Source organism: Enterococcus sp. AZ194 (genome assembly GCF_051713825.1).
GTDB lineage: Bacteria > Bacillota > Bacilli > Lactobacillales > Enterococcaceae > Enterococcus_K.
Genome location: NZ_JBIOQR010000001.1, coordinates 3,255,758 through 3,313,428, shown reverse-complemented (window position 1 = coordinate 3,313,428; position 57,671 = coordinate 3,255,758). Strand labels below are relative to the sequence as shown.

General features: G+C 36.9%; 43 protein-coding genes and 1 CRISPR repeat array (2 of these 44 running past the window's edge). Of the genes, 37 read left to right on the top strand and 6 right to left on the bottom strand.

Annotated elements, in window-relative coordinates; genetic code table 11:
* The 3 genes from IGI37_RS15385 to IGI37_RS15375 form a co-directional block, all read left to right on the top strand.
* Nucleotides 1-631, top strand: partial view of a PTS transporter subunit EIIC gene (locus tag IGI37_RS15385; protein ID WP_438762943.1) — the 3' portion only. The gene continues 920 nt to the left of window position 1, outside the view; the window shows 631 of its 1,551 coding nt (coding positions 921-1,551); its start codon lies beyond the left edge, outside the window; it ends in the stop codon at nucleotides 629-631.
* A 35-nt stretch (nucleotides 632-666) separates the two neighbouring features.
* Nucleotides 667-2,004 (top strand): 6-phospho-alpha-glucosidase, encoded by a 1,338-nt coding sequence (locus IGI37_RS15380; RefSeq protein WP_438762942.1) that lies wholly within the window; start codon nucleotides 667-669, stop codon nucleotides 2,002-2,004.
* Nucleotides 2,005-2,140: 136 nt separating this feature from the next.
* Complete coding sequence (locus tag IGI37_RS15375) at nucleotides 2,141-2,908, top strand: MurR/RpiR family transcriptional regulator (RefSeq protein ID WP_438762941.1); 768 nt, start codon at nucleotides 2,141-2,143, stop codon at nucleotides 2,906-2,908.
* A 98-nt stretch (nucleotides 2,909-3,006) separates the two neighbouring features.
* Here IGI37_RS15375 and IGI37_RS15370 read toward each other — a convergent pair whose 3' ends face one another.
* Nucleotides 3,007-4,002 (bottom strand): LacI family DNA-binding transcriptional regulator, encoded by a 996-nt coding sequence (locus IGI37_RS15370; RefSeq protein ID WP_438762940.1) that lies wholly within the window; start codon nucleotides 4,000-4,002, stop codon nucleotides 3,007-3,009.
* A gap of 179 nt (nucleotides 4,003-4,181) precedes the next feature.
* Here IGI37_RS15370 and IGI37_RS15365 point away from each other — a divergent pair, with 179 nt between their 5' ends.
* The 11 genes from IGI37_RS15365 (at nucleotide 4,182) to IGI37_RS15315 (ending at nucleotide 16,302) form a co-directional block, all read left to right on the top strand.
* Entirely contained in the window at nucleotides 4,182-5,501 is a 1,320-nt protein-coding gene (locus IGI37_RS15365) for an ABC transporter substrate-binding protein (RefSeq protein ID WP_438762939.1), read from the top strand.
* Nucleotides 5,501-6,376 (top strand): carbohydrate ABC transporter permease, encoded by an 876-nt coding sequence (locus IGI37_RS15360; RefSeq protein ID WP_438762938.1) that lies wholly within the window; start codon nucleotides 5,501-5,503, stop codon nucleotides 6,374-6,376. Before IGI37_RS15365 ends, IGI37_RS15360 begins: the two co-directional genes overlap by 1 nt.
* Nucleotides 6,363-7,199 (top strand): carbohydrate ABC transporter permease, encoded by an 837-nt coding sequence (locus IGI37_RS15355; RefSeq protein WP_438762937.1) that lies wholly within the window; start codon nucleotides 6,363-6,365, stop codon nucleotides 7,197-7,199. Before IGI37_RS15360 ends, IGI37_RS15355 begins: the two co-directional genes overlap by 14 nt.
* A gap of 12 nt (nucleotides 7,200-7,211) precedes the next feature.
* The gene (locus IGI37_RS15350) at nucleotides 7,212-8,723 is read left to right on the top strand and encodes an alpha-amylase family glycosyl hydrolase (protein ID WP_438762936.1); all 1,512 of its coding nucleotides are present in this window, start codon (nucleotides 7,212-7,214) and stop codon (nucleotides 8,721-8,723) included.
* Entirely contained in the window at nucleotides 8,720-9,625 is a 906-nt protein-coding gene (locus tag IGI37_RS15345) for a DUF1861 family protein (RefSeq protein ID WP_438762935.1), read from the top strand. The genes IGI37_RS15350 and IGI37_RS15345 overlap by 4 nt, the downstream gene beginning before the upstream one ends.
* A gap of 11 nt (nucleotides 9,626-9,636) precedes the next feature.
* Nucleotides 9,637-10,704: a BtaManbiosPhlase gene (locus IGI37_RS15340; protein WP_438763667.1), complete on the top strand. Its 1,068-nt coding sequence runs from the start codon at nucleotides 9,637-9,639 to the stop codon at nucleotides 10,702-10,704.
* Nucleotides 10,701-12,416, top strand: a complete 1,716-nt coding sequence (locus tag IGI37_RS15335) for a phospho-sugar mutase (RefSeq protein WP_438762934.1) — start codon at nucleotides 10,701-10,703, stop codon at nucleotides 12,414-12,416. Before IGI37_RS15340 ends, IGI37_RS15335 begins: the two co-directional genes overlap by 4 nt.
* A 734-nt stretch (nucleotides 12,417-13,150) precedes the next feature.
* Entirely contained in the window at nucleotides 13,151-14,227 is a 1,077-nt protein-coding gene (locus IGI37_RS15330; protein ID WP_438762933.1) for an ABC transporter permease, read from the top strand.
* A gap of 4 nt (nucleotides 14,228-14,231) precedes the next feature.
* On the top strand, nucleotides 14,232-14,915 hold the full coding sequence (locus tag IGI37_RS15325; RefSeq protein ID WP_438762932.1) for an ABC transporter ATP-binding protein: 684 nt from the start codon (nucleotides 14,232-14,234) through the stop codon (nucleotides 14,913-14,915).
* A gap of 164 nt (nucleotides 14,916-15,079) precedes the next feature.
* Entirely contained in the window at nucleotides 15,080-15,679 is a 600-nt protein-coding gene (locus tag IGI37_RS15320; RefSeq protein WP_438762931.1) for a TetR family transcriptional regulator, read from the top strand.
* 248 nt (nucleotides 15,680-15,927) lie between these two features.
* Nucleotides 15,928-16,302, top strand: a complete 375-nt coding sequence (locus tag IGI37_RS15315) for a hypothetical protein (RefSeq protein ID WP_438762930.1) — start codon at nucleotides 15,928-15,930, stop codon at nucleotides 16,300-16,302.
* Nucleotides 16,303-16,557: 255 nt separating this feature from the next.
* Here IGI37_RS15315 and IGI37_RS15310 read toward each other — a convergent pair whose 3' ends face one another.
* On the bottom strand, nucleotides 16,558-18,021 hold the full coding sequence (locus tag IGI37_RS15310; protein ID WP_438762929.1) for a helix-turn-helix domain-containing protein: 1,464 nt from the start codon (nucleotides 18,019-18,021) through the stop codon (nucleotides 16,558-16,560).
* A 305-nt stretch (nucleotides 18,022-18,326) separates the two neighbouring features.
* Between IGI37_RS15310 and IGI37_RS15305 the strand changes: the two genes are divergently transcribed.
* The 5 genes from IGI37_RS15305 to IGI37_RS15285 all read left to right on the top strand — a co-directional run bounded on the left by IGI37_RS15305 (nucleotide 18,327) and on the right by IGI37_RS15285 (nucleotide 21,546).
* Nucleotides 18,327-18,656, top strand: a complete 330-nt coding sequence (locus IGI37_RS15305) for an LPXTG cell wall anchor domain-containing protein (RefSeq protein WP_438762928.1) — start codon at nucleotides 18,327-18,329, stop codon at nucleotides 18,654-18,656.
* Nucleotides 18,653-19,219 carry a WxL domain-containing protein gene (locus IGI37_RS15300; RefSeq protein WP_438762927.1) on the top strand — a complete coding sequence of 189 codons (567 nt, stop codon included), beginning with the start codon at nucleotides 18,653-18,655 and terminating at the stop codon, nucleotides 19,217-19,219. The genes IGI37_RS15305 and IGI37_RS15300 overlap by 4 nt, the downstream gene beginning before the upstream one ends.
* A 22-nt stretch (nucleotides 19,220-19,241) precedes the next feature.
* Entirely contained in the window at nucleotides 19,242-19,895 is a 654-nt protein-coding gene (locus IGI37_RS15295; RefSeq protein WP_438762926.1) for a WxL domain-containing protein, read from the top strand.
* Between the two features lie 70 nt (nucleotides 19,896-19,965).
* The gene (locus tag IGI37_RS15290; RefSeq protein ID WP_438762925.1) at nucleotides 19,966-20,697 is read left to right on the top strand and encodes a WxL domain-containing protein; all 732 of its coding nucleotides are present in this window, start codon (nucleotides 19,966-19,968) and stop codon (nucleotides 20,695-20,697) included.
* Nucleotides 20,698-20,739: 42 nt separating this feature from the next.
* Nucleotides 20,740-21,546, top strand: coding sequence for a DUF916 and DUF3324 domain-containing protein (locus IGI37_RS15285; RefSeq protein WP_438762924.1), 807 nt, complete (start codon nucleotides 20,740-20,742; stop codon nucleotides 21,544-21,546).
* 153 nt (nucleotides 21,547-21,699) lie between these two features.
* Here the strand turns inward: IGI37_RS15285 and IGI37_RS15280 are convergent, their stop codons facing one another.
* Nucleotides 21,700-22,821: an IS4 family transposase gene (locus tag IGI37_RS15280; RefSeq protein ID WP_438762923.1), complete on the bottom strand. Its 1,122-nt coding sequence runs from the start codon at nucleotides 22,819-22,821 to the stop codon at nucleotides 21,700-21,702.
* Between the two features lie 118 nt (nucleotides 22,822-22,939).
* On the opposite strand from IGI37_RS15280, the gene IGI37_RS15275 reads away from it, so the two are divergent.
* The 11 genes from IGI37_RS15275 to IGI37_RS15225 all read left to right on the top strand — a co-directional run bounded on the left by IGI37_RS15275 (nucleotide 22,940) and on the right by IGI37_RS15225 (nucleotide 40,054).
* Nucleotides 22,940-23,230, top strand: a complete 291-nt coding sequence (locus IGI37_RS15275; protein ID WP_438762922.1) for a WxL protein host-binding domain-containing protein — start codon at nucleotides 22,940-22,942, stop codon at nucleotides 23,228-23,230.
* A gap of 38 nt (nucleotides 23,231-23,268) precedes the next feature.
* Nucleotides 23,269-25,788, top strand: a complete 2,520-nt coding sequence (locus tag IGI37_RS15270; RefSeq protein WP_438762921.1) for a hypothetical protein — start codon at nucleotides 23,269-23,271, stop codon at nucleotides 25,786-25,788.
* A 154-nt stretch (nucleotides 25,789-25,942) separates the two neighbouring features.
* A complete protein-coding gene (locus IGI37_RS15265) occupies nucleotides 25,943-26,125 on the top strand; it encodes a hypothetical protein (RefSeq protein ID WP_438759490.1) in 183 nt (60 codons plus the stop codon).
* A 1-nt stretch (nucleotide 26,126) separates the two neighbouring features.
* Nucleotides 26,127-26,480, top strand: a complete 354-nt coding sequence (tnpB, locus tag IGI37_RS15260) for an IS66 family insertion sequence element accessory protein TnpB (protein ID WP_438759491.1) — start codon at nucleotides 26,127-26,129, stop codon at nucleotides 26,478-26,480.
* A 117-nt stretch (nucleotides 26,481-26,597) separates the two neighbouring features.
* Nucleotides 26,598-28,199 (top strand): IS66 family transposase, encoded by a 1,602-nt coding sequence (tnpC, locus tag IGI37_RS15255; RefSeq protein WP_438763561.1) that lies wholly within the window; start codon nucleotides 26,598-26,600, stop codon nucleotides 28,197-28,199.
* A gap of 270 nt (nucleotides 28,200-28,469) precedes the next feature.
* Complete coding sequence (locus IGI37_RS15250; protein WP_438762920.1) at nucleotides 28,470-28,958, top strand: GNAT family N-acetyltransferase; 489 nt, start codon at nucleotides 28,470-28,472, stop codon at nucleotides 28,956-28,958.
* Nucleotides 28,959-28,969: 11 nt separating this feature from the next.
* Nucleotides 28,970-29,551, top strand: a complete 582-nt coding sequence (locus tag IGI37_RS15245; protein WP_438762919.1) for a GNAT family N-acetyltransferase — start codon at nucleotides 28,970-28,972, stop codon at nucleotides 29,549-29,551.
* A 200-nt stretch (nucleotides 29,552-29,751) separates the two neighbouring features.
* Complete coding sequence (locus IGI37_RS15240; RefSeq protein WP_438762918.1) at nucleotides 29,752-30,831, top strand: IS30 family transposase; 1,080 nt, start codon at nucleotides 29,752-29,754, stop codon at nucleotides 30,829-30,831.
* Between the two features lie 542 nt (nucleotides 30,832-31,373).
* Nucleotides 31,374-33,302 (top strand): DNA phosphorothioation-dependent restriction protein DptF, encoded by a 1,929-nt coding sequence (gene dptF, locus IGI37_RS15235; RefSeq protein ID WP_438762917.1) that lies wholly within the window; start codon nucleotides 31,374-31,376, stop codon nucleotides 33,300-33,302.
* A 1-nt stretch (nucleotide 33,303) separates the two neighbouring features.
* Nucleotides 33,304-34,647 (top strand): DNA phosphorothioation-dependent restriction protein DptG, encoded by a 1,344-nt coding sequence (gene dptG / locus IGI37_RS15230; RefSeq protein WP_438762916.1) that lies wholly within the window; start codon nucleotides 33,304-33,306, stop codon nucleotides 34,645-34,647.
* The gene (locus IGI37_RS15225; protein WP_438762915.1) at nucleotides 34,628-40,054 is read left to right on the top strand and encodes an ATP-binding protein; all 5,427 of its coding nucleotides are present in this window, start codon (nucleotides 34,628-34,630) and stop codon (nucleotides 40,052-40,054) included. Before dptG ends, IGI37_RS15225 begins: the two co-directional genes overlap by 20 nt.
* Before the next feature lie 477 nt (nucleotides 40,055-40,531).
* On the opposite strand, the gene IGI37_RS15220 is transcribed toward IGI37_RS15225, so the two are convergent.
* Nucleotides 40,532-41,980 carry a DDE-type integrase/transposase/recombinase gene (locus IGI37_RS15220; protein ID WP_438762914.1) on the bottom strand — a complete coding sequence of 483 codons (1,449 nt, stop codon included), beginning with the start codon at nucleotides 41,978-41,980 and terminating at the stop codon, nucleotides 40,532-40,534.
* A 179-nt stretch (nucleotides 41,981-42,159) separates the two neighbouring features.
* Here IGI37_RS15220 and IGI37_RS15215 point away from each other — a divergent pair, with 179 nt between their 5' ends.
* On the top strand, nucleotides 42,160-43,617 hold the full coding sequence (locus tag IGI37_RS15215; protein WP_438762913.1) for a MutH/Sau3AI family endonuclease: 1,458 nt from the start codon (nucleotides 42,160-42,162) through the stop codon (nucleotides 43,615-43,617).
* Nucleotides 43,618-43,732: 115 nt separating this feature from the next.
* On the opposite strand, the gene IGI37_RS15210 is transcribed toward IGI37_RS15215, so the two are convergent.
* Nucleotides 43,733-45,214 (bottom strand): MutH/Sau3AI family endonuclease, encoded by a 1,482-nt coding sequence (locus tag IGI37_RS15210; RefSeq protein ID WP_438762912.1) that lies wholly within the window; start codon nucleotides 45,212-45,214, stop codon nucleotides 43,733-43,735.
* 164 nt (nucleotides 45,215-45,378) lie between these two features.
* On the opposite strand from IGI37_RS15210, the gene dcm reads away from it, so the two are divergent.
* From dcm to csn2-St, 5 genes are all read left to right on the top strand, one after another.
* Complete coding sequence (gene dcm / locus IGI37_RS15205; RefSeq protein ID WP_438762911.1) at nucleotides 45,379-46,680, top strand: DNA (cytosine-5-)-methyltransferase; 1,302 nt, start codon at nucleotides 45,379-45,381, stop codon at nucleotides 46,678-46,680.
* A gap of 532 nt (nucleotides 46,681-47,212) precedes the next feature.
* Nucleotides 47,213-50,608, top strand: a complete 3,396-nt coding sequence (gene cas9, locus IGI37_RS15200) for a type II CRISPR RNA-guided endonuclease Cas9 (protein ID WP_438762910.1) — start codon at nucleotides 47,213-47,215, stop codon at nucleotides 50,606-50,608.
* Between the two features lie 274 nt (nucleotides 50,609-50,882).
* Nucleotides 50,883-51,785 carry a type II CRISPR-associated endonuclease Cas1 gene (gene cas1, locus IGI37_RS15195; protein ID WP_438762909.1) on the top strand — a complete coding sequence of 301 codons (903 nt, stop codon included), beginning with the start codon at nucleotides 50,883-50,885 and terminating at the stop codon, nucleotides 51,783-51,785.
* Between the two features lie 11 nt (nucleotides 51,786-51,796).
* The gene (cas2, locus tag IGI37_RS15190) at nucleotides 51,797-52,105 is read left to right on the top strand and encodes a CRISPR-associated endonuclease Cas2 (protein ID WP_438763666.1); all 309 of its coding nucleotides are present in this window, start codon (nucleotides 51,797-51,799) and stop codon (nucleotides 52,103-52,105) included.
* A complete protein-coding gene (gene csn2-St, locus IGI37_RS15185; protein WP_438762908.1) occupies nucleotides 52,105-53,151 on the top strand; it encodes a CRISPR-associated protein Csn2-St in 1,047 nt (348 codons plus the stop codon). Before cas2 ends, csn2-St begins: the two co-directional genes overlap by 1 nt.
* A gap of 39 nt (nucleotides 53,152-53,190) precedes the next feature.
* Nucleotides 53,191-55,340: direct repeats of the CRISPR family, unit length 36 nt; unit sequence GTTTTTGTACTCTTAAGAAATCAGTAATGGTAAAAC.
* Nucleotides 55,341-55,660: 320 nt separating this feature from the next.
* Here the strand turns inward: csn2-St and IGI37_RS15180 are convergent.
* The gene (locus tag IGI37_RS15180) at nucleotides 55,661-56,311 is read right to left on the bottom strand and encodes a hypothetical protein (RefSeq protein ID WP_438762907.1); all 651 of its coding nucleotides are present in this window, start codon (nucleotides 56,309-56,311) and stop codon (nucleotides 55,661-55,663) included.
* Between the two features lie 385 nt (nucleotides 56,312-56,696).
* On the opposite strand from IGI37_RS15180, the gene IGI37_RS15175 reads away from it, so the two are divergent.
* Nucleotides 56,697-57,671, top strand: partial view of a beta-glucoside-specific PTS transporter subunit IIABC gene (locus IGI37_RS15175; RefSeq protein WP_438762906.1) — the 5' portion only. The gene runs 861 nt beyond the window's last position; the window shows 975 of its 1,836 coding nt (coding positions 1-975); its start codon is at nucleotides 56,697-56,699; the stop codon falls past the right edge of the window.

Below are 57,671 nucleotides of genomic sequence, written 5' to 3'. Positions count from 1 at the left end.
GATGATTTTACCGTCTATGTTTGTGGCATCGGTAGCTGGAATCACTGAGCCTTTAGACTTTTCGTTCTTGTTTGTTTCGCCGTTATTATGGTTGGTACATAGCTTATTGACCGCTGTATCAGAAACTATTTTATGGGCACTTGGCGCAAGAACTTACATGCTATACGGATTAATTGATACCTTTGTTTCAAATTCCGTCTTTAGTCCATCAGTTACGAAGTTTTATTTAGTTATCATTGTTGGCGTGATTATGTCTATTATTTGGTATTTCGTCTTTGTTTTCTTAATTAATAAACTGAACATTAAAACACCTGGACGTGAAGATGAGCTTATAGAAGAAGTCGCTCTAGCAAATGTTCCAAATGGAGAATTAGGACTTAGCGCCAATGATGATTTTGATTTGGTCGTGGCTGGATTAGGCGGCAAAGGAAACATTGAGAGTATCGACAACTGTTTTACCCGCTTACGAGTGACTGTCAAAGATGAGACGTTGGTAAATACAGCAGAATTAGAAAAAATTTCCCAACAAAAGGGTGTTGTTTTAAACGGTACAAATGTCCAAGTCATCGTTGGTATGGGCGTTCAAGTCTTTAAGGATGATATTTGTGAAAGACTAGGAATTAGCGAATAAATTAATGGAATTTTATAGTTGAAAGGAAGAAAACCATGAAATTAGAAAAACAGTCAGTTGTTATTGCAGGTGGAGGAAGTACCTATACTGCGGGTATTGTTATGATGCTTATCGAAAATCAAGATAAGTTTCCTTTGCGCAAATTAAAATTTTACGATAATGATGAGGCACGTCAAAATATCGTGGCCAAAGCGTGTGAGGTAATTGTTAAGGAACGCGCACCAGAAATTGAATTTTTGGCAACAACAGACCCAAAAGAAGCATTTTCTGATGTTGATTTTGTGATGGCTCATATCCGAGTAGGTGGGTTATCCATGCGTGAAAAAGACGAAAAGATTCCTTTGAAATACGGTGTTGTCGGACAAGAAACTTGTGGGCCTGGTGGGATGGCTTACGGTATGCGCTCGATTCCTGGCGTGGTAGAATTAATCGATTATATGGAAAAATATTCACCAAATGCCTGGATGCTAAACTACTCTAACCCAGCTGCAATTGTGGCAGAGGCAACGAGGAGAATGCGTCCGAAGGCAAAAATTATCAATATTTGTGATATGCCAGTTGCTATTAAAAAATCAATCGCAGATATCGTTGGACTAGCAAATGAAAGTGAGATTGTTGATCGTTATTATGGCTTGAATCATTTTGGCTGGTGGACAGAGATGACAGATAGACAAGGGAACGATTTGATGCCTGTATTAAAAGAGCATGTAAAAAAATATGGGTATGCCGCAGCGGGCGACGAAGAGAATCCGTTACTTGAAGAGTCGAGCTGGATGGATACATTCCAAAAAGCCAAAGATGTCTACGCGGTTGATCCAACGACGGTTCCGAATACGTATTTGAAATACTATTTATACCCAGATTATGTAGTAGCACATGCAGATCCAAACTATACTCGTGCCAATGAAGTTATGAATAACCGCGAAAAAAACGTTTTTGCGGAGTGCGAACGAATCGCGGCTGCTCAAACAGCTGAAGACACGACAATCGAAGCCGGGGAGCATGCTGAATTTATTGTTCAATTAGCCGGAGCTTTGGCGTATAACACCTATGAACGGATGCTTTTAATAGTTAAAAACGAAGGGGCAATTGCTAATTTGTCTGATGATGCAATGGTCGAAGTTCCTTGTCTGGTGAGTAAACGTGGCTATGAGCCTCTATGTATGGGGAAAATTCCTCATTTCCAAAAAGGTATGATTGAACAACAAGTGGCTGTTGAAAAATTAGTCGTTGACGCGTATGAAGAAAAATCATACCAAAAGTTATGGCAAGCAATGACTTTATCCAAAACGGTTCCTTCCGCTTCTGTAGCTAAACAAATTCTTGATGAAATGATTGAAGCCAACGCGGACTGGTGGCCAGAGTTAAAATAAAGTAAAAGAAGAAAAGTATTAATGATTGTTCCCAATCGTTAATACTTTTTCTTTTATATTTGACTCGTTGTTTTTTTGTCAGTTGAATTTGGTGATTGGTAAGGTAAAATATAACTAAACGATAAGGAGGATGGGTATGTTTTTTTCAGATATTGTTAATCAACATTATGATAGTTTAAACGAGGTCGACCTTCAAATGGTCAAGTATATTCATGAACATCCGAAAGAAATGACGACGATGGGAACTAATGATTTCGCGAAAATCTGTCATTCTTCAAAATCGTCGGTTATTCGTTTTACACAAAAACTAGGATTTACTGGTTTTAGTGAGTTGCGCAATTTTTTGAAGTGGCAAACTCATCCGAACGAGGCGAAAGAAGAAACAATATTTAAAAAAAGAGTCTTTTCTGATGCCCAGAGAACGATAAACTATTTGGCAGATAATGATTGGGAGGCAATTTACCGAGCATTAGAGAATAGCCGAAATGTTTACTTGTTAGGAACTGGGGTGACTCAACAAAACCAAGCAGCAGAACTTCAACGTTTGCTGTTGTTAATCGGAAAACCCGCCCAAATGATCCCAGTGTCCTCTCAATCAAATGAATTTAAACGAATCGTGGAGAACATTACAGAGGAGGATTTGATTTTTGTACTGTCCCTGTCAGGAGAAAATCAACATTTATTCAATGTATTAAATGTTCTTTCCACGCATCGTTCAACAATTGTTTCAATAACGAATATGCAAAATAATCTCTTATCCGGTAGGTCAGACTATTCCTTATATGCATCAAGTAGTCGTAGTCCTAACCCAACTGATTGGTGGTTACAAACTTCTTCTTCCTTCTTTTTGCTAATCGAAGCATTTGCGTTTGGCTATATTGATTATTGTCAAAAAAAGAACTAGGTAGTTAGAGTTGGGAATAATGAACACCAACTAAACAACGATTGGAAATAAAACCAGCAGTACACGCCCCCCAGTTGGGCAGGTACTGCTGGTTCTTTTTATGATTTTTCAACTAGTCGGACAGAGTCTCTAATGTTCAATTGAGGAACAATTTGTTGGTGAATAATTGGTTCATTTGGATGAGTAATCCGATGAACTAATGTGCGCACAGCCAATTGACCCATAAAATCAAGGTTGGTTGCAACATTGGTTAGTTGAGGCACAGCCATTCGAGTGAACTCTGTTTCGTCAAAACAGATAATGCTGATGTCATCAGGGATGATATATCCAGCTGATTGTAGGTAGCTATTCAGCATAAAAGCAAGCCCTGAATTGGCACAAAACCAAGCATCCGGCATCTCCTTGACATTTTTTAAACGACTGAACAGTGCCCCTTGGGACTCTTCAATTTCAGTGATTTCGATGGTCGAGTCAATAGACAGTCCTTGTTCATGCAACGCGCGATGATAGCCACGATAACGTTCAAGATAGCTTGGTGAAAACGAAGTATCTCCAATAAAACCAATACGCTTCATGCCATTTTTAATGAGTAAAGAAATTGCCTGGAAAGCCCCATCTGTATTTTTTGATAAGATTGCATCCGCTAATAGTTCTGGATCATGGTGGTCAATTAGCGTTACAGGGACACCTGATTCGATGACTTTTTTTATATAGTCGTTTTTACTATGAGAAAGCATTAAAATGCCGTCGTATTTTTTTAATGCTGACGGTAATTTTAGTTTATCAAGATTTTCATCTGTCAAAGTATAGGTATCAACCTTCATTCCGACTGCCTGGGCTTCGTTTGCTGCACTTTTAACGATTTCGCCAAAAAAACTAGTTTGGGAAAAAGCGAATTCGGTGGCCATTAATAAAATTGACATCGTACTCTCGTCAGTCGAAGTTTGATAATGGTAACCTAACTCGTTGGCTTTGTTTTTTACCAGTAATTTCGTTTGTTGACTAACACCAGGCTTGTTTCGCAATGCTTGTGAAACAGAGTTTTTTGAGATACCCAAAGCGTCAGCGATGTCTTGCATAGAAGCTTTTTTCATATGTTCACCTAATTTCTCATATTCTTACATAGATTATACCATACTGTCGATAAAATAATAAATAAAAATAATTACAAATGTAATTATGTAATTATAGTTACGTAATGTTGACAAAAATAATTACGAATGATATGATGTCTGTGTAAAAAGAAACCGTTTACTAATTAGGAGGAACGATTATGAAAATGAAAAAAATGATTTTCGGTATCACTGCAGTATTAGCAGGGACTATGTTACTTGCTGGATGTGGTAACAAATCTGATGGAAGTAATTCTGAATCAAAAGATGGCAAAACCAAAATTACTTTTTGGGCAGCACCGAATCCGACGCAACTAAAATATTGGCAGGAGATGGCGACGGATTTTGAGAAACAGAATGACGATATTACAGTTGAAGTAACGCAGATGAAAGAAAGTCCTTCTTCTGAGGCGACCATTCAGAGTGCGATTGCTTCCAATACAGCACCAACTTTATCTGAGAATATTAACCGTAGTTTCGCTGCACAATTAGCTGCGAGTCAGGCTATTTTGCCACTAGAAAAACAAAGTCAATTTGATACCATTGTTGAGGCTCGTAATATGAGCAAAACGATTGACAGTTGGAAATTCTCTGATGGAAATCAATATGTTTTACCAGTTTATTCCAACCCAATTTTATTTGGTTGGCGCTTGGATTTATTGAAAGAGTTAGGTTTTGATGAAGCACCAAAAACGTATTCTGAATTGTTAAAAGTGGTTGATAAGGTAAAAGAAACAGACAAAGCGCTCTGGGCAAAAAAAGATTTGGCAGATCCAACTGCTTGGATGCGCTGGTTTGACTTCTTCCCGTTATATGATGCAGCCAGTAAAGGAGCTAGCTTTGTAGAGGGAAACAAATTTTCAGCAGACGAAGACGCTATGAAGGAAGTTTTAGATTTGATGAGTACACTAGCAGAGGCCAAAGTAATTCGAACTGGTGAAGCGACAGATCCTTTTGAAAATGGCGACAGTATTATGATTGACTTGGGTCCATGGACATTCCCTAACTGGAAAGAAAAATATCCAGAATTGAAGTTTGGCGAAAATTACACAGTAACGACCCCAGTTGTGCCAGACGCTTTAGCAGATACAGAAAATGTCTCTACTTATGCAGATGCAAAAGGGATTGTCATGTATGCACAAGCAACAGAAAAAGAACAAGCTGCTGCGATGGAGTTTCTAAAATTCGTTTATGCGGATGAAAACAATGATATGAAATTCTTAGAAATGACGTCATTAATTCCTGCTCGGGATGATGCAACAGAAAATGATGCCTTTAAAGCTTATTTTGAAGAAAATCCTGTGATGAAGGTTTATGCTGAAAATGTTCCATACGCAGTTCCAGCTATGGATAACGAAAAATATAATGATATTCAACAGGCCTTTGGTGAACAAACATGGGTGCCAGTGGTTCGAGGCGAAAAAGATGCTTCCTCTGCTGTGAAAGATGCGAAGAAGGCTGTCGAAGGGGCGCTTCAATAATGAACAAGAACACTAAATTGGGCTGGTCTTTTACCAGCCCCTATCTAATATTCACATTGATTTTTTTCCTGCTTCCACTGCTTTGGTCATTCTGGCTAGCTTTAACAAGCTGGAATATGATCTCACCAAATGTGGAATTCGTTGGTCTTCAAAATTTTATTGACGCAGCGAAAAGTCCGGCAATTCAGTCTGCTTTTATTGTGACCTACAAGTTTTTGATAATTTTTGTTCCTATGGCGCTAATTATGTCTATGGGTATCGCTTTATTAGTTAATAGCTTACCGAAATTAAAGGGCCTTTATATGGTGGCTTTTTTTCTCCCTTATTTATCGAGTGGTGTTGTGACTTCGTTAATTGTTAAAGGTCTATTATCCTATAATGGCCCATTCAATACATTTTTACGTACAAAAATGGGCTGGGATATTGATTGGTTAGGGAATCCTCATACGGCCATTGTGATTGTTTCATTAATGATTGCCTGGAAGATGTCAGGCTATTATGCACTTATCTTAATTTCAGGATTAGGAAATATTAATAAAGAAGTGTATGAAGCAGCGGCGATTGATGGCGCTAGCCCATGGACTCGATTTTGGAAAATTACCTTTCCTATGTTATATCCAGCTTTTTTCACAGTAACTGTTTTGGCTGTAGGAATTAGCTTTGGGATATTTACGGAAGTCTATCAGTTAACAGGTGGAGGTCCGAATTTTGCTACTAATACTTGGCAGATGGAGATTTATAATCAGGCATTTGTGAATTTGAAATCAGGTTATGCTTCTGCAGTAGCTTTGATGGCGTCAGTAGTAACTTTTGCTTCAATTGGTGTAATTCGCAAATTATTAGAAAAATGGGGTGAAAAAAATGGTTGGTCATAAACGTTCGAAAGGAAAAACAGGTTTGCTTTATTTTGTGACAACAGTCGTTATGTTGATTATGACCTTTCCTTTTGTTTATTTAGTCATGCACTCTTTTGCTGAATGGAATCAAGTTGACCGTAAAATTATTCCAACTAATTTTAGTTTACGCTCGTGGACTTGGTTATTTGGTGGGTCTGCTACATCCGCAGATATCCCCTGGATTGGGGCCTTTGTTAATACAACGATAGTAGCGACGATTGCGACATTACTGATGTTGGTTTTTGCTTTAATGGTGGGATATGCGTTGGCAAAAATAGAGTTTAAAGGAAAGAAATTCGTGAATAACTTTATTTTATTCCAGATGTTTTTCCCAGCAATCATTCTTTTGATTCCACAATTTCTAATGATTACGAAAATTGGCTTACTGGATTCTTATGCGGGGATGATTATTCCAACAGCTATCAGCTTGTGGGCGATATTTATGTATACCAACTTTTTCAAAGCGATTCCGGATGCATTGATTGAAGCAGCCAAATTAGATGGTGCAACAGAACTACAAGTTTTATTTAAGGTAGTTCTCCCTATGTCAAAATCTATTACGACGGTTATCTTCTTGTTTCTTTTCACGGATCGTTGGACGAACTTGTTGTGGGACATGATTGTCTCTAAAAGTGATAGTACAGTTACTTTAAATGTCTTAATTTCACAAATGTTTGGCCCTTATGCAACGTATCCTGGGCCGATGTACGCAGCTTCGGTATTACTAACGCTACCTTTGATTATTTTGTTTTTACTTTTCTCAAAACGATTCCAAGACGGTATGCAATTTACGTTGAAGTAAGAGGAGAAGACTATGTGGTGGGAAAATGCTGTTTTTTATGAAATTTATATCGCTTCATTCGCTGATAGTAATGGGGATGGTTTTGGCGATATTGAGGGGATTAGAGAGAAAATTCCTTATTTAAAAGAATGTGGCGTAGAGGCACTTTGGTTAACCCCATTTTATCCTTCGCCTAGAGTAGATAATGGGTATGATGTATCCGACTATTGTGCAGTAGATTCACAATATGGGACGATAGAACACTTCAAGTTATTTTTAGAGGAAGCACACAGGAACCAATTAAAAGTAATTATTGATGTGGTCTTTAATCATACCTCAACGGAGCATCCATGGTTTATTGAATCAGCTTCCAGTAAGAATAACCCGAAACGCGATTGGTATATTTGGCGGGATCAGCCAACGAACTGGGAAAGTTTTTTTGGCGGCTCAGCTTGGCAGCTAGAGACAGTAACCAATCAATATTATTATCATAGTTTTGCTAAAGAGCAGGCAGATCTGAATTGGCAGAACCCTGAAGTGAAGCAAGCCATTTTTGAGGTTTTACTTTTTTGGTTGGACTTAGGTGTGGATGGATTTCGGTTTGATGTTATCAATAATTTAACGGTAGACAATCAATTTAGAGATAATCCAAATGAAGAAACTGGCGAGCAACAACACCTCTATGATGTGAATCAGCCAGGTATACAGTCAGTTCTTAAAGAGATGATTCAACAGATAAAAGAAATCAAATCCGATATCTTTACAGTTGCTGAAATCAGCTCAGATTCCCTACCTATCATTTCTGAGTATACGAGAGACGGACTTTTTGATACGGCATTTAATTTTAATTTGGGAAGTATTGAACAGTTGGACTTAAAAAAACTGACAAATGAATTCAAAAAGATGACTGAACAAAAAGGACGACCCACATTTTTTTTCAACAGCCATGATATGAGTCGTTCTTGGAATCGGTTAGCAAAAGAGGACTCACAGGTTTATCAACTGTTGGCCGTTTTTATGCTAATAAATAGAGGGATTCCTTTCTTGTTTCAAGGAGAAGAACAAGGCGCCTTAGATTATTTGCCTCAGAGTATTAAAGATGTAAGAGACGTCCAAGCAAAAAATAAATACCAACAACTTCTTTCATCGATGGATGAGGAACAAGCGTTAATACAGGCGAATCAGGTGAACCGAGACCGTTCGCGTGGAATGCTTACTTGGTCAGCTAAATCGGATATGGGTTGGATTGGGCAGAGTCCAAAAAATCCAGAAGGAGAGCAGATTCTAGCTGTCTACCAGCAACTCATTCAACTTAGGAAGTCAGAAGGGCCATTTGGAACGGTCACGGGTATTACTTTAGAGAATGAATGTCTAAGTTATCGTGTAGATAAACTTCAGATTGTTTTAAATTTTGGGCAACAAACAACAGAGCAAATATTTGAGGACGCTGCTCAAACGATTTTTGGAACTGGGCGAGTTAGTAGCAACGGGCAGTCAGTTAGTGTACCACCAAAATCATGTTGGATAGGAAAGGATAACGGATGATTTATAGCAGAGAATTACTTGATGAATATAGAGAGAATAAGAGGTTTGTTACCAAAACATCAGAGGTATTACACTTCACGGGTGTAGAGGGCTATGATGTGTATAATATTACGGCACCTTTTACATTGGCAGGACAAGTTGTCTTGGCCGGTCGAATTGAACAAAGAGACAGCGAGGTTTCCTCAGTAGGTTTGTTTAAACAAACGAGTGAAACTACCTGGGCAAAAATTTCAGAGGGCCTTGATTTGCCTTTACAAGATCCCTTCTACACAAAAATTGATGGGAAAATCATCCTTGGTGGAGTCGATGTTGTATTTTCTGAGGATGGACAGGCTAAGTGGCGTACGATGTTTTACCAACTAGAGAACACATCAGAGGTAAAACAGTTATTTGCGGGTCCTTGGGGAATGAAGGATTTGCGATTAAAACAGCTAAACACAGGTGAGATTATTGTCTTGACTCGACCGCAAGGAGAAAAAGGTGGGCGTGGGAAAATCGGGGCACTAGTCATCAATCATTTAAGTGAGTTGACCCTTGAGAAAATTGAGAATGCGCCTCTCTTGCTGAATCAATTTTGTGAAGAGGAATGGGGTGGTGCCAATGAGATTTACCAGATGGGAGAAGATATCTGGGTCTTAGGGCATATTGCCAATTTTGATGAACAGGGAAATCGACACTACTACGCGATGAGTTTTTGTTTTGATCGTTCGGCGCATGCGATGACCCAACCAAAAATTATTGCGGAGAGAAATGATTTCTCTGAAGGACCAACAAAACGTCCTGATTTGGAAGATGTTGTTTTTAGCGGTGGCTTATCATTTACAAACAAACGCGTTGTTCTTTACGCCGGTATCAGTGATGCAGGTGCACAAAAACTTGAAATAGAAAATCCATTTAAATAGAGGTTAAGATGATGAAAATAGAACGTTTTAAAGAAAACCCATTAGTGACACCTAAAGAAGTCAAACCGTTGCATGACGGTTATGAAGTAATTGGCGCATTTAATGGCGGTGTTGCAAAATATCAAGATGAAATTTTATTGTTATTACGAGTAGCGGAGCGCCCAATTTCTGAGGATCCGGATATAATAAAAGCGCCTGTTTATGATTTAGAAACAAAAACAATGGAGGTTTTATCCTTCAACCGTAATGATGATAGTTATGATTTCGAAGACCCACGAATGATTCGAAAAAAAGACAAGCTAGATGGATTTGCGTATTTGACTTCTCTTTCTTATATTCGAATTGCTAGAAGTCGTGATGGGCATAATTTTACGATTGATGATGAGGCGTTTTTATATCCATTTAATGAGTATCAAACTTATGGAATTGAAGATGCTCGTTGTACCCAGATAGGAGATACCTATTATATTAATTTCAGTTCTGTATCACCTGTGGGCGTTTGTGATTCATTAATCTCGACCAAGGATTTTCAATCATATGAAGATCTTGGGAATATTTTTGCGCCTGAGAATAAAGATGTTTTGATTTTCCCTGAGAAAATTAATAATAAATATTATGCGTTACATCGTCCTTCATTAAAAAGTATTGGGAATTATGATATTTGGATTGCTTCATCGCCGGATTTAATTAGTTGGGGAAATCATCAGCATTTATTGGGGGTTCGTGAAGAAAGTTGGGATAGTGGCCGAATTGGTGGTGGATTGGTTCCTATCAAAACGGAACAAGGCTGGTTAGTCATTTATCATGGAGCAACTGCTGAGCATCGTTATTGTATGGGGGCTGCACTTTTGGATTTGGAGGATCCTACTCGTGTGATTGCCAGAAGTCAACAACCGATTATGGAACCAGAAGCGACATACGAAAAAAATGGCTTTTTTGGAGATGTAGTCTTTGGCTGCGGTGGCATACAGGAAAAAGACCAGTTAACTATGTATTATGGGGTAGCCGATACCTCTATGGCTGGTTGTACACTTTCAATAAAAGATATTTTGCAACAATTAAATGAGGGAAAAAAATGACTTGGCAAAAAAAATATCAAGAATGGTCAAACTATTCAGGACTAGATTTAGACATGAAAGACCAGTTAACAAATCTTTCAGACCCTGTTGAACGAGAAGATCGGTTTTATGATTACTTAGCTTTTGGGACAGGTGGAATGAGAGGCGAATTAGGCGTTGGCATCAACCGAATCAATTCGTATACAATTCGGCGAGTCGCATTGGGGTTAGCAACTTATGTAAAAGAAGAACAGGCCTCAAAAAAGGGCGTAGTCATTGCGTTTGATAATCGTCATGGCTCTCAATTGTTTGCAGAGTGGACTGCGCGTGTCTTGGCTAGTCAAGGAATTCAAGTTTATTTATCCGATCAATTGAGACCAACACCAGAGCTCTCATTTCTTGTTCGTTCCTACAAATCATTTGCGGGAGTAATGATTACAGCGAGTCATAATCCAAAACAGTATAATGGGTTCAAAGTCTATGGTGCAGATGGTGGCCAGATTACTTTAGAGACAGCGGAACGTTTGATGGCTATTTTAAAAAAAATTAATAATGAATTAACTATTGACGCGGCACCCTTATCTACTTACGTTGACCAAAAACTTGTTTCTGTATTTGGTGAAGAAGTCGATGAACGTTATCTAGATGAGCTAGTTCGGGTGATTCAATCAAATGAAAAAGTCCGTCAACACGGGCATCAATTGTCTGTTGTCTATACGCCCTTACATGGAACAGGCAATGTTTTGATTCGAAAAGCATTTCAGCGTGTGGGGTTCACAAAGCTTCATGTGGTGGAGGAACAAGCTGTACCCGATCCAGATTTTTCGACCGTGACTTCTCCTAATCCCGAAGAGCAGGTAGCATTTGATTTAGCTTTAAAAGAGGTGGAGACTTACCCAGCACAGCTTATTTTGGCAACAGATCCGGATGCAGATCGTTTAGGGGTAGTGGTGATAAAAGAAGGAGCGCCTATTTTTCTGAACGGGAATCAAATTGGTGTACTTTTACTCGATTACTTGATTAAAGCAAAGCAGGCAAAACAAGAAAAGCTGACTAATTACTTCCTGGCTAAAACAATCGTGACCTCTGATTTAGGGGCTAAGATTGCAGAGTCGTATGGAATTCAGACAAGAAACACCTTGACTGGTTTCAAATTTATTGGTGAACAAATTCAATTATCGGAAGAGCGTGGTGATAAAAAGTTTCTTTTTGGATACGAGGAAAGCTACGGCTATCTTGTAGAACCTTTTGTTAGAGATAAAGATGCAGTTCAAGCAGCTGTCCTGCTTGCTGAAACAGCTCTTGATTGCCTTCTTTCAGGAAGCGACTTAATTGAGCGACTTGACGAAATCTATACACGGTTTGGCTATTATGAAGAGCGGTTAGAAACACAGGTCTTTCCTGGTAAAGAAGGTATTTCTAATATGAAACAGCAATTAGATAGTTTAAGAAGGATGACTTTCTCTAAAATAGGCGCGTTTGAATTAGCTTATAGAGAAGATTATTTAACTTCTGAGCGCTTGGTTGTAGGACAGCGAACAGAGAGAATTACTTTGCCGTCTTCTAATGTATTGAAGTATATCTTTACAGACGGTTCGTGGGTTTGTCTAAGACCATCCGGGACCGAGCCTAAATTCAAAGTGTATTATTCGGTCAATGCTGATACAAAAGAGCGAGCAACGTGCAAGTTAGAACAGTTGCAGGCGGCTTTTCACAACTTAATGAACAAATGAAATGGTTCATTGTAATAAAAGGTTAGACAGAATCCATTTATAAAGTTAGTTGAAGTGAGCAGCAGGGGCAACAAGGGATAGGGAATAGTAAGAAACGAGCGAACAACAGACAACGTAAGAACTATCAAAATTGGGTGTGGCGAATAAGACCAGCATTCATTTTTGGTAGTTCTTTTTGTTCCTAAAAATATTCTACATGTTAGAAATGTTGCTATGAAAAGATTTAAATTAGTTTTTATAGGACCTGTCACATCTAAGGGGCCGCCCATTTTAAATTCATGCTCAAATTTCATATACAAAACGTGATAGAATCTTTGAATGGTTTAAAAATCTGAGAAAACATTCAGTTGTTTTTCTATAAATAAATCATTTGTTTTGAGTTTTATTTCCTCTGAATCGAATTTAAGTGGGACTTTGTTAGTCTAGCAAGTAATATAAAGAAATCCTACTATAGCTAGCGACAAGAGGAAACGTGAAAGAGCAAATCTTAACACGTCTTCTTAAGAATAGGGGAGCTAAATGCGAAAATTTCTCTACTGCTTAGATAAAAAAGTGCCTATTTTTATTTCGCTATTTTGTAGATAACCTTAGCAATTCTACCAAAATATAAGGTGAAGTAGCAAAATATAAACTCTTGAACAAAAAAAGTGACAAAATGTTACTTTTAAGTTATACTCTAGAAACAGTAACAAAATGTCACTTTTGAAATAATTAATTTTTTGGAGGAGTTGTCTATGTTTTTAGCGTTGAAAGAGATGCGTTATTCGAAGCTACGTTATAGTTTGATTATAGGAATTATGTTTCTGATTGCCTACGTGGTGTTTATGTTGTCTGGTTTAGCGACGGGCTTAGCGTGGGAATTTAAGCAAGCGATTGTTGACTGGGATGCTGAGACCATTATTTTATCAGAGGATGCGAACAAGACGTTTGCAGCTTCACAATTAAAGAAAGAGGACTTGCAGCGGGTAGATGCTTCCCAAAAAGCTTCTATCGGACTATACAGTGCTGGCATCACAGGAACAGGTGAGCAAGTAAATGTTTCGGTGTTTGGTACGGAACAAGAGGCGTTTATCTTACCTAAAACAACAGAAGGTCGGATGTTTAAAGAGAAGGACGAAGTGATTATTTCTCAAAATCTTGCGGACAAGGGGTACAAAATTGGGGATTCTGTGAAAATTGGTAAGTCAGAAGAGAAAGTCAAAGTCGTCGGGATTTTTCCAAAGACGTACTATACGGTGACACCGGTTGTCTACACCTCACTTGAGACATGGACTGCCTTAAAATATGAAGGGCAACCTTTTGCTTCAGAAGAGGAGCAGCCAATGAATATTATTGTGACTAAGGATAAGGACGTTCAACTAGATAACCAATCGGGGACTAAGCTAGATAAGATGACGACAGAAGCCTTTATCGAAAGTATTCCTGGTTACTCTGCTCAAAATCTGACCCTGAATGCGATGATTTATTTCTTGTTTGTGATTGTGGCCGCGATTGTCGGAATCTTTATGTACGTGATGACTCTTCAAAAGACGGCAATCTTTGGCGTGATGAAGGCGCAAGGAATTGGCAATGGGTTTATTGCGAATTCGATTATCGGACAGGCGTTTATTGTGGGTATTTGCGGTGTCGTTCTGGCATTTGTGGCAGCTTACGCAACTAGTTTTGTGTTACCTGAGGCTATGCCGTTTTCGATAGAGTGGAGCCAGTGGTTAGCTTATAGTGGCATCTTATTAGTTGTTGCGGTGTTCGGCGGGTTATTTTCCATTCGAACGGTTTCAAAAGTCGATCCTATTTCGGCTATAGGAGGATAAGAGGATGAATGATATTTTAGTAATGAATCAGATTGTAAAAAAATTTGGCAAGGGCCATACAGAAATAACGGCGCTAAAGAATCTGGATTTTGTGGTCAAAGAAGGTGAATTTGTCAGCATTATTGGCCCGTCTGGCTCAGGGAAAAGTACATTTTTGACGATTGCGGGTGGCTTACAAACTCCAACTTCTGGAGAAATTCTGATTAATCAGACGAATTTTACGAACCTTTCTGAGAAAAAACGAGCCAAATTACGATTTAAAGAAATCGGCTTTATTTTACAAAGCTCGAATCTAATCCCCTTTTTAAAGGTCGAGGAACAGTTTTATTTGGTGGATAAGGTAACGGGACGAAAAAAAGAAACGTCTTACATGGAAGAGTTACTTGAATCACTAGATATTTTAGCGTTGAAAGATAAGTATCCAAAAGATTTATCTGGTGGTGAAAGGCAACGAGTGGCAATTGGTCGTGCACTGTTTAATCGCCCGAGCTTAATTTTAGCAGATGAACCAACTGCCAGCTTAGACACTGAGCATGCCTATGAGGTGGTCAAGCTACTAGTGAAAGAAGCGCACGAAAAGAACAAAGCGACGGTCATGGTGACACACGATTCACGAATGATTGAATGGAGTGATCGGGTGTATCGCATGGAAGATGGTCAATTAAGAGAAGAAAAAATCTCAGGATAGTTTCTTAGCCAATGGATTGAGTTTGGTCTGTGGAAGGTCTCCTTAAGCAACTGCAAAACGAATAAAAACGGAATATTTTTGCCGAATAATCAAAAAAAGCAAGAAAATAGTCGGAAACCTAGTTATAATAGGAGTAGAAGAGGTTGGATTAAGGAGGAGTCGCCATGCCAAGTCAAACATTTCTACAGCTAAAGTCACCTAAAAAAGAGAAAATAGAAGCGGTTCTGTTAAATATATTTTATCAAACGCCCATCAGCCAAGTGAAGGTTTCTGAGATTGTCGAGGCGACGGGCATGTCTCGAGGCGCGTTTTATAAGTATTTTGATGATTTAGAGGATGCATATACTTATGTCGTAAAAAAATATTCAGGCATCCTTCATGGAGATATTTTAGAGTCGATTAATAAAAACAAGAGCGATTTCTTTTCTGGGATTGAAGAATACCTTGATTGGTGTGGTCGACTAGATCATGCAAGTGAAGAGTGGAAAATTTTAAAATTATTAACGCAAAGTAACGAATTATCTGGTGTCAAGCGTGCCAAGATTTCCAGTGATTCACCAATGATTACTCAATGGACTGACTTATTAGGTAATAATCAATTCCAAATAAATGATACAAAAGAAGCGGTTAGTTTTTTATACTTTGTTATGGCGTTAGTGATGGATTCGGTTAAGGATTTGATTGCTAATGACTGGACGGCCGAAGAGTTAGTACAAGACTTTCATTATAAAACGGAGTGGCTCTTGAAGGGGCTACGCAAATAAAATAGAAAAAGTTCGTGTAGGATGGACCTTAAGAAGGCTATCGTATACGAACTTTTTTATTGCTTTTATGAAAGGAAGGAGTGTAACTATTTTAGAAGTTTTCAGATGGTAGTATCTTATAATAGAAAGGCTTATAAGTTATCCTGCAGTTGGGCTATTTTGTGTTTGAGATAACTGTACTGTATAATAAATTTGGTCATTAGGTTAAGCCTATCAGAGAAATTTATGATGTTGGGGAGCGAGTAAATATGATTGTTAGTAGCAATTTTGACACAGCAGAGTGCACTACTTTTTCAGAGTATCAGACACAAATTACAAAGTGCCTAGAACGTCCTTCTGGCAATGAGATTTGGTGTAACTGCAGTGACGGAATCGAGAACTACCCATGTCTTTCCATTCTTGTAAAAGGGGAAACAGCAGTGGTCAATTATTTTTCTGAAGGGAATACGGAAATGTATGTATCCTTGGGAGATCCGTCAAAAAGCGGCATAGTTGATTTTGAGGATGGGCAATATGCGATTGCTGCTTATCAGATTATATCGTCAACAAAGGCCTTAGAATGTGCTCTACAGTTCTACTATAATCAAGAAAAACCGTACTGTATCGAGTGGGACGAATTATAGTTTAAGTATGCAGGACGTCCATTATAAAACACGCTCTTGAAAGGGCTACGCAGATAAAATAGAAAAAGTTCGTATAGGATGGACCTCAAGAAGGCTATCGTATGCGAACTTTTTTATTGCTTTTGATGCTGAAAAGGTGCGACAACCATAAAGTCATGCCCCACCCTCTTAGTATCCGAACACACCATACTCTTGAATAAGTCTAGTTATAAGCGCTAATGAGCCCGCCCCTGCTTCACCGAAAAGTCGTTTTTGTTACTCAAACTCAGGTAGTCCTTTTGTCTGACTGAGTGTTTCTAACATTTGCTCAATCTGTGCCATGTCGACAGGAAATAGTCTTGAACGGACAAATACGATTGGCAGGTTTTGGGGGAGTGATAGGTCGCAGGCTGGCACGGTACTTATAATCAAATCGGCTTTTTCGAGTTCAGAAACGAAATGGAGTTTGAACTTATTGCTCAATGTAAAGAGGATATATTGTTTCATATGAGCGATAAAAATATCATTCAAATCGGATAAAAGATAAACCTTTATTTCTTTAAAAAAATAATCCAAGGGTAATAGTACTTGAAACAAAAGGAAGTTGAATCCTTTTAAAGGCAAGATTTCCTCTTGTCTTCCATTTTTGAAGCGTTCCCAAAAATGTTTGAATTCTTTTAAATGGCCTACTGAAGTTTGCCGAAGCATCCCAAGGTAATAATGAGAATACGCTTGAAGAGCCTCTGAATCTGTGATGGGTTCAAAATTGCAAAAGAGTGCGAGTATAAATTGTTGAAATAATTTTCTTTCGGCAAAGAGCCGCTGATCGTCGGATAAAGAAATAAGGCTAGTCTCGAATAAGTCAATCCAATCAGCGATGAAGGGAAACTTTTGATAGATTTCACGATTGGAGGGGACTAAAGAGAGTGGCAAGTCGAAAATACCAGCATGATAGACGAACATCATAAAAAATTCCCAACCTTCTTCTGTCCAATAATCCAAAAAAGCTGGTTTTTTAGGGATTTTGTGATAAGCAATTATGGTTGCTTCTTGTTGTGTAAAGGAGATTTTACGCTGTCTATAAGCACTTAATTCAAAAATATAGACCCAGATAGCGACCTGATTTGTATGAATGCTGTGTTGCGGTTGACCGAGGATATCGAAAATCTGCGTGGTTAATTTGACATAACGCTCAGGGGAGTGAATCCAGTCTATTGATGAAATTTGACGATGGATACTCCACAGAAAGAGGAAAAGGAAGACGCGTATTTTTTTATGGTCCCCCCTTAAAACCAGAAACTTGGTTCCAGATATATAGATGCCAAATACTTCTAAAAATGCATTAATCGGTCGGATTTTTTTGCGAAGGTTAGAATCACTTACGCCTAGTTCATCTTGGAGTTTAGGAACGGAAACAGTTCCTTCCAAAATAAGTGCTCGAATAATTTGATAACTAATGTCCTTTGTGTAGAGATAGGTGTAGAAACGATGAAGGTCAATGACCCCTCTTTCTAGACGGATTCCGTCATGTTGATTAATGAGTAAACGGATTTTATGAGATTCGTCTGAGTAAATTTCATTAAAAATTGATTGGATTTCTTTGCAACATTTTAATAGTTTACTGATGCTGACATGCCCCAGCTTCAGTTTTAGTTCACTTGCAGTCAAAAATTGAGATTCTTGATCGAGAATATCGACAATATTTCTTTTTAAAACGGTTTCCTTTTCTAAGCCAAACATAATGAGAGGACCTCCTGTAACTTCAAATTTATTGAAGTTTTTTTGAATAGTTGAGAGACTACATAATAATTAGTATTTTTTTATGATTATAACAATCAAATATTTTTTGACAGGCAGTTGAATAGAAATATAATAAATTACTTTAGTTCTTTAATTATCCGAAAACGTGTTTCTGTTAGGTAATATTTAGCATGTTCAATCAGCAATTTAGCGTGTATCCTCTACATGAGTATGCTCAACCCTAGAGGTGTTTTCATTTGGTGGGAGGATGTATTTGATGAGTTTGGAAAGGAGAGCGCTTTTTTATGAAGAAAAATTATCGCAGGATTTTTTTGCTGCTGTTGATTTCTCTTTTTCTTGTTCGAGGAAGTCCAATTTATGCAGAGGAGGGAAATTATGGGGAGAGTCGTGCGAGTATTACTTTTTACGGAAGTTTACCGCCGTCTCCTGACCACCAGATTCCGGATGGTTCGAAACCAGTGACGAATCCGCCAAAAACAAAGGATAGGCAGTCGCCTAAAAGGTTGCCTAAAACCGGAGAAAGGCCATCCTATTATCCGATTATTTACGGTAGTTTGTTACTTTTAAAAGGTGGCTACTGGTTGATTGGAAAGAGAAAAGAGGCGATTGAGTGAAAAAAATTTGTTTTGGAGGCGCTCTCTTATTGTTCGTTCTCCTTATGAGTCAGCCTTCTTTAGCAGCCCAAGAGATCACTCAGCCACAAATCAGTATCATTGGCAACTCGTCGGCTGATAAATTGACGATGGCCTCTCCACCTGCTTTTCATTTTGGCAAGTTTGAGATAACAGATTCTCCCTTAGTTCTAAAAGCCAAGGGTGATTCAGATTTACAAGTTATCGATACGCGAGGTCTAGGAAGTGGTTGGCAAGTTCAAACAAAAATTAGTGCCTTTGAAAGTGCTTCTCACAATTCGTTGACAGGTGTCGCGATGACCCTAGAAGCAACAGCGGTCAAGGCAACAGATCCAGAGAATCAAAGTGCGCCACCGAAAACGACCAGAATTCAGTTAAATGAGTCTTCTCAAACGATTTTTTTAGCAGATAAAATGGCTGGACTTGGAGGATGGCAAGCAGATTTTTCATCGAAGGAGAGTCTTCAATTAGTTATTCCTTCAGGCAATCGACCAGGAAATTATTCAGCAACCTTTACATGGGAGCTAGTAGATGTCCCACAATAAAATTAAATGGAGAGTGTATATTATGAAAACAAAAACATTACTTGGCGCAACATTACTTACAGTAGGCGTATTACTACCGACTGCTATCGTGCAGGCAGAAACGACCGTACCAACACCTGAAACGACCCAAGGAACAGTTGGATTGATTGTTAATCCAGATACAGATCACCCAGGTGCTGGCGATGGAGATGGTGGAGATACTGGTCAAAAAGGTGACTTTACACTTGACCATACCGTTTCTTATGATTTTGGTCAACAGGCAATTGATGGCAAGAAAATGACGCTAAATGCCACACAAGAAAAACCCTACGTTCAAGTCACTGACTTACGTGAACAATCAAGTGGCTGGCAATTACTAACGAAAATTACGGAGTTTAAGACCGCTGATGAAACCAATCCAAAAGTTCTTTCTGGTGCGCAGTTAACTTTGCCAATGGGGACTGCAGAAGCCGTAGATGATACAAATACCTCAGCTAAACCAACAACGGCACAGGTCGTCTTAAACAGTGAAGACGGCACCCTATTTGGAGCTAACGCTAATGCAGGGGTCGGTTCATGGATGGATAAAATGTATGATACGCCAACAACTCTCTATATTCCAGCCGGTGCGACTCCAGGAGCGTACTCAGCAACGATTACATGGACACTTCAAGATGCGCCTAGTGGGACACTATAGAATCCCTCTTTATGTACGACAGGCTAGTTAGGAGATAGGGAAAATAATCAGATGTTAGGAGAAAATAAGGATGAAAAATAAACGCCTAGTAGGGGTGAGCGCTTGTCTATTCCTAGGAATATCTTTAAACGCTTCTTCAATAGAAGTGTTTGCCGATGCATCCCAGTCACCTGAAGTTAGTGTCACAACGGGAACGGTGGTATTTACGCCGAATACAGACCCAACGCAACCTTTAGATCCGAATGACCCAAACCAACCAGCGGATCCTGAGCATCCAACAGACCCAGCAGATCCTAATAATCCTGGGACTGGAAACAATGGCCCATTATCCATAGACCACCTTTCTAATATTACGTTTGGCAGACATCAAGTGAATGGTTCTGAGACCACCTTTAAGTCAATTAACAAAGATCCCTACGTTCAGGTCAGTGACACCAGAGAAAATGCAGATGGTTGGACGGTTACTGTGGCGATGACTCAGCCGTTTACAGGAGAAAATCAAGCAACAGTAAAGGGAACGACTATGAATTGGCAAAATGGTACGATAAAAACGCCCTCTGGAAATACCAATGGCGCACCAGTCGGCAATAATATTTCATTAGACGCTGATGGGTCATCCGTTGTTTTATTAAAAGCTGAAGCGAATACAGGACAGGGGACTTGGCTAGATGTCTTTTTCGGTGGAGCAGAAGATGGGAAAACGGAGAACCAATATGTTACGTTGACGGTTCCAGGAGGACAAGCGACTTCGCAATCTTATCAAGCCGAGATTACTTGGACTTTATCAAGTACCCCACTATAATCGTTTCAACGAACTGGACCTAAATTTGGAGGAGTATTCTATATGCGTTTCAACAGATTAATCACAAGTACTATCTTTGTCTCTATCACAGGCATTATCACTATCTTGCTCGTTTTATTTGGGCTGGTAGGCTGGACAACGACAACACAAGCAGCAGAAACAGACGATATGGCCTACACTGTCACGGCGAAGATTCCTGATTCACAAGTCAACCCTGATGTTTCCTATTTTGACCTTCAATTAAGTCCAGCAAGTAAAGAGACTATTTTTATTCATATCAAGAATTCAGGGAAGGAGAAGGGAACGTATCATATTCTCCTAAATCAAGCGGGAACCAATAAAAATGGTGTGATTGATTATAGCGGCAGTCAAACGCAACTTGATGACTCCCTACAAAACAAACTAGCAGATATTGTTTCGCCAATAGAAAAAGAAATTACACTTGCGCCTGGAAAGGAAATGGATGTGCCTTTTGACATCACTATGCCTGCAAAAAAATTTGAAGGAATTATTCTAGGCGGATTTTATGTTCAGAAAAAAGTCAAAGAAGAGAAAACGACCGATGAAAATGTGATGATTAAAAATCGTTATGCTTTTGTTGTCGGGTTGTCTCTTCAAAACGAAGAAACCCAAGTTAAACCTGATCTGCAATTACTCGATGCTACTGCGGGATTGGATAATTCCTATACATCCGTTCTTGCCAATTTACAAAACCCGACAGCCACAATTATTCATAAGTTAGCCCTTCAAGCGACGATTACCAAAAAGGGCCAACAGGACGTTTTGTATCAAGTAGATAAGAGTAATATGGCGATGGCTCCTAATTCTAATTTTAATCTGCCTCACTAGTGTTGCGCAAATATAGTCAGAATAATCTGAAAACTATCTTTCGCTAAAATTTAAAAAAAAGTCGAATGCTTACGCAAGGGATGACTTTTTTCCAGAAAATTTTGGTCGTATTTAACTGAATCCTAAAAGCGTCGACAACGTATTTAGTCAAAATCACCCGGGTCTGTGGCGCTCTAACCAGATTTCTGCAGGCTCAAAACGTAGATAATGAAATGAGCGCTTTAACTGGAAAAGTGTCGCTACCGAATTCAATTCGATCTTTACCAAATAGGTTAACAGCGTCGCGATAAGGGTGAGAATCACTTGATTAATTGCACCTTGTTCGCTTCGTGAGTAAAGTTGCTTGATTGCCAGATTCTGTTTTAAATGTTTGAAAAACAGCTCAATTTGCCAACGTGCTTGATACATGTCGGCGACTTCATTTGGCGAAATATCAAAACGATTGGTAACGATTCGCAAGAGACGTTGACCTTTCGTCAAAACGGTCACAAGACGAAATCGTTCGGTGACGTGATTGTTTCCGCCGCCTAAAATGACGTGTTGATCACTGATAAGTTGACCGTCTGTTGTTTTTGGATTCACGAGTTCAATTTGTTCTAAGACTGTAATCGTCGTATTGGATTTTGTTCGTGTCACAAAGAAATAACCGTCATTGTGCAGGCGATCCAGCAGTTTGTAATCAAAATAGCCGCGATCCACAACATAGGTCGCTTCTGTTTTGTCCACTAAACATTCGAAATGATTCCGGTCATGTTCTTCGGCATTAGTAATCGTAAAATGTTCTGGGTATTGATTGGTTTTGTCCAGATAACAGAGGTTCAAATGAAGCTTGATACCTGCTTTAGTTTTCCGAAAATTTGCCCATGGAAACCGCGTCTTATTCAACGGGATCGTGGTTGAATCAACAAGTTGAAGGCTAGTTGTTTTTGAACTTGGTCGTTCTTTTGCCACTTTCTGAGCCAACTGCGCAAAGATCTCCATTAGAACTTCTTGACTGATTTCAGGAATTTTACGAGAAAGTGAACTGTAGCACAGCGAATCTATGCCTATTTCTTGGCGAAGACTTCGATCCATAAAGGATCTGTCCATTTCGCGAAAGCTTGGAAGCTCTTCATAAACGGCATGTAACAGAACTTTAATTGTGGTCGTGAAGTCCAGTTTTTTACTGTAAGAATTAAATTGTTGCATCCAATTTTTGGCTTCTTCCGATAAATTATTCAAATTTATTGAAGAAAACCATTTCTGAAATGAAGTTTTTGAGTTATACTTATCCATGTTGTGGTCCTTTTTATTGGTCTTGGATAAGTCATCCAAGAGTAGTATAAAGGATTTTTTTTTGTCTGGATAGCTTTATATCAAGTTTTAGATAGGTTGAGGAGTCTTTGCAACACTAGTGAATCTGCCTATCTCAATGAACAAGGAAGCCATTCAATCAGGGACCTATACAGTTCATGTCAAAGCATCCGCCGAGGATAAAAAATATACATGGGAACTGACGAAGGATTTTACGATTCAAGCTGAAAAAGCCAAAAAATTGAACGCGGAAGCAGTAGAAGTCAAAAAAGATAATTCTTTATGGATTTATCTGGGGATTGGACTCCTTATCTTGCTATTAATAATTATTATTTCCTTAATCATCAAATTACGCCAGAGTAAAAAAGATAATGCTCACTCTGAGCAATAAAGGAGAAGAATAGTTCGCGTTATAAGGGGATGATTCAAATGAGACGCTTAGTAAAAGGAATGGTCTGTCTACTGGTGTGGGCAATTATTTTCCCCAGCCAAGCAGTCGGTCTATCTGTATCTTGCAGACAGGCGAGTAGGCAGATGGGGTCTGGTAATTTCCAAGTAGCTTCACCACTTTCTAATCAAACAAATCAGAGTCAGCTGGCTAATCAATTAGGCACACCGTTAGCAGAAGGCTTCAGTGACTCAAAATCTATCCAGATGTTTGGCAATCGTGCCAAGCTGACATTATCTGTCGCCAAAACAGGCAGTAGTACCTCTACCTCTGTTGGTGATAAGGTCCATGTCGATGTGACACTTGAAAAGTTAGATATGGGCGAGTTGAACGGTCATGAAAGTAGTATGATGATTGTTCCTTATCCTAATGAAGAACAAGGCTTTACAATGACTCAAGGGGCCGAAATTAATTTTTCGAGTGCGTATGGTGAAAATACAACGTTGGCACCTTTGTCAGGTTCAGATCTCCAAACGGTGTTGATGTTCTATGCGGCTTCTAGAGGGCTGGATTTGGACACAATCACGGGGACTGCGACGCAAACTCCTGAGATGGGTGGGGGTGCAGGACAATCAATTTTTGAAAACCTCATTCTAACAGGAGATAAGATCACTGTAAGTTACGAGAGTGAGATTACGGAAGCAGCGATTGGAAAGGATTCATTTACATTGGCGAGTGGATTTTATGACAGTGCGGGGACAGGTGATTTTACAGGAGATTTAAGTATCACTTTGCCAGGAAACAAAATCACTGATTGGAATTTACAGCTTGATGATGAGGAGCTTTCGATGGTTGTTGACCCCAAGGATAGTCAAACATTGATTCATTCTGAAACAGGCAACTGGGCGAACTATCCGGGAAATAAGACAGCCTCTTTGGCCTATCAAGTTGACAATGGAGAGCTCCAAAACGTTCCCTCCGCTGATTTGAATCAGGCGGAAAAAACCTTCAACACCTCCTTTGATTTGTCAAAATCAGATCAACCCATCACACAAGATGGTGAGCATACAGTGACGTTTTTTATGACCATTGATGGAATTACTGAAGAAGATAGCGTACTTGATCATGTGACGCTCGTGAAGAACAGTCCGCCGACTCTATCGTTGAGTCCAACTGATGTGACTATGGAACAGAATGAGACGGGCGTGTATAACGTGACTCTAAAAGGGCTTTTTAAGGATGCCGATAGTGATCAGGTGATTCTTTCGGGAAATTATTCAGATAACACGGCCATTGCCTTAACGGATAATACCTTTACCAATGAAAATAAAGGGCAGGACACGACGTTTTCAGCAAGCTTTAAAACAACAGCCGGAAAACTTAAAACAGGAGCCAATCAACTCACTTTTTGGCTGAAGGATAATGAGGGGGCAAACTCTGAGATGGTGGTTTATACCCTTACGATTGTTGAAAAACAGAACGATCCGCCAAAACTGACCTTAGATTATAGTCAAGTGGGTTTGTATGAATCGGCTTCTGGAATCTATAAGTTTACTATAAAAGGTGTCTGGAATGACAAGGATAGCGACAGTGTAACTATTGAAGGCAAGTATCCAGATAATTCGGCCATCCATCTGTCTAATAATACCTACTCTAATAAGAATAAAGGAACAGATACTACATTTAGTCTGGATATTGAAACAGAGGCTGGGAAGTTAAAACTGGATTCCAACGTGTTAAAATTTATCGTGGTAGATAATGATAAAGGAACTTCAGAAGCTGTCGAATTTACCGTGAATATAGGAAAAAAGCCTAATCACGCGCCAGTGTTACACGTTGATAAAACAAACTATGAACTCATTCGTCAAGAGTCAGGAACCTATGATTTCACTATTGAAGGTCTCTGGTCAGATCAAGATAGTTCCACGGTCAAACTTCAAGGGACGTATAAAGACAACACGACATTTACGAGCGACACTTATCCGAATGAACATAAAGGACAGGATACGCCGTTTCATTTGACGATGGCCGTGCCTGTGGAGAAGCTAAATGGTGAGGGCAATAACCATATTATGCTTGAGGCGATTGACGAAGAAGGGGCGGTCTCTCAAGTGATTATGCTGAAATTCACGATTACGGAGGGAACTATTCAGTTTGAAAAGGTTGCTGAGACCGCGAGTTTCCAACCGACTGCCCTTTCTCTTAATGAAGTTATAAGCCAGCATAACAACGATTGGGTAGTTGCCATTAGCGATACCACAAAACCAGCTAATGATCTGCCCACCTGGCGACTAGAGGCCACACAAGAAGCAGCGTTGGCAGATGAGACTACGCAACATAGCCTTTCTTCAACGATTCAATATAAGCAGTCAAACGGAGAAGTCACCCCACTAGAAATCGGGGTTCCTATCCCCATCGACATGCACCAAGACACGACAGACAAATCGAAATATGATTTAGGGTGGACAGAGACAACCGGTTTCCAGTTGCCAGTTAAAAGTAGCGAGTACGCAGGAAACTACACGACGACTGTCAACTGGACGATCGTCGAAGCGCCGTAGTGAGTGCAATGTATAAGTAGAAAAAGACAGCCTTCGGGGTGTCTTTTTCTCTCTCTTGAGATGCTTAGACAGTAAGTGCCTAATAACTAGGTACCTATAATCAAGCGACACCTCCGGGTATACTTGGCTTAACAAGTAAATTGGAGGTGTTTGTTTGACCAAGACAAACGAAATTGTACCCATTCAGCTTCATACGCAGCCAGACCAGAAACAAAATCAGAAAGTAGCGAGTGCGAAGCTAGCTGCACGAATAAAAAGAAAAGATGGCTCTGAAATACATCTTTATAATGGTATCAGTAGTTATATTCTTGCCGCAGTGCTTAGGGAGTTGAGATGACGTGCTTCTTGATTTCACTAAAGTAAAGAACTTGTATATCGTCACTGGGAAAACAGACCTTCGTCGTGGAATTGACGGATTGGCGAGTCTCATCCAACAAGAGTACGAGCTAGATGTTTATTCAGATGCCCTCTTCCTTTTTTGCGGTAATCGATGTGATCGTTTCAAAATTTTGTATTGGGATGGTGACGGCTTCCTCTTATGTTATAAAAGGATTCAAGATGGCCGACTCAAGTGGCCTAGAAAAAAAGAAGAGGTTCGACAACTAACTAGTCAACAAATTCGTTGGTTATTTGAAGGGTTGGACATCGATCAACCCAGGGCGATAAAGCCAGGGAAAAGAGGCCAATTCTAATAGATAAAAACCGTAATAAACATTGATTTAATGCGGTTTTTATCTGTTTTTTTGTTCTGAAAAATGGTATAATAAAGGGAAGAAAAATAGATAGAATGGTGGTGGATTTTTTTGGATATATCGACAGATGTAAGTTCAACAAATAACGTTGAGATTGATGTAAATGTCTTACTTGAACTTTTAAAAAATCAGACTGAAACGATTGATTCTCTAAAGAAAACCAACCAAGCATTAACCACCGAAATTCAACTACTGAATGAAAAACTCAACTACTTTATGAATCGCCAATTCGGGCGCTCAAAGGAAACTATTTCCTCAGATGTTAGTGGTCAATTAAATTTATTCACAGAGGAACTCGAAGAGGCCTCTATATTTACCGTACCCAAAGAAGAAAAACCGGCCCCTGAAAAAAAGTCTAAAAGGAAGAGTGGCCAAAAAGCTGAGAAAATCGCGCACCTTCCTTTAACTGAAATACACCATGAACTTCCACAAGAAGAACGTTCTTGTGAACATTGTGGTACTCAAATGATTGATATCGGTACAACAAAATTACGTGAAGAGGTCCGATTCCATCAAGCAATGTTGGATCGATTGGCTCACATTCAACACACTTATTGTTGTAAGGCATGTGAAAAGGCAGATGTTTCTTCCTATAAGAAGGCACCTGTTCCTAAACCAGTCGTCCCAAATAGTTTAGGCTCAAACAGTATTATTGCGGAAACAATCCGTCTAAAATTCGGTCAAAAAAGTCCAGCGAATCGCCAAGAAATTTATTGGCGAGAAACACTCGGACTCGATATCTCACGCGATAATATGACAAACTGGCATATCAAAGCTTGTCATCATGCGTTAGATCCGGTTGCCGAACGATTCAAACATTATTTGAATCAAGAAGAGATTCTTCATGCAGACGAGACGAGCTATCAAGTGATTCAGAGTAAAAAAGCAAAAACCTATTACTGGCTCTTCTCAACCGGGAAACATAGTGCACAGCCTATTGCCTATTACCATCATGCAGAGTCTAAATCTGGGACAGTACCGAAAGAGTTTTTGTCTGACTTTAAGGGGTATCTTCATTGTGATGGCTATGCAGGGTATAATTATGTAACGGATGTGAAGCTCGTCTATTGCCTTGCGCACGCACGTCGAAAGTTTTTTGAAGCCATTCCAAAAAATGGTAAGGCCGAACAAACGCCAGCAGTTGTCGCCGTGAAGATGCTTGACATCTGGTTCGAGCTAGAACGCAAATGGAAGGAAGTCACCATTGAGGAACGTTTTGATAAGCGTCAAGCTTATCTGAAGCCATTGGTGAACAACTTTTATGAATGGCTAGATACGTTCGTTGCGGTCCCAAAATCGAAGCTAGAGAATGCCGTTGAGTATGTACGGAAGATACGAAGCGGATTTGAGCGAATCTTTGAGGATGGACGATTGGAATTAAGTAATAATTTGGCCGAGCGTCATATAAAAGAGCTGGTGATTGGGCGAAAAAATTACATGCATTCCTGTAGCTTGGAAGGCGCACGAACATCAGGCGTCATTTTGAGTATCTATCGAACGGCAGTAGCCAATGGTCTCGACCCGATTCGATATATAGAATTCCTATTTGATCGAGTACCAAATATGGAAACTCAATCAGATGAAGGGTTGGACGCCTTACTTCCCTGGAAACCAGATGTTCAAGCATTATGTAGAACTACTTATAAACAGACCAAATAACCTAAGCTTAGTATAAGGCTTGGGCTATTTGGCGTGTAGGTACTATTTTATTAGGCACTTACCTTAGACAAACCGGTTATGTGGCTATCCCGGTGATCTTTCTCACAGGGGACAAATCGTCTGTAGGCTGGCTATAATAAATGTAGAAAGATGGTATACTATCTATAACAAAAATGGCCAATGACTCAGATTGTTTGGACAACAATTAGTATTAGTTACTTAGATTCGTTTACCTTGATTTGGAGTCAGTTGTACAAGGAGGGAAAGCACATGGAGATTCAGTTGATTAGATATGAGAAGCAGTATTTACCCGCGATTATAGAACTGTTTAATCACACGATTCAAAAGGTCAACTGTAAAGACTATAGTCAAGCCGAACTGAATGAGTGGAAACAAGAGAAACCAGATATTATTCGGTGGCATGAGAAGCTGTCCAATACGTATTGTTTATTAGCGATTGAAGAACAAACACTCGCAGGCTTTGGTAATATAACGCCTGAAGGGTATCTGGACCTCTTCTATATCTCTCATACTAAGATCCATCAAGGTCTTGGGCGTAAGATTTATGAAGCACTTGAAAGTTATGCACACTCAAAAAAGGCGCCTTTTATCTATACAGATTCCTCAATCACAGCAGTCCCGTTCTTCAAAAAGATGGGCCTAAAGGTTATTAGAAAACAAAACAATCAACGCAACGCAGAAAACTTAGTCAATTATCGAATGGAAAAGAAAAGGCCGATTGACTCACTTGAACAATAAAGGAGAACGCAATGATCATTGAAACAAAACGATTAATCCTTCGCAACTTTTCAGATAGTCAGGAAGACATAACCGCCCTGTTCGTTCTTCTATCTGACAAAAAGGTTAACCAGTATTTGCCATGGCATCCCGTAGAAACCAAGGAACAGGCGAAAGCATTCTATCAGAAACGTATCCGACCAAACTACGAAAAAGACTTAGGCTATCATCTAGCCATCTGTCTGAAAGAAGACAATACCCCGATTGGTTATGTCGGCGTCAGTCGAGAAGAAGGTCATGATTTTGGCTACGGACTTAGGAAAGAATTTTTGGGACAAGGATTAGTGACAGAAGCCAGTGCAGCCGTACTCGAATTCTTAAAATCCACAGATGTACCATTCATCACAGCAACACACGATATCAATAATGTAGGAAGCGGAAAAGTCATGCAAAAAATCGGCTTAGACTATAAATATTCGTACAAAGAGTTGTGGCAACCCAAAAACATCATGGTCACCTTCCGAATGTACCAGATGAACTTTGATCAAGAACAAACCCGAGTGTATATGGGATATTGGGAACGGTATCCAGAGCATTTTGTGGAGGAGGGGTGAGTTGGGGAGTGAAAGTGGGAAAATAATTATCGAAGGTAGATATGTATAAGTAGGTTTATAGGATGGTGTAGTAAAAGAATGTTGTATAAAAACGGCGGATTTTATAATGAACTTAGCCACCTAGGAAAATAAAAAAACGTCATCGTAAAATTTCATGTATTATTGAAGTTCCTACACAATCAATAAAGGATGAATTTACGATGACGCAAACTGAGAATACCACAGAATCACGCAAAGGAAAACACCTAAGTTACGAAGAACGAGTAAAAATTGAAGCTTGGAAACAATTAGACAAGCCGTTGTCCAATCGAGAAATTGCCAAACAGCTTGGTCGAGCGCCTCAAACGATCCATACAGAGATCAAAGATGGACTGGCTCGTCAAATTCGCCGGCAAAAGCAGAATGGAAAAATATATGAGTATGCCTCCGTTCAATACTTTGCTAGCACGGGACAAGAAGCTTATGAACAGGCAAGAAAGAATTCTCGTAAACCTGCGAAGTGGCTTCAAGCGCCGAATTTCATGGCTTACGCAGATCATCAGATGAAGAAAAATAGTTGGTCGCCTGATGTCGTAGTTGCCGAAGCTAAGAGAGGGAACTTATTCCCGAACGAGAAAATCCCCTGCACGACCACCATGTATAACTACATTGATTTCGGCTTGATGACCACTCGAAATATTGACTTATGCCTTAAAACACGTCGGAATACCAAACCTGCTCGAAATCGTAAGAACAGAACGATTCTAGGTGAGTTAATTGAAAAGCGTCCAGATATTGTTGAGCGTCGCGAACGATTTGGTGATTGGGAAATTGATACAGTCAATGGATTGAGAACGAAAACTGACCAAGCCTTGTTAACCTTAACAGAAAGAAAAACACGCTACGAAGTCATCATTAAGATTGATGGAAAAGCTGCGAACCCTGTCAATCAGGCGCTCAATACGTTGAGAGAAGCTGCTGGGAAACATTTCCATTTATTATTCAAGACGATTACTTCTGATAATGGAACGGAATTCTCTGGGCTTTCTGAGTTACTCAAAGGCGTTACAGACGTCTATTTTACGCATCCGTATTCTTCTTGGGAACGAGGGACAAATGAAAATCATAATGGCATTATCCGACGTTTCATACCAAAAGGTACGCGCATGAGTGATGTGCCTTTATCAACTGTGCGTAAGGTCCAGGACTGGATGAATAATCTTCCAAGGAAAATCCTTGGTTATGCGACACCGCGAGAACGTTTCTTGGAAGAAATGTCTAAATTGACTTTAGATGTCTGAGCGCCGTACAAGCTTGACAATGAGTCTCCTAGGGCATGAATATGGTTGGGCGATTCTTCGGTCTACACTCAGAACTTTTGCCCAACACTGCTAGGTGCAGTTACCATGCCCTAGCTCATTGTCAAGCTTGTACTTGTACGACGAAAAATTAAATAATGAGGAAATTTCAATAAGTGGCTAACTTGCACTTGAAATTTGCGGTTGTATAAAAACTCATCATTTTTTGCTAGAAAATATAATCATGTGAGTTAGACTAATATGTCGCTTTAGATTTATGAAATATAGCAGATTTTTCGTGACTTATTTGATAAACTAATAATAAGATATTCTTGGAAACGTTTAATTAGATTCATAGATAAATTCAGGTTTTAAAAGCTGTACTTCAATCGAAATAGAAAATAATATTAGTGGAGGTTTATGACTGTTCGTAATTTTTTAACATTAGTTTTCTATAATACATGATTAATGCTAACAAGTTGGAAACAAAGTATTTTTTTAACCAAAGACTATAATTGAAACAAAACATGAATGGGAGATAAGATATGGGAGTTAAGAATAATACGCACTTTAGTGCGATGGCGCGAAATTTATATGAATTGATATCAAAAAAATATAATGTCCAAAAAGGTGAGTTCTCAAGAGATGCACTGACCAGTCTAGGTCTTACCTTGTCGAATAATCTGAAATCAATATCATTTGATGAGGGAAATAAAATAGTGAATGTTTCAAGAACTCTAATAAGTATCTCGGAAGAGGGGTATACAGTAACTAATCAAGAATTAGATGAGTTGAAAGAACTCTATGACTATTTTAAATTCGTGGATAAGGATAAGCAATCTAAAACGAGTAAGCTAGAAACCTTATTTAGAAAGCTATCCATGCAGTCGAAAGATGCAATTGTGAATGAGAACGAATTTGATGATTTTAAAGAATACATGCATATTAAGAGAGAGATTGAGAGTGAATTTGAAGATGCATTAGAAAACCATCTTCAAAAGCATAACAAAAGTATACTCTTTGTTGTAGGGAATGTTGGTGATGGAAAGAGTCATATTCTTTCTTATATGATGAAGAAGTACCCGACAACTTTTGCTGATTATAAGATTAAAATTCATAATGATGCAACTGAAACTGATTCACCTGTGAGTACAGCACTAGAAACTATGAAACGCATTTTAAGGCCTTTTTCAGATGGAGATATAGACAATAATAATGAAGATAGGCTTGTGGTAGCAATTAATCTAGGAATACTGACAAATTTAATTGAGGAACTGAAAAAAGATGGAGGTTTCAGTATTATTGTCGAATTTCTAGAGAAATCCCAAATTTTATCAAGTAGGACTATTTCTGGAGAAGTGAATTCAAGATTTAAAATTATTTCATTTACTGAACAAACAAATTTTCAATTAGTTAATGGAAAAGTTGAAAGTGTGTTTTATGAAGAAGTTATCAATAAAATATATAGTAAATCACCAGAGAATCCCTTCTATAGCGCATACTTAGAGGATTTGGAAAATGGCTTAAATAAGTTATTACATATAAATTATGAATACATGTTACGCAAAGATTTCCAAAGGACAATTATTTATCTTCTGACAAGATCAGAGATTGAGTATAAAACTATTATATCTGCACGGATGTTATTTAATTTCTTTTTTGATATTTGTATGCCTCGAGATGTTAAGAGTAATTATGATTCCTATCTGCCTTATCTACTTTTTAAGAGTGCGAATCGTTCTGAGTTGCTCACATTAATTAATACTCTGGATCCTATGAGAAATCAAACAAGAAAAATTGATGAAACTTCTATAGAACTATATCATGCACCAAATACATTTAAGAAGATATCTGAGTTACTAGGCGATGAATCTGAAACATTTTATAAAATTTTCCAATCTTTTAAAGACAAACAAGAAAGATTTGATAATTTTATCAATACCTATCTACGTATTAAGTTTTTAATGGATTATGAAAATGAATTATTTGATAACTCACTATTCGAAAAGTACTTAGAGTTTTATTCGATAGTTCAAAATGAGAGTCAGGCAGAAGCACTGTTTGAATTAGTTAATGAATCGTTTTCTAAATGGCATGGTGATAGTGGCCTCGAAGGTTATATAATTAAAAATCCCGGAAAAGGAAGAGTTAAAGTATTAGTTGAAATTATTCTAACCCCATTAGAGAATTTTATTTCGGGAACAGGAATAGGATTGCAGTTTGATGTAAACAATGAAGTATATGAGATTATCATCGATTATCGGACTTTTGAAATATTATCAAAATTAAATAAAGGGTACTTTTTAAAAGAAGAGGACCGTCAAATTGCAATTAAATTTGATTTATTTGTAAGTAGAATAGTAAATTCAGCGAAAGTTATGAATAAGAATATTTTATTGGATTTAACAACTCAGAACAGATATGAGCTAAAGCAATTTATGAATAAAATTACTTTATCGAAAGGAAAAGTATAATATGTCAGATGCAGTTAAACAATTAACGGACAAACTTGGAATGAACAGTGGTAAAAAAAAGCCAAAAGCAGAACATCATCTCGAGGGGAGAATATTTCCATTTCATACACGGACTCAAGAACGTGTGAAGTTTACAGATGATTTTAACGAGATTGTTGGAATTATTGCCAGGTGCTCTGTTGGAAAAATCCCTTTACTAGAAGATATAAGAGAAGAACACTTAACGAACATTATGAATAGACTTGAAATTGGCGATGGGATTTTTAAGGAGGATATTGAAGAATTATTTTCCGTGAATTTCGATATGATGAAAAATCCGATAATGTTTCAATATTTCCCAGTTTCAATGAGTACTAAAAATCAAAAAGATGAGGCAAGGGGGAAAGAGTTACTTGGATTTTTTATAACTAAGCTTCTTAAATTAGATGAGAATGAAACTTGGAAAGAATATATATCTAATAATAATGTCTCGGACTTGTATGCATCAGTATATGTAGAATGTTTACCAGAAATTCGGAGCATAAGCAAACGAAAAGATGTATTTCATTTTTTCAATCAAGATGAACTAGTAAAAAAATTCAATGATGACTTGAGTCAGTTAATGAGAAATGAAAAAATTTTTTTAAGCGATATCGGATTATTAATTAGTTATTACTTTTTTTATTATGTGTTAGTACAAGCTCACCAATTGGTATCTAAGAATGTAAAAAATATTAAACTATGGTTCGCTTATGACAAAGAGAAGGTAACTGCTGGTAGAGATTCTGTACAAAAAGGATATAAAGTATTTAATGATGCATCTAGGGAGTTGCTAATAAATAATGATCTGTTAGACTATCTGAATATCCTTTCAGATAAAGAAGGTTATCGTTCCTATGCAGAAATTATGACGGATGAAGAGAACATACCAGTTTTGGGAATGAATCTGATGGATTTTAATAAACAATTCGCTGATGCTCTGGATGAGAGTTACGAGGCTCAAGTGGACATTCAGTTTCAGATTAAACAATTACAAAAATATTTGAAAATCAATACTTCAAATGAAACAGCAAAACGATATCGCAAATCTTTTGATGAATTTTCAGGGTTAACTTTTATCAAAAGTCGTGGTAGATTGGGATATGTTTTGAATGCTACTCAAGATTTAATTTTACTATTTGTTGGAGTAATCATCGGTGATAAAGAGAAGATTCTATTAAATCGATTGTTTTATGAATTTGAAGATAGAGGGCTGTACTTTGATAAGCAAAGTAGGAAAGCGATTATATCGTTTTTTGAGGATGTAAATATTTTAGAAAAACTTTCAGATAGTGGGGACGCACAATATGTCAAATCGATATTATAATTTTTTATCAAATCGTCTTGTACAATGGCTAAATGGTAGGAAGGATTTGAAGGCTGGAGATAAATATTTTGTACTCTTAGATAATTTTGATGAGGCTACAAACTTCTATGACTCGTTGGAAGTAGTTGATTTTTCAAATAAATTAACCTTTCATTCAGATGAATTTGGTTATAGGACTATTGGTTTGAAAAAGGAAAATATAAATATTCTCTTTGTTGCACCGATAAAAGAGATTACTCAAGATTTTTTAGTTACAGTAAGAAATAGAGTTAATGCTAATCAAGGAGAGTGGGCTAACACCGCCGTATTTTTTGTTGTTTTCGATGCATTAGATTCAATTATTGGTGGAGCGTTTGACGTGAGTCAGAAAGATGCACCGTTTTATACTAGAACTATCCGTAACGAAGTGAAAGGTGAAATATTAGCTCAAAAGGCTTTATCAATGGGGAAGCGAAAAGCGCTTGAATTATATTTGGATGATATCACTGATAATAGCAGTACAGTTTTGAAAGATTATGAAACTGTTTTTTCAATTTTAGAAAAAGGGGAAATTGAAAAAGAAGATTTTAATGCTATGGGTTATTTTCCAGATGAGTCATTAGATTCGATTCCCGAGAATGTAATTGAAGACAGATTGTTAGATAATCAGCACATGTTTGCTAAAGTTGAAGGCCTACATAATTATTTGGATATCGAAGATAAACTTAGCGATGAGTTTTCTGGCGATGGTCTAATAAATAAACTAAGTAAAGCGGAGCAATGGAAAGAAGTTGAGTATCGAGAGGTAGAGAAGGGGGTACAGGAACGAAATAAGGATAAGAATGTGATTCTTAATTTTGATACAGCCAAATTTAGTGATAATGAAGAATATAACTGGGTTAGAATCGAAGGAGAGAAGGGAGCCAAAAGTAAAAGGATACATTTGTTAATGTCATCGATGCTAGATTCAACAACAAATGAGTTCTCTTTTGAGGTTTATTTTGATGACAATGTTAGTAAATCAAGTGTAGTTGATGCGAATACTTTTGTGTTTGAGGGACACGGAGTTCCTGTAAAAGACTTTGCAGTCACAGCAAAAGGGAAAAAGCTAATATTTACAATTTATAACTTTAATGCATTGGCAACCTATGGAGGGCTTCTTCGCTTTAGACATAAAGGGATTAATAAGCTTACGTTCAACACGTGGTTTATGATTGTTCCATTTCTCTTGACTGATGTTCAAAAAGTAAGACCAAATTTTAAAATTGAAGTACAAAAAAGTGCAAAAAAATTTTTCTATGGAATTTCTCCTGAAGTTAAAAATTATGAGTTTGGTAGTGATGTTGAAAATGTCATCGCCGCTCTTAGTCTTGATGATTTAAAAGGAAAGGACCTTTTAAATTCTAAAGTTGTACTAAAGGAGTCTGTTTTTGATCAAGAGGAGAATGGCGCGTTACGTGTGACAGCGAAAATTAAGGAGTACTTTTTTCCTATCTCGTTTCTAGATTTAACAGAGAAGCCACGGCCTGCTCTACCATTAAGTATTGAACGTCAGAGACTGGGGAATAGAAACTCACAATTTATTTTTGAAGATAATAAAATTGTTGCTGGTTCAAATGTAATTTCTATTGAAAAGATGTACAAAGATAGACTGTTAATAGAAGCCCAAATCGTTGAAGAGCATTCGTTGTATGGGAAAGTAATTGGGGAACGGTATTTCCATAAAGAAATGGCACTGCCGGCAGGAGTCATTACAGCATACAAAGAGTTATTTAAATTCTACAAAATTGAAAGAACTTTACCAAGCTTAGCAATTGCTAATAATCAGCATACGTTTCTTCTGACTAATGTAATAAGGGAAATCCGTCATGCAATGCAAGAGGGGTTGGTTGAAGGAGAGAAAACTCCTAAGGAAATAGCTAACCTATCATTGGTAGGTACGGTGATTGAGGGAGAGGGCATTTCATTAACTCCGTTACACCCATTAATGATTTCTTACCAATTGGAGTTGACTAAACAGCTAAACATCGAGGGTGATATTCCAAAAGAGAATATTTTATCCACTCTAAATCCGCAATATCTATTACCATATATGAAATTTGAAGATGAAGAGTATCAATTAGCCTATACTCGTTCTGTACCTCGCTGGCTGTTTTACAATAAAATGCAAGAACGGCAATTATCCGATTTGGCTTCCAATGTTATTACTCATAGATTAGATGATTACATTACACAATATAAGTTCTTATTCGAAACTAATCATGAGATGGCTTTGAATATCGCGGCAATTCGTATTGTGGATGAGGTGAACTTCTTTGATGCTATAGTGAACTTTATCTTTAATCGTTTGAAGGAAGTTGAATCATTGGACAGTATCAATCCTGTGAATATTTATTTTGATAAATTAGGGATTAAGATAGATTCATTATTTAGAGAATTATATGAAATTCGCAGTTTAGATAAGTTAAATGATATATTGAGAAATCCATATAAAGGCTCATCTTTTGAAGATTATGAGGTATTAGAATTACTGCAAAAGAAAATAAATATATTCAAAATGCCAGAAGCTAAAAATTTTGAGGCAATGGGTTTGTTTTTTCATGTAACTTTTTATCAATTTGTTCAGCGAAGAGGTATAAGCAATGCTAAAATGGAAAAATTAGGTAAGAATTATGCCTTGGGAGGGCTTTTAAGTAGTCCGCAATACTATAAAGAAGTAAATAGTTATTCTAATGGGTTCGGTGTAGGTAGAATAATGGAACGAAATCGTACAGAATTGGTAGATTTTATTTTTGAATGGAATAGTTTTATTGCATCATCTAACAAAGATACTGATATCTACAGGTACGGAGATACTCTTATAAATAATATTCCTCAACTTAATCAAGATGAAATTACGCCGGTTCTAAAAAATAGTAGTTGGGTGACGTTATTAAACTTAGATGTTGATTTATCATATTTTTTTGACGAGTCAAATGGAGAGATGCTTGTTATACATTATACAGATCAAAGCGCAACAAGTCAGTATGAATCAGTGACCGTTACTGATGATACCCAACAATATGACAGATTGCTAAGAGAGACACTTTTAGAAGAATTATCTGATAGGGATCAGTTTGATACCAAAGAAGTAATTAAAAACTTCAATGTGATTAATGGACAGTGGTTGTTGATGTTAATTTCTGATAAGGAAAAAAAGAGGGGGAACTCAAATCTACTTCGAGAAAAGCTAAGTATTATCTCAGCGTATAAAGAAATGTTAGGGATTCTTGAGCATCCTAATTTCTATTGGATTCCAATCTCACTTGAAGAAATTCTTAGAGTCTCTGGGATGGTTGGACTAAGCATGAAGGAAGGGCTTTTTAGTTCTAAAAACTTAGGCCAAACAGGAGCTACAAGTGATGATTTATTATTTGTTGGCATCGATTTAAGAGGAGACGATATCAAACTGCATTATTTGCCGATTGAAGTTAAGGTGGGTAATAATAGCAATTCTGTTACCGAGAAAGCGTTTAGTCAGTTAGAGCATACTTCAAATATATTACGGGAATTCCTAGGTGATGAGAACCCTGATGTATTTATGAGAAATTATTATAGAAATTTCTTTGTATCTATTATATTGGGGAATCTCGAAAAAATGATGAGTAGTGGAATATTTACAAAAAGTGAAATACCAAATTATCAAAATATCAAGGATAGATTGATAGTGGGAGATTATTATATTTCTTACGAGATGGAACAGTTTTATGGGCAAGGTGTAGTTTTTGAGTTCTCAAAAAATGAAATTGCAAGACAAGCTAGTCTTGTTTCTAATAGAAATGCGCTACTTATTAAAGTTCCGGAGAAAGATGCCTACAATGTCGTTGCAGATAGAACTACTGTGATTGTAGATAGCATACAAAAAGGAATGTTCGATTTTAGAAAAGATATGTTACTATCGTCAAAAGTTGACATAAGCGATGTGATAAAAGATTTTGATTCTCCAAAAGAAGAGATAGAGTTAAGTTTGAATCCTGAAATCTTAGACGACAATTCTGAATATGTTGATATTGATTTGGATGTACCTTTCGAAATACCAGTAAATAATTTTACTGAGGAACAAGAAAAAGATACTGAGGATACTGTTAAGTATGATGGAGAGGAAATAACCGACAGCACTATCAACGCTGATAGAGACGAAATAATTGATGAGACTATAAAAGTTGAGAAAGAGTTAGCTGAAGAGTATGTTGCGATTGAGAAAGAAGACTTCAAACATATCCCTACCCAGACGGAAGGGATGGCAGAATCGATACGACACAAAAGGGTATTATTGGGAGAGATTGCACATTCTTCTCGAGAAGTTTATTGGGAATTCGGTAATAAAAAGTTAGCTAATAGACACCTGTTCATTACTGGGAAATCTGGTCAAGGAAAAACTTATTTTGTTCAGACGCTCTTGGCAGAGCTTTCAAGACTAAGTATCGACTCACTGGTAATAGACTATACTGATGGATTTTTACAGAATCAGTTAGACAAACAATTCTTAACAGATTATGAGAATAAAGTGAGCCAACGATTTATACTTAGAGATAAAGTACCAATCAATCCTTTTAAGTTACAAGAAATAGACTTAGGCGGTTTTGTGATGCCAGAAAGTAATCAAGATATGGTCGATAGAGTTGTTCAAGTTATAGATTTTGTATTTGATCTGGGTGTCCAACAACGAACATTACTATCAGAGACCATTCTTCAAGGAGTTCATGTAAATGGAGAGGCGTATCGGTTTGCCAACCTAGCTGATGAGCTTAGATACAGTGAAGACAAAGCACTACAAAATTTATATGGTCGTATCAGTGCTCTATTGAGCAGAGACCCATTTTCTTATGAATCTGATTTTGATTGGGGCCAAGTTTTTGGAAACCAAGGGATAATTAATATCTTTCAATTAAAAGGATATCAGTTAAATATCCAAAAGGTATTAATTGAGTTTTTATTATGGGATTTATATCAGTATGCAACAAGGACAGGTAGTGAAGCTAAACCTCTTCCTGTTGTTTTGGATGAAGTACAAAATTTAAACTTTAGTGGATCATCTCCAGCTGTGAAAATGCTTAGAGAAGGACGCAAATTTGGCATATCTGGTATATTCGCTACACAGTCTCTTGATTCAATTAAAGGAAATGATGCAGAAGCAATCTACAATGCTGCAGAGCAACTTCACTTCTTACCACCAGATTCTCAAGTTTCAGCAATAGCCAAATCTATTACTTCAAATCCTAATGATAGAAAAGATGTCGAAAATTCATTAAAAACACTGCTAAAAGGCGAGACGATAGTTTACGGGCCTATTCAATTGGATAACGGTAATTTGTCTGAACCAAGAATTAATATAGTTAAAATATCGTCTTTTGAAAGTAGAAGAGCAAGGCTGCAAAAATTAACCTAATCGTTGGTATTTCTGAATGAGAAGTCTGGATTATTTTTTGACTCTTGTATATTCAATTTTTTTGAAAAGTAAGAGAACACATTTATAACATTAATCAAAATGCTCTGGCTATTATAGTTATAGTCAGAGTGTAACTTTTATATTAGCTCTGTTTAAAAATTGGGTAGGAGGTATAATATGACATCACCATATAAAACAAAACAAGCAGTTCATAATCGAGCGAGAGAAGCGGTAACTCAAAAAAATCTATGAAAACAAACCCAAAATGAGTTCTTTGGCAAAAAAATAGATGTTGGCGCCGAATCGCACTGGACAACCTTACAAAATGGCTTGTCAAATAAGTGAGGGCGACCAGGTGGACGAAAAAAATGCAGCACAAAGTTCACCCTCAGTAGGCAGTATAAGCCATTTCTTCAGGTGGTCAAGTGTTCGCTACGCCGATTCTCGTTGAGGGCTCCCGGTACCGAAATCTTTCTTTCAGCTTGCCAGTGATAAATTCACCAGACAATCTTCTGAAATCTGTAAGAGTCGGAGCCATTTTTGTGGCATGTCCTCACATAGTTCAAGCTCAGGTAGCTGGACAGGAACACGTCCTTTTTCAAGAGAGGCGTGTGGTCGCAAAAAATTAAAGTAGGTAGTAAACAGCTCAACGAAGGCAATGGAACCTGCTTCAGAGCCAAAGCCGCCGAGAGGTTTATAATTCCCTTTGAATGTTCGATTTAAGCGCTCGATGATTTGTTTAAGTGGACGGAATTCCGCAGAAACTTTATCTTCGTTGGTTAGCCCAATCACCTGTGTTACGTCAAAATGGATACCTTCACCGGCGAAGAAAATTTGAGCCAATTTGTAAATCGGGTTGCCATCGACAATGAGATTTAGATTTTCGGGTAGGGTATCAAATCGTTTGATCACATCATGAAATGCCTTGATAGCCGTAGCTGTGTCACGGTTTGGACTGACTCTATGAGAAAGAATAATTTTATTTACCGCATCAAAAAAGAAGTAAATGTAGTGCCATTTGCCTTGTACGCGAATGTACGTCTCATCCCCACAGAATTGATCAGAAAGTGCATAGGGATAGCCGTCAGTAAATGGTCGTACCAGACAAGCAACTGAACGTGCATAGTTGCGAATGGTTTGACCAGAAATTTTTACTTGATGGACATCAAACATTAATGCAGCGGTCTTTTCGGCGGATAAGCCATAGTTCACATAATAAGTCAAAATAAGCCCAAGCACTTGCGGTGAGCTGTGAATATTCGAAAGTTGAACAACTGTTGGAATCTCTCTAGGCGCTTGTAACTCAGAGAGCTTCAACTCGAATTGTCGATATAAGTAATGCATTTTAAAAAGATGCGGCTGTTCCTTAAATAGGCGTTGCTCTTTTGACGAAAGTTTCTTCAAGCGATTTTGGTAAAAAGAGCACGCAAAGTTGCGACACTTATAAATGACAAAGCCCTTGCGGTGTTTAATTTTATCAAGCGTTTGCGTGCAATGAGGGCAGCTCAAAACAACCTCTTTGGCATACTTGTTTTTGAGGTTGAACCGTTCCTGACAAACCTTGCATTGATACTGTCCACAATCGCCGTTATTGCGATAAAGATAGTCGTGAGGCGCTTGACACCTTGGACAACAAATATCGTTAGGAATCGGTTTGGAATTTTTGTGGCGCCTTACAGGTTGGATGACTTTCCCAGTTTTGTCAAAATGACCAGAAATCACTTGACGATAGTCGAGAGTTTGAAGTTTTTGAATCGTGGGTAAATCATCAACTGTTAGCTTACGATAGTCTAAATCAAGCGGTGTGGTAAGCTTTGGAGCTTTAGAGTACTTCGCTTGATTAAGTAAGAATTGAAGAAGAAATAAAATAATTTTCGTTTGGTAGTTGATTATTCCAACTAAATAGGTCAAAATTGAAGTGAACACTTGTATCTTCCTTTCTATTTCGGAGAATTGTGGTTTTGTCGCTTTCAATTCTAACCGATTTCGAGGGGGGATAGAAGTGTTCTTTTCTATTTCCCTTTAAATTCAAGGTTTTTTCAACTACTATAAACGATTTTTAGATAAAGATTTTGAATTAACAAAAATTGGGTAGGAGGTATAATATGACATCACCATATAAAACAAAACAAGCAGTTCATAATCGAGCGAGAGAAGCAGTTGGAGTAACATTATGGAAACTTTTAACTTCGGAAAATCAAGTTGATACGGATAGCAAGAACATTTCGACTGACCTTATCTGGAAAAAATGGTTTAAGGTTTCGAAAGAGCATGTAGATGAGTTGAGTATGATTGAAGCCGGAGTCGAAGCTATTACCGTTCCGTATAGGAAACAAAGCAATGGTATTGTTTCTGCGTTGCAACAGCTTGAAATATGTTCAATCGATGTTGCAGCGAAAGAAGAAGACTTCAAAATAAGTAAATTTTATAAAACAAGTAAGATTTTAGAAATTGCTTTCTATGAGTTTAACCCAGCTATTTCAAGAGCTCAATGGACAATCGATGAAGTAATTCAGTTTTCATTTCCAAAGAGAGACCTGAAAGTGATTCAGCAGGATTGGGATTTGATAAATTCTTATATCGTACAAGGTCGCTCTAAGGAGTTGACTGAAGGGCTGACTAACTACTTGGCAGCCAGCCGTAGAGTGAATAAAATGACTGGAGAAGTTCATTTGTTTTACTCTCTTAAGCCAAGCTATATGAGTTATCTAATTAGGGAATTCGTTTTTGGAAGTTCATTTGATTCTTCTATACGTAAGACTGCTTTCATTGAAGCGGAAGTCATAGATAAACCTGCTAATATAGAAAAGAATGAAGCAGTTGAAAGTGTGATTTCAGATGAAGAGTTTAAAAGAACAACCTTTGATAAGCTGTTAATTGAGAAATTGTCCAACTATATTGGAGAAACAGAAAGTAATCTAGGACGTAGATTTTTGGTTGAGCGTAAACACAAAAATTTTTATTCAGTTTTGGCATCAAGTATGCTGGGAATGAAAGGAAACTTAGAAAATGCAGAAGAAATTCAAAAAGCAAATATCCTAGTAAAGACAATTAGAGTATCAAAGAAGAATAGTGTAAGGGAAAGTATGTCATTTCCAACTCTAAAATTTAAGAAGCTTGTGGAGGAGGAATGGAATACATCAACATTGCGAACAATGTTTGAAACAAGTAGATTTCTATTCATTGTTTTCAAAGAGAATAGTGAAGATGAATATGTATTCAGAGGAGCTAAGTTCTGGTCGATGCCTGAAGCTGATCTGGATGGAAAGGTTAAAGAAGCGTGGGAAGAAACGGTTAAAACGCTGAAAAATGGAGTAAACTTAACATTTGATAAAGGAAGAGTAACGAATAATTTAGTCGGTTTAAAGGATAAGAAAATAATACATGTTAGGCCACATGCTTCAAAGGCAAGTTATATTGAGAATAATAGTAATGCAGATGAGCTTCCGACAAAAGCACATTGGACAAACAAACCAGATGGATACTCCAATTATTGGATGACTAAACAATCATTTTGGTTTAATAAAGACTATGTGATTCATCAAATTGAAAGTTTACTTTAAGTGGAGATAGAGATAGGATAAGCCTCTCATACTCTCTAGAGAACACGAGAGAAGAGAGGCTTCTTTTAGATGAAATATTTTTTCTTAGAAAAAGTGAAGACTTGAACTAATTATTCTATATAAATGGTCTATCATTCAGCATTTTGACTAATTCAGAACCTTTAATCCAAACATGTTGCCTATACATAGAAATCCCATTTAAAACGATTGGTTTATCATTAGAATCAGCGCCAGTTCCTCTGAAAAATACTCGGTGATATTTAGATTTGGGGAAGTTCACTGAGGTGCTAACTGTCCCATTTTTATTTATTACAGGGTTACCTTTTTTATCTAGTTGCACTGTTTCTTTTAACCGATGTTCAAATACTGTATTTCTGACTTCTTCCCACACAGCCTTCACATCATTATCTATGAAGCTTTCATCAAAAACCATTCTCTTAAACCCAATAAAACGATTTTCAAGTAATTTGTCCCCAACAGAAGTCTCTTCAAAAACAATGAAAAGAAATTGAGGTTCACTGAACTCACTAAAAACAGTTGATTCTTCAAAAGATTTATCTTTTCTCAGCCATTCTTCAAAATTGACAGAAAATAATTTTGTGTCTTCAGTTCTATTACCAGTTGAGGTTTGAGTTATAGTCTTAGCAAGGAGTCCAATCTCGCTGAAGATTTCGATTTTACTCATTTTTTTTGATTTTGCTCCAAACATTCTCGTAACTATTTGTTCCCCTACGGATTTAGATACATCTCCGTTTTTACCTAGCTTAATTGGAATCTTCAGAATCTCTAGTAATTCAGAAATTTTCAGGCCCTTATACTTATTTGTAAAGCTTTGTAGTAGTTTGTCTATATCTGAAAAGCTATCTAGTTTGCTATCCAGCTGTTCAAATTTTTTCCCGAAGTATTGTTGTACCATCGTGGTAACAGTAGATCTCTTTAGTCTGAAACGAGGTCTATTAGGCCATTTTGGTGCGGTATCAATTAACATGAGTTCCGGTCTTAACTTTGAAGAAATAGATGGGTAATGCTCTTCAGGATTGTCGAACGTTTCCTGTAAATCTTTTATGTAATTAAAGACTGTATGCCAATCATTCTTCAAAATTTCTTTGTTCTCTTCGTCGAATTCATAAAAATCGAATCCTTTTATTGAAAAATCTGCGTATCCTGCCGCAGGAACAGTAACCTCAGAGTCATATAGGTAGTATACAAGTAGTAACTTTCTTAACTTATGCCAAAAATTTGAAGACTCAAATTCCTCATAAACAATTTTTTGGGGTGAAACGGCAGTAATGGACATAGGTTCTTTTGCTTCAAATTCACCTTTTTTCTTTTTCGATTTTCTAATACCAGTTGTTTTTAATTCTACTTCTTCTCCGTCTACAATTAAGTCAGGTTCTTGAAAAGAGTCCGCAGGGTATCCCAAGATCGACTGTTCAACGACATCTCCTGCAATACCTGTGATTTTAGGATGAATTTTGGTTCTATCAAATATATGGTTTTTGTCCACTTCTCCTAGTGTTTTTTCAAGGACATCATTGAAGATTGTTTCTAACTGCTTTCGTGTAAAAATGTGATTATTAGTTTTCAAACTTATCACTCCTTGTGAAATAATCTAAAAATTTCTAATTATATTTTATTATAACATTGAAAGGTCATAAATTTGCGTATATTTGTTATAGCACGAGTAATTCGAATTTTGATCTACAATTTATTTTATTTTTAGTGTATAATATCTTTAGCAATCGAAAGGATGTTCGCAGAATGACAAAGGAAAAGTTAAAAGTTTTAGAATTATTTGCCGGTGTTGGAGGCTTTCGAGTTGGGCTTGAACGCTCAGATGCTAATTTTTTTGAAACAAGATGGGCTAATCAATGGGAGCCATCACGAAAATCACAGGATGCTTTTGAAGTATATGAGTATCAGTTCCCTGATAGTAAAAACATAAATAAAGATATAGAAACAATTCCAAATGATATGTTTGAAGAGATGGATGCAAATCTGATTGTAGGTGGCTTTCCTTGCCAAGATTACTCTGTTGCTCGGAGTAAGAAACATGAGTTAGGCATCGAAGGGAAAAAAGGTGTTCTCTTCTGGCAAATTATACGAGCCGTTAATCATATTCAACCACAATATTTAATTTTGGAAAATGTAGATAGATTGTTAAAATCTCCTTCAAAACAACGAGGAAGAGATTTTGCAATCATGCTTGCTGCCTTTAATGAGCTTGATTATTCTGTGGAGTGGAGGGTCATAAACGCGGCAGAATACGGTCGTGCCCAAAGACGTCGACGTGTTTTCTTTTTTGTGTATAAAAACGATACAAACTGGTCTAAACATCTAGATGCTCATTATGAAAATACTTCTTCTAATCAGTTATTTGAGAAAGACGATGAAAATAGATATGATAAATATATATTTGAAGAAGGTTTATTTGCTCGTCAATTTTCTATTATGCAGAGGCCATACAAAAGTCGGTCATCTTTTGGAGTATTATCAGATGATGTTGTAGAAGTTTCAGATAATTTCACAGGAACCATTTGGAATACAGGTGTTATGAGACACGGGAAATATTATACGATAGATACTGAACCCACGATGACTGAGAGTCCTATACCGTTAAAAGATATTATTGTACCCGATGATGAGGTCCCAAATAATTACTATGTATCTGATGAAAAACTAAAGAAATTCAATTATTTACGAGGGCCAAAAAAAATTGAACGTACATCCTTGGATGGTCATAAATATATGTATTCTGAAGGTGGAATGAGTCCGTACGATTCACTCGATTTACCGGGTCGAACTATGTTAACTTCTGAGGGTTCAATCAATCGATCGACTCACTTATTATTTGTGAACAACAAATACAGACTCATTACACCAGTCGAAGCAGAAAAATTACAAGATTTTCCGGCTGATTGGACAAAATATAAAAAATTAGCTACTGGTGAAGAAGTTGAGGTTACTGATAGAATGCGCATGTTCTTTATGGGAAATGCGTTAGTCACAGGGATTGTTACTCGAATAGGTGAAGAGTTAAAAAAAATTCATATGGAATATTGATTAGGTATCTGTATAGAGTTAAAGTGATTCTGAATATCAATTTTTTAATAAAATTGTTGCAGATGAATGACAGCAATGTTAGATAATCACTTCAAAGCTCCTTCCTGTTGTACATAAGCTCTATGTACAAGGAAGGAGCTTTTTTAGTATGTGGTAAAGCCGTCCTGAAAAAAATCTGTTGTAGTCGAACGATATTATTTAATCGCTTTCAATTTAGGCTCGATTCTTCTGTGAACTATTGGTAGAATAAAGATATGCTAGCTTCTAGCATAAAAAATAAGCGAATCTATTCTGTCTGCGAAGACTAGATTCACCCTATTTAATTTTGTAATCCTAGAAATTGGTAATGAGACTAAATTAAGTCAGAGACGTTCTGATTCAGGAGGTGGCAAAGAAAAAAGTTTAACTGAAACAAGGGAGTGGGTAGAAGGCTATCTTATCTGCTGTTAACAAGAGTATTTATTAGGATAGCAAGTACTAAGCGGAGAAATTTGATTTAAGAAAATGAATCAAGAAAATGATGGAGGTTTTTATGGCAAAGAGAATAACAAGTAATGAAGAGGTCAATATTGGGTTTGATATAGGAATCGCTTCTGTGGGATGGTCAGTTGTCAGTAAGCAGAGTGGGAAAATTCTTGAGTCAGGGGTGAGCATTTTTCCAAGTGGAACGGCTTCTAGAAATGTAGAGAGACGAAATTTTCGACAATCCCGTCGTCTATTACGGCGAAAAAAAAACAGGCTCTCCGACTTGAAGAAATTATTATCAGAGTCTGGTTTTTCTACAGAAGAAATGACTACTAGTAATCCCTATCAAGTAAGAGTGAGAGGGTTAACGGAAAAAATCTCTAAAGATGAGTTTAGTATAGCTTTGTTACACCTAGCTAAACGTCGAGGTATCAGCTATGCACTTGAAGATATGGAGGAAGAAGGATCTGAAAGTAGTTCTTCCTATAAGCAAAGTGTGGCAGCAAATTTAGCGCAATTAAAGGAAAAAACTCCAGCAGAGATTCAATTAGAGCGTCTTGAAAAATATGGTAAAATTCGTGGGCAGGTTAAAGATTTATATGAAGACAATAGTTCAGTTCTGATGAATGTTTTTCCTAATACGGCTTATGTCGATGAAGCGCAACGAATCCTTGAAAAACAGAGTGAATACTACCCAGAGATTTCTACAGATTTCATCGAGAGTGTAGTAAAAATTATTTCAAGGAAAAGAGACTATTTTGTTGGACCTGGTTCGGAAAAATCAAGAACAGACTATGGAATTTATCGAACAGATGGTTCAAAGCTTGATAATCTATTCGAAATTTTAATTGGAAAGGATAAAATATTTCCTGATGAGTATCGGGCTGCGGGGAATTCATATACAGCTCAATTGTATAATTTGCTGAATGACTTAAATAATCTGAAGATTCGCACCTTGGAAGAGGGGAAACTTTCTAGAGAACAGAAAGAAGCGATTATTAATTATTTAAGGAATTCAACAAAGAAAACGAACATGATGAATCTGCTTAAAAAAATGACTGGAGCCCCTGAAACAGAAATAACTGGTTATCGTATTGACAGGGACGGTAAGCCAGAATTCCATGTGATGAGCACATATATAAAAATGAGAAAAAGATTTTTGGAGTGTGGGGTGGATATTAATGAGTGGCCGATAGAATTTTTGGATGAATTAGGCCGTATCATGACATTAAATAGTGAAAAGGGAGAAATACGTCGTTCTCTAGAAGGATTACAAAAAGAATATGACTTTCTGACTGAAAGGTTAATAGAACAAATTCTTGATTCAAAAAATGTCTTTGCGCTAGAAAGTAGCAAGAAGTGGCATAGTTTCTCCTTAAAGACAATGAATATATTGATTCCAGAGCTCTTAAATACGTCGAAAGAACAAATGACGATTTTAACGGATTTGGGCTTAGTTCATGAAAATAAGCGTGATTATACAGAAACGAATAGAATTAATGTAAATGACTTAATAGAAAATATTTATAACCCAATTGTAAAAAAATCAGTTAAACAAGCAATGGGTATTTTTAACGAGTTAATCCTAAATTATAAAAATATTGCTTATTTGGTTGTAGAGATGCCTAGAGACGGTGCAGAAGATGAAAATAATCAAAAGAAGGAAGCTCAAAAATTTCAGAAAGAAAATGAGTCTGAAAAAGAGTCTGCATTAAAAGAGTTCTTAGCGTCTATTAATGCTAATGAGAGCCAACTGAATAATAAATTATATAAACAGAAGAAATTACGAATGAAGATTCGCTTATGGTATCAACAGTATGGTAAATGTCCATATTCAGGAAAATCAATTAGTGCAGAGGACTTATTCTCTCGTGACCATTTATTTGAAATTGATCATATCATCCCACTGTCAGTTTCTTATGATGATGGACAAAATAATAAAGTTCTATGTTATAAAGAAATGAACCAAGAAAAAGGGAAACAAACACCTTATGGATTCATGCAAAGCGGTAAGGGACAAGGATTTGATTCGTTGAAAGCCATGTTAAAATCCAATAAACGTATGAATTTAGGTAAAGTTAGGAATCTATTGTTCACAGAAAATATTAATGATATAGAGGTGCGAAAAAGATTCATTGCGAGAAATTTAGTTGATACGAGGTATGCTTCTCGCATCGTATTAAATGAGCTTCAACAATTTGTTAGAGGAAAAGGTATGAGCACCAAAGTTACCGTAGTACGCGGAAAGCTTACTAGTAAACTCAGAGAAAGTTGGAGAATCAATAAATCACGTGAAAGTCATCATCATCATGCTGTAGATGCGACAATTATTGCTGTAACACCGATGCTAAAATTATGGGAGCGTAACGCAGAAATCATTCCTATGAAAGTTTCTGAGAACATAATTGATTTTAAGACAGGTGAGATACTAGGTAATAAAACATTCCAATCTGAGATATATCAGTTACCGTATGCGCATTTTTTAGAAAATATATCTCTAATGGCAAATAAAATTAAGTTCCATCATCAGGTTGATAAGAAAATGAACCGAAAAGTAAGTGACGCAACAATTTATGCTACACGTTCAGCCAAGGTCGGAAAAGATAAAAAGAATCATGACTATGTGTTAGGAAAAATTAAAAATATCTACGACGCCAACGATTATGCGAGTTTTAAGAAGTTGTATGATAAAGACAAGTCAAAATTCTTAATGGCTCAAATTGATCCAAAAACCTTTGAAAAACTAGAGCAAATTATGAAAGACTACCCGGATTTTGATGAAATTCTTCAAGACAATGGAAAGGTGAAGAACGTAGCAATTAGTCCCTTTGAAAACTATCGACGAGAAAACGGACCTGTAACTAAGTATGCTAAGAAAAACAATGGACCAGCGATTAAATCGTTAAAATATTATGATAGTAAAATTGGCTCAAAAATTAATATTACACCAGATAATGCAAAGAATAAGAAGGTCATCCTACAGTCATTGAAACCATGGAGAACGGATGTCTACTTTAATTCTGAAACTGAAGAGTATGAGATTATGGGCATAAAATATGCTGACTTACAATTTATCAAAGGGGATTATGGAATAACTGATACTCGTTATAAAGAAATAAAACAAGAGGAGGGTGTTTCAGATAGCTCGACATTTATGATGTCGCTTTACCGTGGCGATCGAATAAAGGTGATTGACCAAGAGACGAATGAATCAGTGGAGTTATTGTTTGGTTCTAGAACGTTGCCTAATCAAAAAGGGTATGTTGAGTTGAAACCCATTGATCGCAGCAAATTTGAATCTAAAGAAGTAGTTGGGTTTTATGGTGCAGTAACACCCGCGGGTCAATTTATAAAAAAATTTATTAAGAAAAAATATAGATTATTAAAAGTGAATACAGATATACTGGGAAATCCATTCTATATCAGTAAAGAAGGAGTAATGCCTCAGAATATTATTATGTAAATGAATCACGAATTTTTTGAATAATAGATAACCAACAAGACATACTAATTATTATGGACTTATTGGTTGTCTATTTTTTTAATAAATTTGTAGTGCGTCAGATGGTAAATGTTATTCTTGACATCGGTTTCGAGAGTTGATAGAATAAATGCGTGAAGGACGCTTCACTACCATTACTGATTTTTTAGGAATCTACAAAAATAAGGCTTTATGCCGAATTTCCCGCTCAATTTGTTGAGTGGGTTTTTACTATATAAGGAGATGAGGGATATATTTGACGTGGCGTATTGTACATATAAAGGAGAGCGAAAGATTACAATTGAAATTAGATAATCTAGAAATTCATAAGAGAGGTGAAAGGTACTTAATTCCGTTGGCGGATATTAGTATGGTAGTGATTGAAGGGAATACATCAGTAACAACTAACATCCTAGCTCAATTCACTAAATACAATGTTGTGTTAGTGATTTGTGACCAAAAGTATTTACCGACAGGGCTTTTGTTGAATTACGGAAACTATCATCATAGTGCAAAACGAGTAATCGAGCAAACAAACTGGGAAATAGAAAGAAAGCAAGTGGTTTGGCAGGAAATTGTTGGGCAAAAGATTCTGAATCAAATTGAATTCGCAGAGTATAAGAATATTGATGAAAAGCGCTTGAGGACAATGAATGATTTATACCAACAGCTACAACCCGGAGATATCAGCAATAGAGAAGGGCATGTGCCGAAAGTCTATTTTAACTCACTTTACGGACTGGATTTTACAAGGGAGAGCGAATGCCTAGCAAACGGTGCGATGAACTATGGATATGCGATTATTCGCGCAGCAATTGCTAGAAATGTAGTAGGACAAGGCTTAATGACCATGCTAGGATTATTTCATCGAAACGAGTTCAATTCTTTTAACTTAGTGGATGATTTGATGGAACCTTTTCGACCAATAATGGACTATTGGCTCGACCAACAGATATTACCTGAGTATGAATTCTTAACATATGAAGCAAGATTAACTATTATTAATTTCTTAAATCAGCCCATGATTTATCGATCAACAAAGAGTAGTGTAGATCAAGTAATGCAAAAATATATCAGTAGTTTTTTGAAAGCGATGTCAAATAAGAAGAATGCCATTCACAAAGTTTCTTTATCCGATTTTATGGAGGCAGAGAGATGAGGTATCAGAGAATGAGGGTTTTATGTATGTTTGATTTACCAATGGAAACAAAGAGGGAGCAACGAGCCTATCGTATGTTTCGTAAAGAGTTATTATCAAATGGATTTGTGATGTTACAATATTCCATTTATTATCGTATTGTACCCAATAGAACAGCTGGGAAAAAATATGAAGCTATCTTGAAAAGGATGATTCCTAGAACAGGAGAAGTCCGTTTGTTATATGTTAGTGAGAAACAATTTGAAGAGATGAAATTATTAGTGGGAACTAAAGGGCATCAAGAACAAGTTATTGGTAATCAAAAATTGGTGGTGATTTAATGGATATTGCTATTGAGTATGAACATGGTAAGTATATTGAATTTGATGGTGATGAGATTACGTACTTTTTAGGTGTAAATCATGAAATTAAATGGAAATTATACAGGGGATTAAAGAGATTCTCGACAGGGAAGAATTTATCAGATTTTGAAGAAAATGTATATGGTGATGATGGAATAGTTATAAAGTGCGATGACAAGAAGATGAAAGCGAAGGACTTGCCAATATATTTCTTAGATTGTCGAGAAAGTTTTCTAGAACAGTATCGGTATAGTAAAGGAAGTATGGTTCAAAAATATATTGATTCAATGGAGGATGATTTTCAAGTCAACCGGCAGATTGAATCTATAAATGATGATTTCTTAAAACTTGAAGTGGGCTTACAGAATAGATTTTCCCAAGTTTTAACGCATGTGTCCCCAATAATAAAGCCGCTTACCTACAAAGAGATGATAAAGTATTTTTTAGAACTTAGTTATTATGAAAATGATATACCGTATCCAGTAGAAATGATGGATATTTCAATGTTAGTAGATGATTATTGCAGATTACTAAAAGCTGAATTAATTAGGGCACAGAAAAAGACTTGGTTTTGTATAAGCAATCCAAGTGCATTTATCTCAAAAAGTATTTTTCCTCAGTTTATTGAGAGTCTAAAAAAGATTGGTAAAGAGACAGGATTATTACATATTTTTATAATGAGTGATGATTATTTTGTTTTTCCTTTTAAAGGACAAGACATTCCTAATACGGTAATACTATATGATAGTTATCAACAATTGCCGGATTATGGAAACTTAGTGGAATCTCTTGCAAGATATTATCCGAATGAAGTAGAATTTAATGAATCAGATTTAACTCGATCCCTATATCGGATTATTCCTTACATTGGTTGGAAAACAAATACAAATGAGGTGTACTTGAAGCCTAAAGATATGATATTATTAAAGGTAACTAGTCAACTTTTAAATTGTTTTTCTCCAATAAAATGTACGGAACTAGAAGATGAATTATCTGAATTGGAAAGAAAATTTTTGCTAAGTTGACAAAAAACAGAAATTTCAAATTGAAGACGTTCATTTGAGGTTTTTGTACTCTTAAGAAATCAGTAATGGTAAAACTTGACGACATAGTTAACCAAGTAGCTGACAGTTTTTGTACTCTTAAGAAATCAGTAATGGTAAAACAACCTCATCATTGTTATATATTGCGTATCTGTTTTTGTACTCTTAAGAAATCAGTAATGGTAAAACTAAAGAAAGCAAGTGGAAAATCACAGCATAGTTTTTGTACTCTTAAGAAATCAGTAATGGTAAAACTGCTGACCCATTTCCAGTAGCTAAAGAGCAGTTTTTGTACTCTTAAGAAATCAGTAATGGTAAAACTATTTTATTTCAACGATATTCAGCTATTCGGTTTTTGTACTCTTAAGAAATCAGTAATGGTAAAACTCATGTCAAGACTGTACTTTTTTGATAACTGTTTTTGTACTCTTAAGAAATCAGTAATGGTAAAACATGTAAAAACAGATTTAAATGCACACCGAAGTTTTTGTACTCTTAAGAAATCAGTAATGGTAAAACAAAGCGGTGATGACTTACTTAATAATCCTTGTTTTTGTACTCTTAAGAAATCAGTAATGGTAAAACCCAGAGCTTATCTAATAAATTAATTTTAAGGTTTTTGTACTCTTAAGAAATCAGTAATGGTAAAACAAACATTTAGTCCGATGCAAAGGCACATTAGTTTTTGTACTCTTAAGAAATCAGTAATGGTAAAACCAAATCGTAGGCCGGTTTTCGCAATTAAGAGTTTTTGTACTCTTAAGAAATCAGTAATGGTAAAACTTTTTTTGACGAAGAGGTACTCGAAACGTAGTTTTTGTACTCTTAAGAAATCAGTAATGGTAAAACTTAATCATATTTTTAAAAATGGCATCTTTTGTTTTTGTACTCTTAAGAAATCAGTAATGGTAAAACTCAAGCCGATTGGCTCATTGTTACCTGTTCGTTTTTGTACTCTTAAGAAATCAGTAATGGTAAAACCAATCACCCTCACGGTTTCGCGTCACTGAGTGTTTTTGTACTCTTAAGAAATCAGTAATGGTAAAACTGCGTCCCAAGTTGACGTGACACAGGCGATGTTTTTGTACTCTTAAGAAATCAGTAATGGTAAAACATGATCGTTTGGGACCTGCACAAGTCACCCGTTTTTGTACTCTTAAGAAATCAGTAATGGTAAAACTCACTTTTTGTGATTTTAATTTATTTATCTGTTTTTGTACTCTTAAGAAATCAGTAATGGTAAAACTTTCCAACTTTCTAAATCTACAGTTCCTGTGTTTTTGTACTCTTAAGAAATCAGTAATGGTAAAACTTGACTGCCATTTCAATTACTTCGTTTTTGGTTTTTGTACTCTTAAGAAATCAGTAATGGTAAAACCTGAGTGATTAGATAGTCTAAGATGTGAGAGTTTTTGTACTCTTAAGAAATCAGTAATGGTAAAACTGAAATCTTCCGTATGTCTGCAATGATGCGGTTTTTGTACTCTTAAGAAATCAGTAATGGTAAAACAATACTGAGCTTAGTCGTCTTGGGTTGAGGGTTTTTGTACTCTTAAGAAATCAGTAATGGTAAAACCCAAGCATTGCAAGTGGATAGCCACTCGCTTGTTTTTGTACTCTTAAGAAATCAGTAATGGTAAAACTGGAGATTAGGATATCGATTAGCCAAATCTGTTTTTGTACTCTTAAGAAATCAGTAATGGTAAAACTATGCAAAAAAATATGGAGATAAATAATATGTTTTTGTACTCTTAAGAAATCAGTAATGGTAAAACTTCAAAAGGCAGAATAAAAGATTTACAAGGGTTTTTGTACTCTTAAGAAATCAGTAATGGTAAAACTTATGTCAAATTTGGACAATGGGCGTGCTGGTTTTTGTACTCTTAAGAAATCAGTAATGGTAAAACATTATTTTGAAAGAGCAATCTTCCCAAACAGTTTTTGTACTCTTAAGAAATCAGTAATGGTAAAACCAAATTCAAATTTTTCATTAACTGCTACTTGTTTTTGTACTCTTAAGAAATCAGTAATGGTAAAACTTCTACACCCTGGTTGGCAACCAAAATATTGTTTTTGTACTCTTAAGAAATCAGTAATGGTAAAACGGCACGGTAACTTATACTAGCCCGGCTCTAGTTTTTGTACTCTTAAGAAATCAGTAACGGTAAAATTAACCTATGAAAGAAAAAATCACGTATTATTTAATAGAGTCAATTTTATAATTAGTACTTTACAGAAGACAAACCCTCGACCAATTTCAAAAAAATCAATTTTTTTAATTAAGCGGCTATTTTCTTTTGTAATCGACGGAGTGCAAATTTTGTTGCATTATAAATCAATTGAATTAGCTGATGCTCTGCTTTTACTTTTTTGTCTTGAAAATGATTCGTATCATTCAACTGGAAAGATTGTTTTAAATAAGCGTTGACTCAATCAACTGCTGTTCGTTCCTTTACCAGAGCGGGCATAGCCATGCATATCTTTAGTTTGCTTAATCTTTTGTACTTTTTGACAGAGTCCTTCTTTCGCTAGAGGACATTCTCGGCAACGTATTTCTGAACGCATACACTCCACTACTTTCAATCGAAGAGACGCTTCGCATGAAAGGAATTGTAACAGACATGTCAGAAACAAAGGAACTCGTCGTCAGTGTAGATAAAATGTATTGGTTATGGCTGGATACAGCTAAATAGACTTTGTATCCAAACCAATAATTATGTCTTCCTTCACTGTTGGCCTTAATTCCCCAAGCTGGGTGATAAGGAAGCTCGTTTAAAAGAGCTTCTGTTGGTAACATTCGCTGTAATACAGTGCTCGTTATTTTCTTATCTTCTGTTTTCCGATGGCTCGTGTGAGTATCTACCGCTGTCGCATCAATCGAAACAGGTTCTGTAAGTACAGGGACCTCTTGGTTAATCGTTTGAAGAAGGTCTTGATTTAACCCTTCTAGTAGTGTGATATTTTCTGAAAGTACAGTGAGTACGCGAGAAAATGTCGACTTAGAAGGAACGGCTTCAGAATGTAAAAAGACTAAGCGCAGTTTGAAGGCCATGTCTCCTTCGACGTGTTTAGTTAGTGCATTCATTGTTAGTATTTGTTCTAAATATACGAGGATTGGCAGAAATTTTTCAGTTCGATACATTCGGGCTTCACTCCTGTAAGAAGACTACGCATCGAACCAATCCTGGTCAAATGAGATTGGAAATTTAGAAATAGAACAATAGTGTCTTCATCCGCGCCATAAAGGGACGGCTATTTGTGGCTCAGATGTGTCGACATTGAAAAACTAAAATACTGGTTAACTGACAAAAAAGTTCATCTTGAGAGGAAATTGCTCGTAAAATAGGTGAATTCAAATTATTTTAATATTGAATATTGTTCTAATTCATGATAGGATTTAAAAGTAGTTAAATAAGGTTATTGGCGTGTTACTGATAATGCAGGCAAGACCAAAACAAACAAGGATACTCACAAAGATGTTGAGTTTCAGTTTGTTTTGGTCTTTTTTATTGAAAGGAGAGCTACACATGGATTACAGAAAAGTCGGAAAAGAAGTATTACTATTAATTGGAGGAAAAGATAATGTTGTGAATGTCACTCATTGCGCTACTCGATTGCGCTTTGAGCTGAAGGATAAGAAAAAAGCAAATACAGCCCAGCTAGAGAAAACCACTGGTGTCATCAGTGTTGTCGATAGCGGTGGACAGTATCAGGTGATTATCGGAAATGAGGTACAAACAGCATTTAAAGAAATTCAAAAAGAGGTGGGTACTGGGACAGCTCGAACATCTAAAAACTCACAGGAAAAAGAAGGGCTTGTGTCTAGACTGATTAGTGTTATTTCTACTACTTTTACCCCGATGATTCCTGCCATTACTGGAGCTGGTATGGTAAAGGCCATTTTAGCTATTCTAACCTTGACAGGACTACTTTCTGATAGCAGTCAGACTTATATTATCTTAAACACAATTGCAGATGCGGCGTTTTACTTTATGCCGATTCTTTTAGCCTATGGAGCAGCAATTAAATTTGATGTTAGTCCAATACTAGCAATCACTGTCGCAGGAATTTTATTGCATCCAAACATCTCCCAATTGTTTGCTGGAGGAGAGCCTGTTTCATTTATGGGGATTCCAGTCGTTGCTGCGGATTATGCGGGCTCTGTGCTGCCTATTATCCTGACTGTGTGGATTATGTCCTATGTCGATCGTTTTGCTGAAAGGGTCTCTCCATCTTTTATCAAATTTTTCACAAAACCAATGTTAGTTTTCCTAATCATGGGTCCCTTGGCACTGATTGTTATTGGTCCATTTGGGACACTTCTAAATGATTTAGTGGCTACTGGTGCGGAATGGATTAACGGAAAAGCGGATTGGCTGATTCCTTTCTTAATGGGTGGACTGCAACCATTCTTAGTCGTTACAGGAACTGCTTGGGCTATGACCCCTATTGCAACAATGCAATTAAGTAAAAATGGTTCTGAAATGATTAATGGACCAGGT

Excerpts from the sequence above, each read along its gene's own strand:
- IGI37_RS15380 (WP_438762942.1), top strand. The coding sequence starts at position 667 with ATGAAATTAGAAAAACAGTCAGTTGTTATTGCAGGTGGAGGAAGTACC.
- IGI37_RS15375 (WP_438762941.1), top strand. The coding sequence starts at position 2,141 with ATGTTTTTTTCAGATATTGTTAATCAACATTATGATAGTTTAAACGAG.
- IGI37_RS15370 (WP_438762940.1), bottom strand. The coding sequence starts at position 4,002 with ATGAAAAAAGCTTCTATGCAAGACATCGCTGACGCTTTGGGTATCTCA.
- IGI37_RS15365 (WP_438762939.1), top strand. The coding sequence starts at position 4,182 with ATGAAAATGAAAAAAATGATTTTCGGTATCACTGCAGTATTAGCAGGG.
- IGI37_RS15360 (WP_438762938.1), top strand. The coding sequence starts at position 5,501 with ATGAACAAGAACACTAAATTGGGCTGGTCTTTTACCAGCCCCTATCTA.
- IGI37_RS15355 (WP_438762937.1), top strand. The coding sequence starts at position 6,363 with ATGGTTGGTCATAAACGTTCGAAAGGAAAAACAGGTTTGCTTTATTTT.
- IGI37_RS15350 (WP_438762936.1), top strand. The coding sequence starts at position 7,212 with ATGTGGTGGGAAAATGCTGTTTTTTATGAAATTTATATCGCTTCATTC.
- IGI37_RS15345 (WP_438762935.1), top strand. The coding sequence starts at position 8,720 with ATGATTTATAGCAGAGAATTACTTGATGAATATAGAGAGAATAAGAGG.
- IGI37_RS15340 (WP_438763667.1), top strand. The coding sequence starts at position 9,637 with ATGAAAATAGAACGTTTTAAAGAAAACCCATTAGTGACACCTAAAGAA.
- IGI37_RS15335 (WP_438762934.1), top strand. The coding sequence starts at position 10,701 with ATGACTTGGCAAAAAAAATATCAAGAATGGTCAAACTATTCAGGACTA.
- IGI37_RS15330 (WP_438762933.1), top strand. The coding sequence starts at position 13,151 with ATGTTTTTAGCGTTGAAAGAGATGCGTTATTCGAAGCTACGTTATAGT.
- IGI37_RS15325 (WP_438762932.1), top strand. The coding sequence starts at position 14,232 with ATGAATGATATTTTAGTAATGAATCAGATTGTAAAAAAATTTGGCAAG.
- IGI37_RS15320 (WP_438762931.1), top strand. The coding sequence starts at position 15,080 with ATGCCAAGTCAAACATTTCTACAGCTAAAGTCACCTAAAAAAGAGAAA.
- IGI37_RS15315 (WP_438762930.1), top strand. The coding sequence starts at position 15,928 with ATGATTGTTAGTAGCAATTTTGACACAGCAGAGTGCACTACTTTTTCA.
- IGI37_RS15310 (WP_438762929.1), bottom strand. The coding sequence starts at position 18,021 with ATGTTTGGCTTAGAAAAGGAAACCGTTTTAAAAAGAAATATTGTCGAT.
- IGI37_RS15305 (WP_438762928.1), top strand. The coding sequence starts at position 18,327 with ATGAAGAAAAATTATCGCAGGATTTTTTTGCTGCTGTTGATTTCTCTT.
- IGI37_RS15295 (WP_438762926.1), top strand. The coding sequence starts at position 19,242 with ATGAAAACAAAAACATTACTTGGCGCAACATTACTTACAGTAGGCGTA.
- IGI37_RS15290 (WP_438762925.1), top strand. The coding sequence starts at position 19,966 with ATGAAAAATAAACGCCTAGTAGGGGTGAGCGCTTGTCTATTCCTAGGA.
- IGI37_RS15285 (WP_438762924.1), top strand. The coding sequence starts at position 20,740 with ATGCGTTTCAACAGATTAATCACAAGTACTATCTTTGTCTCTATCACA.
- IGI37_RS15280 (WP_438762923.1), bottom strand. The coding sequence starts at position 22,821 with ATGGATAAGTATAACTCAAAAACTTCATTTCAGAAATGGTTTTCTTCA.
- IGI37_RS15270 (WP_438762921.1), top strand. The coding sequence starts at position 23,269 with ATGAGACGCTTAGTAAAAGGAATGGTCTGTCTACTGGTGTGGGCAATT.
- IGI37_RS15250 (WP_438762920.1), top strand. The coding sequence starts at position 28,470 with ATGGAGATTCAGTTGATTAGATATGAGAAGCAGTATTTACCCGCGATT.
- IGI37_RS15245 (WP_438762919.1), top strand. The coding sequence starts at position 28,970 with ATGATCATTGAAACAAAACGATTAATCCTTCGCAACTTTTCAGATAGT.
- IGI37_RS15240 (WP_438762918.1), top strand. The coding sequence starts at position 29,752 with ATGACGCAAACTGAGAATACCACAGAATCACGCAAAGGAAAACACCTA.
- dptF (WP_438762917.1), top strand. The coding sequence starts at position 31,374 with ATGGGAGTTAAGAATAATACGCACTTTAGTGCGATGGCGCGAAATTTA.
- dptG (WP_438762916.1), top strand. The coding sequence starts at position 33,304 with ATGTCAGATGCAGTTAAACAATTAACGGACAAACTTGGAATGAACAGT.
- IGI37_RS15225 (WP_438762915.1), top strand. The coding sequence starts at position 34,628 with ATGTCAAATCGATATTATAATTTTTTATCAAATCGTCTTGTACAATGG.
- IGI37_RS15215 (WP_438762913.1), top strand. The coding sequence starts at position 42,160 with ATGACATCACCATATAAAACAAAACAAGCAGTTCATAATCGAGCGAGA.
- dcm (WP_438762911.1), top strand. The coding sequence starts at position 45,379 with ATGACAAAGGAAAAGTTAAAAGTTTTAGAATTATTTGCCGGTGTTGGA.
- cas9 (WP_438762910.1), top strand. The coding sequence starts at position 47,213 with ATGGCAAAGAGAATAACAAGTAATGAAGAGGTCAATATTGGGTTTGAT.
- cas2 (WP_438763666.1), top strand. The coding sequence starts at position 51,797 with ATGAGGGTTTTATGTATGTTTGATTTACCAATGGAAACAAAGAGGGAG.
- csn2-St (WP_438762908.1), top strand. The coding sequence starts at position 52,105 with ATGGATATTGCTATTGAGTATGAACATGGTAAGTATATTGAATTTGAT.
- IGI37_RS15180 (WP_438762907.1), bottom strand. The coding sequence starts at position 56,311 with ATGTATCGAACTGAAAAATTTCTGCCAATCCTCGTATATTTAGAACAA.